Consider the following 57,671-nt stretch of genomic DNA (forward strand, 5'->3'; position numbering starts at 1 on the left):
TGGAAGTATGGCGACATATGGAGCGGACAAATACTAATCGATCGAGGACTTAACCTTTTAATCTGGTTTTCGTTACTTTGTAACTCAACACTTTTCTTCTCTAGTTTTGAGAGAACAACGTTCTTTCATTCATTGTCTGGTAGTTATGGCGAGAAGGTCACACCCGTTCCCATCCCGAACACGGTAGTTAAGCTTCTCTGCGCCGATGGTAGTTGGGGGCTTCCCCCTGTGAGAGTAGGTCGCTGCCGGGCAATTGGAAGGCTCAGAAATTTTCTGAGCCTTTTTTTAATACTTTTTTTTAGAAAGTGTTTAAGGTGGTATTTAAAATGGAATAGGGATAGTGTAGAATGGATAAGTAGGTAAGTCTGTTTGGTTTTAAAGGAAGTGGGGATTAGGATGGTTCATGGGGCAATTGGTATTGTGCTTACAATTTTTATTGTGAACATTTTATATGTCGCGATTTCAACAGTGCGTTTGTTGCTAACAATGAAGGGATATCGTTATTTGGCGGCTTTTGTGAGCGTTATTGAAATGGTTGTGTACGTGGTGGCGCTTAGTTTGGTGCTTGATAACTTAAATAATATCGCGAATGTGATTGCATATGCAGTCGGATTTGGCGTGGGATTGTTTATCGGTATGAAAATTGAGGAACGATTGGCGTTAGGTTATATTACGGTGAACGTGATTACGCAGGAGTACAATTTGGATTTGCCGAACCAGATTCGGGATTTGGGTTACGGGGTGACAAGTTGGCTTGCGAATGGTCGAGATGGTGAGCGGATGATGCTCGAGATTTTGACACCACGGAAAAATGAACGGAAGCTTTATAAGGAAATTGTGGCGATTGATGAAAAGGCATTTATTGTTTCTTCAGAGCCGAAACAAATTCATGGTGGATTTTGGGTTAAGAGTGTGCGAAAACGAATGAAGTGAAGTCCTGCTAGTTGGCGGGACTTTTTTATAATTAAGCAAAAACCGAACGTTCGGTTTTAGAAGTATAAAAACGTTCGATTTTTAATTGACAATTAAGGTTTGTATTGTTAGAATTAAGGTGTTGAAACGGAAATTCACTTTTATAGAAGGAGTTGAGCCGTAAATGTCTGCGGATGTTGGTGTCATCATGGGGAGTATCTCGGATTTTGAAACGATGCGAAAGGCTTGTGAGATACTGGATGAGCTGGAGATTTCTTATGAGAAGAAGGTTGTTTCGGCGCATCGTACGCCTGATTTAATGTTTCGTTATGCGGAGGCGGCGCGAGAAAATGGAATAAAAGTGATTATTGCAGGTGCTGGCGGAGCGGCGCATTTACCAGGAATGGTTGCGGCGAAGACGACGTTACCTGTTATTGGTGTGCCGGTTAAATCGAAGGCGCTGAATGGAATGGATTCACTTCTTTCAATTGTACAAATGCCAGCTGGTGTGCCAGTTGCTACGGTTGCAATTGGTGAGAGCGGTGCTGTGAATGCTGGTTTACTGGCTGCACAAATCTTATCAATTTCTAATGATTTAATTGCTAGCCGATTAGCGAAAAGACGTGCTACACTAGAGGAAACTGTACTAGAAAGTAGTGATAAACTTGAATAACACATTTTTATTACCGAATAGCACAATTGGCATAATTGGCGGTGGACAACTAGGCAGAATGATGACACTTAGTGCGAAAGCGATGGGGTATCGGGTGATTGTTTTAGACCCAACTTTTGATTCGCCTTGTGGCCAGGTTTGTGATGAACAGATTGTGGCGGAATATGATGATATTAAGGCGTTACGCGAGCTCGCGGCGAAGTCAGATGTCGTGACGTATGAGTTTGAAAATGTAGATTACGGGGCGCTTGCAAAAGTGGAAGATATGGTGAAAGTTCCGCAAGGCTCCGAGCTTTTGTCGATTACGCAAGATAGGATTTTAGAGAAAGCATATTTGGAGTCTGTGAATGTGAACATTGCTCCTTATGCGGTTGTTGTTGATAAAGAGGATATTTTGGAACAGATTAAAAGTATTGGCTATCCAGCTGTTGTGAAAACGGCGCGGGGCGGATATGATGGAAAAGGTCAAGTTATTCTCCGTAGTGAGGCAGATGTGGATAAAACCCTTCCAGTGTTAAAATATGGTTCGTGTGTGCTCGAAGCTTTTATTCCGTTTGAAAAAGAAGTTTCTGTTGTTGTAGCTCGAAATGCTGCGGGGCAAATTGAAACCTTTCCAGTAAGTGAAAATGTGCATCGCAATAATATTTTGCATACATCCGTTGTGCCGGCAAAACTAGAAGCCGATGTCCACGAGGAGGCGCAAGCCATTGCTGTGAAATTGGCCGAGTTTTTAAGCTTAGAAGGCGTTTTGGCGGTTGAAATGTTTGTGACAGCGTCTGGCGCGCTATATGTGAATGAGCTCGCGCCTAGACCGCATAATTCGGGGCACTATACGATTGAAGCATGTAATATTTCGCAGTTTACGCAGCATATTCGGGCAATTGTTGGCTTGCCGCTTTTAAAGCCGGAATTGATTAAGCCAGCAGTCATGATTAACATTTTAGGGCAGCATGTGGAAGGCGTAAATGAACAGATGGGTGATTACTCGCGTTGGTATGTGCACTATTACGGGAAAAAAGAAGCGAAGCGCGACCGCAAAATGGGGCATATTACGATTTTAGCGAATGATCCAAGCGCTGTATTAATTGATTTAGAAGAAACGAAAATTTGGAAATAGATGGAGGACTAAAGGCGCATGATTGAACGTTATACGAGAGAGGAAATGGGCAAAATTTGGACGGAGGAAAATCGCTTTAAGGCTTGGCTTGAAGTTGAAATTTTAGCTTGTGAGGCATGGGCAGAGCTTGGCGATATTCCAAAAGCGGATGTAGCTAAAATTCGCGAGCATGCGACATTCGATGTTGAACGGATTAAAGAGATTGAGCTTGAAACGCGTCATGATGTGGTGGCTTTTACACGTGCGGTTTCTGAAACGCTTGGTGCTGAACGTAAATGGGTGCACTACGGCTTAACGTCAACGGATGTGGTGGATACAGCAAACTCTTACTTATTAAAACAAGCGAATGAAATTTTACGTAAAGATTTGGAAAACTTCATTCAAATTTTGGCTGACAAAGCTCGGGAACATAAAAACACGGTCATGATGGGTAGAACACACGGCGTTCATGCGGAGCCGACGACATTCGGGTTGAAACTTGCACTTTGGCATGAGGAAATGAAGCGTAATTTAGAGCGATTTGATTATGCGGCGAAGGGCGTTGAATTTGGTAAGATTTCTGGTGCGGTTGGCACGTACGCGAATATTGACCCTTTTGTCGAAGAATATGTTTGTAAGCACTTAGGCACTACGCCGGCACCAATTTCCACGCAGACACTGCAGCGCGACAGACATGCGGAATATGTCGCAACACTTGCTTTAATCGCAACGTCTGTTGAAAAATTTGCGGTTGAGGTGCGTGGCCTTCAGAAAAGTGAAGTTCGTGAAGTGGAGGAAGCTTTTGCGAAAGGCCAAAAAGGGAGTTCGGCGATGCCGCATAAGCGTAATCCGATTGGCTCGGAAAACGTGACGGGGCTTGCACGCGTAATTCGCGGACATATGATGACGGCGTATGAAAATGTGCCGCTATGGCATGAACGCGATATTTCACATAGCTCGGCGGAGCGAATTATTTTACCGGATGCGACCATTTTACTTGATTATATTTTAAGTCGCTTTGGAAACATTGTGAAAAATTTGTCGGTATTTCCTGACAATATGAAGCGAAATATGGATGCGACGCTAGGTCTAATTTATTCACAGCGCGTCTTACTTTCTTTAATTGATAAAGGAATGGCGCGGGAAGAGGCATATGATACGGTTCAACCAAAAGCGATGGAAGCGTGGGAAACGAAAACGTCTTTCAGAACGCTTGTGGAAAATGAGCCGAAAATTACCGCATTACTTTCGGAAAAAGAGATTGATGACTGCTTTGATTATCACTATCATCTTAAAAATGTAGATTTAATTTTTAACCGTTTAGGGCTTTAAAATACGACTTGCTCGTCTTTTATTAGGCGAGTGAGGCTACTTTTTTCAAAAGGAGAGATTTTAAGTGACAGACGAACTCATTTACGAAGGCAAAGCGAAGGAACTTTTTACGACAGAAAAAGCGGATGTGCTCCGTGCGAAATATAAAGATGATGCAACGGCATTAAACGGCGGAAGGAAAGAAGTTTTTGCGGGAAAAGGAATACGCAATAACAACATTACTTCGCTTATTTTTCGTTATTTGAAAAACGAGGGAATTCCGAGTCACTTTATTGAACAAATTTCTGAAACGGAACAATTGATTCGAAAGGTGGACATCATTCCACTGGAAGTGGTGGTGCGAAATGTGCTTGCGGGTAGTCTTGCGAAAAGGCTTGGCAGGGACGAGGGGGAACTTATTGATACGCCGATTGTGGAATTTTATTTTAAAAATGATGCACTAGACGATCCTTTCATCAATGATGACCACGTTGTTTTTCTCGGTGCTTGCGATAGGAAGGAAATTGAAACGCTTAAGGCTCTCGCGTTTCAAGTGAACGGTAAATTACAGGAACTTTTTGAAAAAATGGGGATTACGCTTGTTGATTTTAAACTTGAATTTGGACGCGATGCGGCAGGTCAGATTTTGCTTGCGGATGAGATTTCGCCGGATACGTGCCGACTTTGGGATAAAGAGACGCGGGAGAGGCTCGATAAGGATGTCTTTCGTCGGAATATTGGGAATTTAATTACAGTTTATGATGAAGTTTTATCGCGACTTGAGGAGGTCATGAAGTAATGTATAATGTGAAAATTTATGTGACGTTAAAAAAAAGTGTGCTTGATCCGCAAGGGGACGCGGTGAACGAGGCGGCTATTAGTATGGGGTATGCGAGTGTTCAGGACGTTCGGATTGGAAAATATATGGAGCTTCAAGTTGAAAAAACGGACCGTGATGTACGCGTTATGTTGGATGAACTTTGTGATAAATTGTTAACGAATCCAGTGATGGAAGATTATCGTTACGAAATTGAGGAGGCATAAGAATGAAATTTGCTGTGATTCAGTTTCCGGGGTCAAATTGCGATTTAGATATGCTTCATGCTATCCGAGATGTGCTAGGTGAGGAAGCCGAATACGTGTGGCACGCTGAAAAGTCGCTTGCTGGATTTGATGCGGTGCTTCTTCCGGGTGGCTTTTCATACGGGGACTATTTACGCACGGGCGCCATCGCTAAATTTGCGAATATTATGAAAGAAGTGATGCGTTTTGCGGAAGAGGGGCGTCCCGTTCTAGGCGTTTGTAACGGATTTCAAATTTTAACGGAATGCGGCTTGTTGCCGGGCGCGCTCATTCGGAATCGCAATTTGCATTTTGTTTGTAAAACGTTGCCGCTTCAAGTTGAGAATGCGGATACGCTTTTTACGTCTAGCTATCAAGCTGGTGAAGAAATCCCAATTCCCGTGGCGCACGGGGAAGGCAATTATTATTGCGATGCAGAAACGCTTGCGGAACTTCAGGCGAACAAGCAAATTGTCTTTACGTATGCGGCTGAAAATCCAAATGGTAGCGCGGCGAATATCGCTGGTATTGTGAATAAACGCGGCAACGTGCTTGGCATGATGCCACATCCAGAGCGAGCTGTCGAAGAAATTGTCGGCGGTGTGGACGGCTTGAAATTATTTCAATCGATTGTCAGTTCTATGAAGGAGGCGAGCGAAAGTGCTAGCAAATGAACCAACGATGGACCAAATCGCACAGCAAAAAATATATCAGGAAATGGGTTTAACGGATAGCGAATTCGATTTAATCGTTTCCATTCTCGGGCGCAAGCCTAACTACACCGAAACAGGCCTCTTCTCGGTCATGTGGTCGGAGCACTGTAGTTATAAAACTTCCAAACCGGTTTTGAAAAAATTCCCAACAGAAGGGCAGCAAGTCTTACAAGGCCCGGGTGAGGGAGCTGGAATTGTTGACATTGGGGACGGACTAGGCGTGGCTTTTAAAGTGGAGAGTCATAACCACCCGTCATACGTGGAGCCATATCAAGGTGCGGCAACTGGAGTCGGCGGAATCATTCGCGATGTGTTTTCGATGGGCGCTCGTCCAATTGCGATGCTGAACTCACTTCGTTTCGGCGAACTAAATAATCCGCATACGAAATACTTGGTAAATGAAGTTGTGGCAGGCATTGCAGGCTACGGAAACTCAATTGGGATTCCGACGGTTGGGGGCGAGGTACAATTTGAAACGTGCTACTCGAAGAACCCGCTGGTCAACGCCATGTGTGTGGGTTTAATCAAAAAAGAAGATATTCAAAAAGGGCAAGCAGTTGGTGTTGGCAATCCGGTCATGTACGTTGGCGCCAAAACGGGGCGTGACGGAATTCACGGGGCGACGTTTGCTTCGGTGGAATTTAGTGAGGAAGGCGAACAGCAGCGTTCAGCGGTTCAAGTTGGCGATCCATTTATGGAAAAACTGCTTTTAGAGGCTTGTTTGGAAGTCATTCAGAAGCATGCGGATATTTTAGTTGGGATTCAAGATATGGGGGCAGCGGGACTTGTGAGTTCGAGTTCGGAGATGGCATCGAAGGCGGGAACTGGTCTGCGTCTTGTGATGGACGATGTGCCGCAACGGGAAACGCATATGTCCGCGTATGAAATGCTGCTTTCGGAGTCGCAGGAGCGGATGCTTTTATGTGTGAAGCGCGGTCATGAGGCGGAAATTGTAGCATTGTTTGAGCGTTACGGCTTGCATGCGGTGACAATTGGCGAGGTGACGGATGATAAAATGTACACGATTGTTCATCACGGGGAAGTTGTGGCGAGTGTACCGGTTGATGCTCTTGCGGAAGATGCGCCGGTTTATCACAAACCGTCAAGTGAACCAAAACGTTACCAAGAGTTTCAAAATGAAACGCCATTTCGGCCTAATCTTTTAAACCTAAAAGAAACTTGGGAAAAGCTTTTGGCTCAACCGACAATTGCGAGTAAGCGGTATATTTATGAGCAATATGATTACCAAGTGCGCACGAGTACGGCGGTTGTGCCGGGTAGTGATGCGGCGGTTGTACGTGTGCGTGGAACGGAGAAGGCGATTGCGATGACGACGGATTGCAATTCAAGGTATTTGTATCTTGACCCAGAGCTTGGTGGTGCGATTGCGGTGAGCGAGGCGGCGCGTAATATTGTGGCGAGTGGTGCAAAACCGCTTGCGATTACGGACGGCCTTAATTTTGGAAATCCGGACAAACCGGAAATTTTCTGGGAGATTGAGAAAGCGGCAGACGGCATTAGTAAGGCGTGTCTTGCGCTTGATACACCAGTTATTTCGGGGAATGTGTCGATGTATAATGAAACGGACGGCACGGGGATTTACCCGACACCAGTAATTGGTATGGTTGGTTTGGTTGAAAATATAAAAGATATTACGACGCAGGATTTTAAGGCGGCAGGTGATGCGATTTATTTGGTCGGTGACACTTTCGCTGAATATAATGGCTCGGAACTGCAAAAGCTCTTGCAAGGTAAGATTTCTGGGCGTGCTCCGCGGCTTGAGTTAGATGTGGAACAGGCGAACCAGGCGGGGGTACTTCAAGCGATTCAAGCTGGACTTGTTCAAAGTGCGCATGATATTTCAGAAGGCGGTTTTGCAGTGGCACTCGCGGAGGCGGCATTTAAAGGCAATTACGGGGCGAAAGTGGCTGTGCCATTTGAACTTGAAATGATTTTCAGTGAGTCACAATCTCGTTTTATTGTATCGGTGAAACAAGCGGACAAAGCGAAATTTGAGGAAATTTTCGCGAACAAAAATGTGCATGAAGTTGGAGTGGTGACGGAAGACGCTGTGCTAATGATTTCTTCCAAAAAAGAAGAAGTGGTTGTATCTACGGAAAGTTTGCGCGAAATTTGGGAAGGGGCTTTGCCATGCTTGCTGAAATAAAAGGTTTGAACGAGGAATGTGGAATTTTTGGCGTTTGGAATCACCCGGCTGCTGCGGAAATTACGTATTACGGCTTGCACAGTTTGCAACACCGCGGGCAAGAAGGCGCTGGGATTGTGTCAACGGACGGTCTGACGCTTAAGGGGCACCGGAATTTAGGGTTGCTTGCGGACGTTTTTAAACACGGAGAGCTTGATGGGTTAAAAGGAACGGGGGCAATTGGGCATGTGCGATATGCGACGGCTGGAGGCAAAAGTTTAGGCAATGTGCAGCCGTTTTTGTTCCACTTTCAAAACTCTTCATTGGCGCTTGCGCATAACGGCAATTTAATTAACGCTTCATCGCTACGTGCGGAACTGGAAAAAGAAGGGGCGATTTTCCAAACGAGTTCGGATACGGAAGTGCTGGCGCATCTGATTAAGCGCAGTCAGACGGGGGACTTCATTCAAGATTTGAAAGTGGCGCTAAACCGTGTGAAAGGCGGCTTTGCCTATATGCTTCTTACGGAACATGCGATGATTGCCGCACTAGATCCGAACGGCTTCCGTCCGCTTTCGATTGGCCGGATTGGCGACAGTTACGTCGTTGCATCGGAAACATGCGCGTTTGAAACGGTAGGTGCAGAATTTGTCCGTGACGTTGAACCAGGCGAACTCATTGTGATTGATGATGACGGACTTCACATTGACGTTTTCACCAAAGAAGTCAAGCACTCGATTTGTAGCATGGAGTACATTTATTTTGCACGCCCCGATTCAAATATTGCGGGGATTAATGTGCACTCGGCGAGAAAGCGTAGTGGCAAACGGCTCGCACAGGAAGCTTTCGTGGATGCTGATGTCGTGACAGGTGTACCTGATTCGAGCATTTCAGCGGCAATCGGTTATGCGGAGGAATCTGGGTTACCTTACGAGCTCGGTTTGATTAAAAATAGGTACGTGGCCAGAACGTTCATTGAGCCTTCACAGGAGCTAAGGGAACAAGGGGTGCGCATGAAATTGTCGGCGGTTCGCGGTGTCGTTGAAGGTAAACGTGTCGTCATGATTGACGATTCCATTGTGCGCGGAACAACGAGTAAGCGTATTGTTCAACTACTGCGCGAAGCTGGCGCCAGAGAAGTGCACGTCCGAATTGCTTCCCCGCCCCTTGCGTTCCCGTGTTTTTACGGCATTGATATTCAAACACGCAACGAACTCATTGCGGCAAACCATAGTGTCGATGAAATTTGCCGAATTATCGGCGCTGATTCGCTCACGTATTTAAGTGAAGAGGGGCTTGTGGAAGCAGTCGGCAAACCTTATCCGAATGAGCCGTACGGCGGTTTATGTATGGCGTATTTTAACGGCGACTATCCAACTGATTTATATGATTATGAAGCGGAGTATTTGAAAAGCCTAGAAGATCAAAAAAAATAAAACGAGGAAGTGTTAAAAAGTGGAAAATGCATACAGTAAGGCAGGCGTTGATGTCCATGCAGGCTACGAAGTCGTGGAACGCATTCAAAAACATGTTGCGCGGACAGAGCGATTAGGCGTTATGGGCGCACTTGGTTCCTTTGGTGGTATGTTTGATTTAAGTGAGCTCGCATTAAAAGAACCTGTTTTAGTATCAGGCACAGATGGTGTTGGAACAAAACTCGCTGTGGCGATCTCTGCTGGAAAACACGATACAATTGGGATTGACTGCGTTGCTATGTGTGTAAACGATATACTCGCACAAGGCGCCGAGCCACTTTTCTTTTTAGATTATATTGCGACAGGGAAAAACACGCCGTCCAAAATGGAACAAATTGTGAAAGGTGTGGCGACTGGCTGCGAGCTTTCAGGGTGCGCGCTTATCGGCGGGGAAACCGCTGAAATGCCCGATATGTATGCGGCGGACGATTACGATTTAGCTGGCTTTACTGTTGGCGCTGTTGAAAAAAGCAAATTGATTCAGGCTGATGCCGTTCAGGCGGGTGACGTTTTAATTGGGCTTCCTTCAAGCGGCATTCATAGCAATGGCTACTCGCTCGTTCGAAAAATCTACTTCAAAGATGGCGCTCTAAAATTGAATGCCAAGCTTCCAGAACTCCCAGACGGGGAACTTGTGGACTACTTGTTAGAACCGACAAAAATATACGTAAAGCCTGTTTTAGAAGTCTTAAAGCAAAGCAAGGTGAATGGCATTGCGCACATCACGGGCGGCGGCTTTATTGAAAACTTGCCGAGAATGCTAAACGAAAATTTGGCGGCGGAAATTAAATGTGGCTCTTGGCCTGAACTGCCGATTTTCAGTAGCCTTAAAATGCGCGGTCAGCTAGATGAAATGGAAATGTATAACATCTTCAACATGGGAATTGGCATGGTGCTAGCGGTTCCAGAAAATGAAGCGGCGAACGTTTTACATGTATTGCAGGAGCTAGGCGAGCCGGCTTATAAAATTGGGCGCGTCACGGAGAAACAAACGGCAGCCGTCACATTTATTGGGGGCGAAACGAAATGAATATCGCCGTCTTTGCAACAGGTTCGGGAACGAATTTCGAAGCGCTCATGAAAAGCGATGTCGGGGATAAAATCGTCCTGCTCGTCTGTGATAAAGCGGGCGCCGGGGTGCTCGAGAGGGCCAAGCAATTTGGCGTGCCGACATTTCTGTTTGAGCCGAAAGCTTACGCGAATAAAGCGGAATTTGAAACCGCCATTTTAGCCGAGCTAGAAGCGAAACAGGTAGACTTTATCGTCTTGGCTGGCTACATGCGCCTCATCGGCGAAACGTTACTCGACCAGTATCCGAATAAAATTGTCAATTTGCACCCGTCACTTTTGCCGAAATATCCGGGCAAAGATGCGATTTTACAGGCGCTTTCAGACGGGGCAGACGAGACGGGCGTCACCGCACATTTTGTAGATGCGGGCATGGATACGGGCGAAGTGATTGCACGCGAAAGCATTCCAATCCTTGCAACAGATACGGAGGCGTCACTCACGGCGAAAATTCACGAAATCGAACATATCTTTTACCCCAAAGTGGTGAAAAATTTAGTAGAGGGGAAGTTTAAATAAATGAAAAGAGCGCTCATTAGTGTGTCGGACAAAGAAGGCGTGGTAGCCTTCGCGAAGGCACTCGTACAACTTGACTTTGAGATTATTTCAACTGGCGGAACGAAGAAAATTTTGGAGGAAAACGGCGTTTTAACCACCGGAATTGAAGCGGTGACGGAGTTTCCAGAAATGCTAGACGGACGCGTGAAAACCCTCCACCCGATGATTCACGGTGGCCTTTTATTTCGGCGTGACCTAGAAACGCATGTGAATGAGGCTAAACGACACGGTATCCAGCCGATCGATTTAGTTTGCGTCAATTTATATCCCTTCCAAGAAACGATTGCGAAACCTGATGTGGCACTTAGCGAAGCCATTGAAAATATCGACATCGGTGGCCCTTCGATGCTCCGTTCGGCGGCCAAAAACTATCAGGCGGTGACGGTTTTAGTTGATGCGGCCGACTACGCGCCTGTTTTAGCTGAACTTGAAAACGGCAGCGTGACACCCGAAACTCGTGCGAAACTTGCCGCAAAAGTGTTCCGCCATACGGCTTCCTATGATGCGCTAATCGCGGGCTTCTTGACGGAAGAGGAATTCCCTGAAAAGCTCACGCTAACATATGACCTAAAAGAAAGTTTACGCTACGGTGAGAACCCGCACCAAAAGGCGGCTTTTTACGAAGAACCACTGGCGGACGTTCATAGTGTGGCACACGCTTCACAGCTCCACGGCAAAGAGCTATCCTACAACAACATTCGCGATACAGACGCTGCGCTTAAAATTGCAGCCGAATTCACAGAACCTGTAGCAGTGGCCGTGAAACATATGAACCCATGCGGCGTTGGTGTCGGTACGACGATTTTTGAGGCGTATGAAAAGGCGTACGAGGCGGATGAAACCTCGATTTTTGGTGGCATTGTCGCGCTAAATCGTGAGGTTGACGTGGAAACTGCGCAAAAACTAAGTGAAATCTTTCTGGAAATCATTGTTGCGCCAAGTTTTTCTGACGCCGCGTTAGCTATTTTAACCAAAAAGAAAAATATCCGTTTGCTTTCGGTCGACATGTCGAGTTTTGCGCCGAGCTTGGAAAAAACGTCTGTGAACGGCGGCTTGCTTGTCCAAGATAGTGATACTTTTGTGGCTGATCCCGAGACTTTTACGGTTGTGACGGAAAAAGCACCGACTGACGAGGAGATGCGCGCGCTTCTTGTGCAGTGGAAAATTGTGAAACATGTGAAGTCAAACGCGATTGTTGTCGGAAACGCTAGCCAGACGCTCGGTGTCGGCGCTGGACAAATGAATCGCATCGGCGCGGCAAAAATTGCGCTAAGTCAAGCTGGCGTGAACGCACAGGGGGCAGTACTAGCGAGCGATGCTTTTTTCCCAATGAATGACACGGTTCTTGCTGCAGCGGAAGCCGGCATTACCGCAATCATTCAACCAGGCGGCTCGATTAAAGATGCGGATTCCATTGAAATGGCAAATAAACACGGTATTGCAATGGTTACAACACATGTTCGTCACTTTAAACATTAAAAAGGAAGTGAAAAGATGAAAGTACTCGTAATTGGTAGTGGTGGCCGAGAACATGCCATCTGTCAAAAACTTCTTTCCTCGCGTGACGTTGACACCGTTTTTTGTGCCCCAGGAAATGACGGCATGAAAAACAGCGGCGTGCACTGCGTGGACATTCAAGAAAAAAACGCTAAAGCACTAATTCACTTCGCGCAAGAAGAAGCCGTCGCATTCACGGTAGTCGGCCCAGAAATCCCGCTTTTATCAGGCGTAGTGGATGCTTTCACAGAAGCTGGTTTGCTCGCGTTCGGTCCAACAAAAGCCGCCGCTCTCATCGAAGGAAGCAAAGATTTCGCCAAACAGTTCATGCAAAAATACGCGATTCCAACCGCAAACTCGAAGACCTTCACCAAGTACGAAGAAGCGAAAGCCTATTTGGAGGAAAAAGGAGTCCCCATTGTGATTAAGGCGGACGGACTTGCCGCCGGAAAAGGCGTTGCTGTCGCAATGACGATGCCAGAAGCCGTACTCGCATTAAAGGAAATGATGCTAGAAGAACGATTCGGTGAAGCCTCACAAAAAGTCGTCATCGAAGAATTTTTAGAAGGCGAAGAATTTTCCCTCATGGCCTTTGTAAACGGCGAAGAAGTCTATCCGATGCCCATCGCCCAGGATCACAAACGCGCCTATGACGGCGACAAAGGTCCAAACACAGGCGGAATGGGCGCCTATTCACCCGTTCCACATATACCAGAAAAATTGGTCGAAGAAGCCATTCAAACGATTCTTTTTCCCGCAGCAAAAGGAATGGTTGAAGAAGGGCGTGAGTTCCGAGGTATCCTTTACGCCGGCTTGATTGCCACAAATGAAGGTCCGAAAGTCATCGAATTTAATGCGCGCTTCGGAGACCCAGAAACGCAAGTCGTCCTCCCGCGCCTAGAAAGCGACTTCGCCGAGCTCATCTTGGCACTTCTAAAAAATGAGACTCCCGACGTACGCTTTAAAAAAGCAGGTATTCACCTCGGCATCGTCCTTGCAAGCAAGGGCTACCCCGAACAATACGAAACCGGCCAATTGCTAACCGGCCTTGACCAAGTCAGCCCAGAAATCGCAATCTATCATGCTGGAACAAAATTGGACACTGCCGGTAATCTCATTTCAAATGGTGGCCGAGTACTCCTTCTTCAAACTTCTGCAAATACAATGAAAGAAGCACGTCAAATTTTATATGCGGAAATGAAGAAACTAGACAATCCAAATTTCTTCTACCGAATTGACATAGGTGCGAAAGCTGAATAAGATAAAACAAGCGGATGAGCGATTTGGCAAATCCGCTTTTCCCTTTTACAGAAATAAAGTAGTTGCTTTTTCATGCGTTGGTACGTTAAAATATGAAAGTACAAGTAGAGGAACGGAGGTTATCTAAATATGCAAATAGAAAAGATTCGTGGGGAAGGTTTGGATGCTTTTTTTAATGGTATTTTAAAGCTCGAAACGCTTGAAGAATGTTATGCTTTCTTTGATGATGTCTGCACTGTGAATGAAATTCAGTCGATGTCACAACGCTTCCAAGTTGCTAAAATGCTTTCAGAAGGAAAAACATATAATGTTATTGAAGCAGAAACAGGTGCAAGCACCGCAACGATTTCACGTGTAAAACGTTCGCTAAACTACGGTAACGACATGTATGAAGTTGTGTTCAACCGAATGGAAACGAAGTAAGAAGGATATAAATGAAGAAGAAACCAAGTAAAGGGTTCCAAACTGCGATTATCGCCATTTTGGTTCTCGCCGTTATGTATATTTCAATCGATATGATTATACAAAATGTCGGACTGAATTTCAGCATGTTATGGCACTGGATATTCATTATTTGTTTTAGTTTCACAACACTTTTCAATGTGCGCGCAAAAAATTACATCGGAATTTCCATCGGACTTTCTGGTATGTGGATTTGTGTATTGAGTCTTATTTTGATGGCGATTTAGTCTAAAACAAAATAAAAAAATGAGAGCTTGCTAACGCAAGTTCTCATTTTTGTGCAAAAAAACCGCCTAAGAATAGGCGGTTAATGATTAGCAATTAACGTAACATTTTCAAAATCTTATTACTGAATTTACCAAGCAAAATACCTATGATAAAAGTAAAGGCAAGGTAAACAAGTAAGCCGACTATCATTGGATTGAAGTAGCCTACTAAATCGAAAGAATAACTCGGGAAGCCTTCGATTAGATAAAGGAAGAAGGACCAAGTACCCAAAAATAGTAAGAATTTACTTTTCACATGGAAAGACTGGACTACCATAATGACAAGGAGCGCTCCGATAAAGCACATAAAGGATGCCATTGGAATGTTAGAAGTGAAGTATAAAAATACGCACACAACCGTTAATGCAATTAGGCTGCCCCACTTTATTGAGGCTTTTGCTAATAATTTATCTTTCATAGGTGCTAACCAGTGTTCTTCTCTTTTCAGGAAGACCCCAACCGGAAAGGCGATGGAATAAAATAACCAGTATTCGTCAATAAACACGATGCTGACTGAACCGAGTAATAATATAATCAGTTGTAATACACGATTTTTTACAAGTAAGCGCGCGATTAAGAATAACGTGTACCAAAATAGTATAAATAGTACAAACCACATCGTCGGATCTAAGTCACGCCCGATGTCAAAGAAAAACATGATTGAAAATAATTGTTTCATCGAAAAAGTTTGCTGGAAAATAATGGCTACAAAAATCAGTTTGAAAATACTAAAAATCCAGTATGGGATAATGATTTTGACATAACGCTTATAGTATTTGGATAAACCGTTTTTATCAGCAGAGGCCGTTAGTCCATATCCTGAAAGAATTAAAAATATCCACACAGAAATCGGACCAATATAATGGTAATTATCAAAGTTTTTATAGCATATATGTGACACGATTACTATAAAAATAGCTATCCCTTTTAAAAGAGTCGTCTGTTGCTTTGTTATCATAAAACTAATCTCCTTATTTGACTAAAATAATCGTTCTTAGGTGTTCTTTTTCATCTTCATTTCGGCAAGTTTTCTCTGTTCATCTCCTCCATATAGGTCGAAACCTCACTAAAATCAGACTTCATTATAACATAAAGCATTTTTGGAAAAAAGGAGGTTTTTAAGTCAATATTTAAGTTTATTAGAGGTATTTAGATGGAAATTGTTACAATTTATACATAAAATACCAGTTTGTTCAATTTTGGAAGAAGAAAATCCTCCTAGCTTGGCGTATGCAATTGGTGTAGCTATACAAGAAAATAATAAACTGGTGTCGCCAAAACTTTCGCTTTTAAAGGTGCAATCTGGGCAAGTGAATCATCGTAATACGCTTCTCGTCACCCTTCAAAATCTGAAAAGCATAATTTGGCGCGATTTAAAGTTACAGGGGAAAAGTTATCGAAAAGGTCGAATGGAAGTGAATAAGTACAATGAGTGAGCGGTTGAGCTAGACCAGAGTGGAATCTCATCGTGCCAATTGTGTACTTCTTCTTGTAGCAATGATTATCGGTCCGTTTGGGCTTGAGAATCGAAGTGAAAATGAAGAAAATCTGTCACAAAATTTATATATATTTTTTTTGAAAATCCATTTTTCTGGCTTTTTTCGGTAAATTTTAAATGTTACTATGAAAAAAGCTTACAGTGATTAGAGGATTAAAAAAGGAGGATTGTGTTAAAAAATTAGACAGTATAATAGACAAGGGGACTAATAGGAAACGATTAGGATTAGAGGTGTCCTGATGCGGACCCCCTATTTTTTGCCATGTCTAAAACGCTCGAAAGGAGAATTGAATATTGAAAATTAAGAAATCTAGATTAAGGAAAACGGTGATTAGTACTTTAGTAGCGACCCTGGTTGCATCAACAATTGCTACTTCATTGCCATATAATGCAAAAGCAACTGAAGGCCATGCACAGGAGGCTGGGCTAAATAGTTCATTAACTTCAGTCACAAGTAACTTACTGCAAAATCCTGGATTTGTAGGGGACGGAAATTTGATTACAAATTGGGATGTACAAGGTAGGTATTCAGCGGGCCGAGCTTATTATATGGAAAATTATAGGATATACGGCGGTTCTGGAGAATACTTGGATAATTATATGGCTCCACAAAGTGATGGAAGTATTAACGTTACACATAAAAGGGCTATAAATAATGGACATATTGCTTTTTTAGGACAAAATGTAGAGGTTATAGAGGGACACAGATATCGTTTGTCTGTGGATTATAAGTATGTTTCTGGATCGGATTTAGAACATATCCAAGTACGGACATCAGACTTCAATAATAATGATGTTGAGATATCAAACAGTGATTGGTTACCTGTCACGAGTCCTACAGCAAGAAATTATACGACAACTGTCACTGCTCCTGCAGACATCACGATGCGGATTGAATTAAAAGTACTTGGTTTTAAAGATGCAATTGGTACGGAAGGTACAATAAATATTGGAAATGTATCATTGATGGATTTGGATGCAGCTCTTGATCAAACAACTATTAATGAGTTAGACACGGATTCTGTCAAAGCGGAGGGAACTGCAGAACCAAATGCAACGATTGAAATCAAAGCTGGTTCGACAACGCTTGGTACAGGGAGAGTAGCTGCAGATGGGCAATATAGTTTGACGATTCCAAAACAAGCAGTAGGAACCGTTGTGACGGCAACTGCAACGGCATACGGGAAAACGTCAAGTGTAAATACAACTGTTGCACAAGGAAATATCGCACAAACAACCATTAGTGCGTTAAATACAGATTCTGTCAAAGCGGAGGGAACTGCAGAACCGAATGCGACGATTGTAATTAAAGCAGGTTCGACAACGCTTGGAACGGGTACAGCAAGTTCAGATGGTCGTTACAGTATAACGATTCCAAGGCAAGAGGCAGAGACGTCTGTGACAGCAACGGCAACATTGAACGGGAAAACATCAAGTGCAGATACAATTGTTGCACAAGGAAACATCGCACAAACAACCATTAATGCATTAGATGCGGATTCTGTCAAAGCAGAGGGAACCGCAGAACCAAATGCGACGATTGTAATTAAAGCAGGTTCGACAACACTTGCAACGGGTCGAGTCGGTTCAGATGGTCGTTATAGTGTAACAATTCCGAAACAAGTTTCAGGAACAATTGTGACAGCAACGGCAACAGCAGATGGTAAGACATCGAGTGTGAATACAACCGTTGCACAAGGTAACCTTGCTCAAACAACCATTGAGCCATTAAACACAGATTCGGTAATCGCCGTAGGAACCGCAGAACCGAATGCGACGATTGTGTTAAAAGATCAAAATAATAATCAACTTGCAACAGGGCGAGTAGGCTCAGATGGTCGTTATAGCTTGACGATTCAAAAACAAATGGTTGGGACAGTTGTGACGGCGACAGTGACACAAGGTGGTAAAACGTCTAGTGCTTTTACGACTGTAACGAATGAGCATATTGCTCAAACTACTATTAATCCATTAAATGTAGACTCGAGAGTAGCGACAGGAACAGGTGAACCGAATGCAACAATTGTGCTGAAAGACCAGCATAATAATCAACTTGCGAGTGGTCGAATTGCTTCAGATGGCGCTTACAGTTTGACGATTCCAGCGCAAGTAGCCGGAACAGTCGTAACTGCCACTGTAACAGCAGGTGATAAAACGTCTAATGCCCATACAACAGTTACACAAGCAGCAAAAAGTGGTACGGTTACCGTGAAACAAGACTTTTATGTAGGCTATGATAGTCGCATTCAAGCAGAAGTAACAGGTGATGTGGAGAGAGTTTACCTAGAAGTGAACGGCGTTCAACAATCTAAGGTTCCTGTTACAGGAAGCTTCACTTACTATGCTAAAAATAATATTACAAGTATAAATCAAACAGTCTATTTAGTTGGACTTGATTCAGCAAATAGAGAACTAGACCGCGCACGAGTAAATTTAAAAGATGGGCAACTAAAAATTGGAGCGGTTTCCCCGAATAACTTTGTAGTGGGGACTGATGCTTATGTGGAAGGAACGTATACGGGTTCGGTAAGAAAAGTAGGACTTTCTGTGAATGGAACAACGCTTTCTAAAGTTCCAGTTGAAGCAGACGGTAAATTCCGCTATTATGCACGTTCAAACATTACAAATGCAGATACAGATGAAGTGTTTGTCATCGGTTACAATTCGGAAAATACCGAAGTTTCACGGAAGAAAGTAGACTTATATCGACCAGGGAGTTTAGGTGGGACAATTACGGTTAATCCGAATTACTATGCTATTTCAGACTCATATGTAGAAGGAACGTATGCAGGCAATGTGAAATATGTATCCTTGGTTGTGAATGGAACAGAGTATTCGAGAACATCCGTGATAAATACGACAACATGGAGATACTATGCTAAAGATAAAATTGCAACGGGCGACACAGTTTCTGTGAAAGGGTACAATGCTGCTGGAAATGTTGTCGATCAAAAACCAGTCAATGTGGTTCTAAGTCCACCACAAAATAATGCAATTGCAGCAAATGACTTTTTCTTACATCAAGATAAATATATATCAGGGACGTATGAAGGAAGCGTAAAATATATTGCGTTGAAAGTGAATGGAACATTATTGAGTAGGATTCCAGTTCCATCAGACGGCACGTATACCTACTATGCTCGTCCTAATATTACATCTCTTACAGATACAGTATCCATTGTGGCTTACGATCAGGAAAAAGTACAAGTTGCAGAAGCGCCAGTTCGTGTTCGATTAACAAGTGACATTACATCGAATAGCTATCGAATTGGGGACAAGTCAGTTATTGGAACCTATTCAGGAGATGTGAAATACATTTCTGCAACCGTGAATGGGACACAACTTTCTAAGATTCCTGTGGATAACACGGGTACGTATAGCTACTATATTAAACGCGATGTAACGAGCGTTACGGATGAGGTTATTATGAAGGGATATAATGCTAGTGGCGCTGTTGTGGCTACTAACACAGTAAGAATTACAGCATAATTTAATAATCGCTATTTAATCAGTCAGAAATAAAAACCTGAAGGCAACGTACTTGAAATACGTTACCTTCAGGTTTTTTTAGTTTTAAAATAATTTTAAAATCCCAGTCGCGCTTAGAAAGACAAAGATAATCGCGATAGGAGCAATGTATTTGATGATAAAAAGCCAGACAATGAAGGTTTTTTTGCCAAAATGGCTACTTGCCGTAAATTCATCTTGTAAAAGCTGTCTAGGCAGTCGGTAACCGACGAAAATGGAAATGAATAAGGCGCCGATTGGAAGGATGATATTGGAAACGAGATAGTCTGCGAATTCAAAGAAGGTAAGGCCGAAGAGGTGAATATCATTCCACACGCCGAAACTAAGCGCCGACGGAACGGCCATAATCATGATAAGCACTCCCATCCACGTACTTGCTTTTTTTCGAGAAACGCCGCTGGACATAATCGGTGCTACCGTTGCTTCGAGCATGGAAAAGCTTGACGTAAGGGCTGCAAAAAGGAACAGAATAAGGAAAATAACAAAGAAGAATGTTCCAAACGGCAGTTGGTTGAAAATCGATGGCAGGATGACGAATAATAAGCCGGGGCCTGCGTCAGGCGTGATTCCGAATGCGAAGGCTGCTGGAAAGATAGCGAGCCCTGCAAGAAGCGAAACACAGACATTCAAAAGAGCGATAGAAATGGCAGATTGCGGCAAGCTGACAGATTTATCTAAGTAAGAACTGTAGGTGACCATAACCGAGATACCAACGCTTAGTGAGAAGAAGGCTTGCCCGAGCGTGATTAAAATCGTGTTGGCTGTCATATGTGTGAAGTCAGGTTTCAAGAAAAATTGTACGCCGCTCATCGCACCGTCAAGCGTTAATGAGCGAATAATCAAGACAAGAAATAATAGAAAAAGTGCCGGCATCATAAATTTGCTCATTTTCTCGATTCCAGATACGACTCCGCGGTTAATAACGAAAACATTTAGTAGGATAAAAATGAAGGTAGCGATAAGTGAAAGATACGGGTTGGCTGTTGTGCGACTAAATTCCTGTAGTAATTCAGTTTGCGTGGCACCCGCTAAGCTCATTGATAAGGCTTTAAAGAGGTAAGTAATAATCCAGCCACCTACAACGCTGTAGAAAGAAAACAGAATACTTGCGCCAACAACGCCTAGTTTTCCAAGTAAGTTCCATTTTGATTTTGGAGCGAGTGTTTTATAAGCTAAAATGGCGTCATCGCCTGAACTGCGACCGATAATAAATTCGGCCATTAAGATGGGCATAACAACAAGGAGCGTGATGGCGAGGAAAAGTAGAAAAAATGCTCCTCCGCCTGCTGTTGCCGCTACATATGGCAATTTCCAAATGGCACCAATCCCGATAGCTGATCCAGCCGATGCCAATATAAAGCCTATTTTAGAACCCCATTTTTCTTTTTGATGCATAAAATTCCCCTTTCAAAGTGATGTAAGGTTAATCATATCAAAAAAGTCTTTTATTTGGAGCAAGTTTTTAGAAAAAGTTCAAAAAAAGTTAAATTCTCGTTTGAACAGATGAATGAAAAACAAACAAATGCTATAATAGATTAGTCTAGCGATTAAAATTGGAATTTTAGTAAGGGAGTCTATGCGTGTGCGTCATTTATTTAAGATTGATCCAGCCAAACCATTGTCTGATGAAGCGGTTCAAATGCTCTTACAAAGTGAGACAGATGGTTTTATTATTGGCGGGACAGATGGAATTACTTTAGAAAATGTCACAGAAACGTACGAACGTTTTATGGAAACCGACTTGCCACTTTATTTGGAAATAAGTACGCCAGATATGATTTTACCTCTGGCTGACCAATTTTTAATTCCGATGGTTTTAAATACGCTTGATACAACTTGGTCGCATGGTTTACACGTTGACTTATTGCGTGAATATGCACCGCACGTCCCATTTAGGCGTATTTCGCCAGTTGGTTACGTCATTTTAAATCCGGAGGCAAAAGCGGCGATTAAAACCGGAGCGCTGACCAATTTGGAAGCAGAAACTGTTGCGGCGTACGCTGAATTAGCAGAACATTTTTTCCACCTACCGATTTTTTATGTGGAATATAGTGGCATGTTTGGTGACGTGACAATTTTGCGGGCAGTCAAAGCTGTGCTTAAGGAAACGAAATTATGGTATGGTGGGGGCATTCGCTCGCTTACAGATGCAAAAGAAATGGCGGAAGTGGCTGATGTCATCATCGTGGGTAATTTAATTTATGAAGATTTAGAAGAAGCGCTTGTTACGGCGCAAGTTTCAGCTCGTGCTAGCAGGTGCGAGGAAGATATGATAAAATAAGAACAAATGTTTGTGTGGTGGTGGATAAAAATGCAATTAAACAGTGAAGAACTTGTAAAAGGACTTAATAAGGAGCAAAAAAGGGCGGTAGAAACAACGGAAGGACCGCTTTTAATTATGGCAGGAGCTGGTAGTGGGAAGACGCGTGTTTTAACGCACCGAATTGCGTATTTAATCAAAGAGCGCGAAGTGAATCCGTATAACATTTTGGCGATTACGTTTACAAACAAAGCGGCGCGCGAAATGAAAGCGCGAGTTGTCGGGCTTCTTGGTGGTGTAGCGGAATCAATTTGGATTTCTACATTTCACTCCATGTGTGTCCGCATTTTAAGGCGCGACATCGAGCGAATTGGCTACGAGCGCAATTTTACAATTTTAGATAGTAGCGATCAACTTTCCGTTATTAAAGGTATTTTAAAAGACAAAAATATTGATTCAAAAAAATATGAGCCACGCGGGATACTTGCTTCCATTAGCAACGCGAAAAATGAATTGATGGACGCGGCGGAGTATAAGCGCGAGGCGAGTGGCTACTATGATAATATGGTTGCAGAAGTTTACGAAGCGTATGAGAAGAAATTGAAAAAGAATCAGGCGCTCGATTTCGACGATTTAATCATGGTGACGATTCGCTTATTTGAGCGCGTACCAGATGTTTTAGAGTACTATCAGCGAAAATTTCAATACATTCACGTAGATGAATATCAAGATACGAACCACGCGCAGTATTTGCTCGTGAAACTTCTCGCGGCAAGACTTCAGAATTTATGCGTCGTCGGGGACTCGGATCAGTCGATTTATGGTTGGCGCGGTGCTGATATTTCCAACATTTTGTCGTTTGAAAAGGATTATCCAAAGGCGCAAATGATTTTGCTTGAAGAGAACTACCGGTCGACAAAACGGATTTTAGAAGCGGCAAACCGTGTGATTGAAAATAACCGTAACCGCAAAGCGAAAAATTTGTGGACGAGCAATGACGAAGGCGCCAAAATTTTCTATCATAAAGCGCTCACTGAAAAAGAAGAGGCTTCCTATGTAGTAAGTAAAATTCAAGAAGAAGTGGCAAACAAAAATCGACCATTATCTGATTTTGCAATTCTTTACCGAACAAACGCCCAGTCGCGTGTCATGGAGGAATTCTTCATGAAATCGAACATGGCCTACACGATGGTCGGCGGCACAAAATTCTATGACCGTAAAGAAATTAAAGACATTTTAGCTTATTTGCGCCTCATTTCAAACAATGAAGATGACATTAGTTTGTCGCGCATCATTAACGTGCCGAAGCGCGGGGTGGGGGCTGGATCGCTCGACAAAATAGCAAGTACAGCGAACGCGTATGACTTAACTTTATTTGAAGTGTTAAATCGCATCGAACTCGCCGGCATTCCCGCGAAAACGAGTAAACAGTTGGTCGAATTCCACGATTTAATTCGCGGCTTTAGTCAAATGCAAGAATTTCTCTCTGTAACCGAGCTTGTAGAGCAAGTTTTGGATAAAACGGGATATCGTGACATGCTGAAAAATGAAAGAACGATTGAAGCGCAGACGCGGCTCGAAAATATTGACGAGCTCCTTTCTGTTACGCAAAACTTCGAAAAAGAAAGTGAAGATAAGTCGCTTATCGCGTTTCTAACGGACTTGGCTCTTGTTGCCGATGTGGATCAATTAGAAGACGACTTAGAGCAAACTGGCGCGGTCACATTGATGACGCTTCACTCAGCAAAAGGGCTCGAGTTTCCAGTTGTCTTTTTAGTCGGCCTTGAAGAAGGCATTTTCCCACATTCGCGCGCTCTTTTTGAAGAAGATGAAATGGAAGAAGAACGTCGTTTAGCTTACGTAGGGATTACGCGGGCAGAAGAAGAATTGTTCTTAACGAGCGCCTATTCGCGCATGATTTTTGGGCGTTCAGCAGCCAACGTTGAATCCCGATTTATCGGCGAAATCCCACAAGATTTGCTTGAAACAGGCAACGAAAATAAATTAAAAGAAGTACCGTTCAAACGTTCCGCAATCAACACGAAACAAGTGGCGAATTACCAAACGAGTGGTGCCGAAAAAGTTGGTTGGTCTGTTGGCGACAAAGCGACCCATAAAAAATGGGGAACTGGAACTGTTGTGAGCGTAAAAGGGGAAGGTAGCAATATGGAACTCGATATCGCTTTCCCAAGTCCAACTGGAATTAAACGATTACTGGCCGAATTCGCGCCAATTGAAAAAGTGTAAAGGTAGGTAGAGAGCATGAGTGAAAGAACTAGATACGACGAAATTATCGCTGAACTTAATCAGTATAGTTACGAGTATTATGCCCTAGACAAGCCAACCGTAGAAGATGCTGTCTATGATAAATTGCTCCACGAACTAATCGCTTTAGAAGAAAAGCACCCTAATTGGATAACAAGTGACTCACCGTCACAACGAATCGGCGGTGAAGTTTTAGAAGGCTTCGATAAAGTGGCACATAAAACGCCAATGTTAAGCTTGGCCAATGCATTTAACGAACAGGATCTGCTCGATTTTGACCGCCGTGTACGCGAAAAAGTCGGCGACGACCGCGAATATATGTGCGAACTTAAAATTGATGGTCTTGCCGTTTCACTCGAATACGAAGCTGGTCGCTATAAGCGCGGCGCGACTCGTGGCGACGGCACAACCGGTGAAGACATTACCGCAAATCTGCGGACAATTCGGTCCATCCCCATGAAACTAAAACGCGACTTTTCAATTGAAGTCCGCGGCGAAGCTTTCATGCCTAAAAAATCATTTAAAAACTTAAATGAAACACGCGAACAAGAAGGCCTCATGCTGTTCGCAAATCCGCGTAATGCGGCGGCTGGTTCGCTTAGACAGCTCGATACAAAAATTGCGGCATCGCGGAATTTGGATATTTTCCTTTATGCGGTGGCTGATTTTGGTGAAATGGGCGTCAAAAAACATAGCGATGGCTTGGACATGCTCGGCGAACTCGGTCTTAGAACGAACAAAGAACGTGCTGTTTGCGGCACAATGGATGAAGTGTTTGCTTATATTAAAAAGTGGACAGAAAAACGAACATCGCTCGATTACGATATTGATGGGATTGTCATTAAAGTCAATGATTTGGCGCAACAAAATGAGCTTGGCGCTCGTGTTAAAACACCACGCTGGGCAATTGCTTACAAATTCCCGGCTGAAGAAGTCGAAACGACATTACTTGATATTGAACTTCGCGTTGGTCGAACAGGCGTTGTCACACCAACTGCTATTTTAGAACCCGTTCAAGTAGCGGGTACAACAGTTGGCCGTGCGTCCCTTCATAACGAAGATTTAATCCATGAAAAAGATATTCGTGTTGGCGATACCGTTGTCATCAAAAAAGCAGGCGATATTATTCCCGAAGTGATTCGTAGCATCCCAGAAAAACGAACTGGTGCAGAAGAGCCGTTTCACATGCCAAAAGTTTGCCCAGACTGCGGAAGCGAACTTGTTCGCCTCGAAGAAGAGGTCGCTCTGCGCTGTATCAATCCAAAATGCCCAGCGCAAATTAAGGAAGGGCTCATTCATTTTGTATCGCGCAATGCAATGAATATTGATGGACTTGGCGAAAAAGTGATTATTCAGCTCTTTTCACACAACCTCATTGCCGATGTTGCAGATTTGTTTTCCCTTTCAAAAGAAAAACTGTTAGAATTAGAAAGAATGGGAGAAAAATCTGTTTCCAATTTGCTTTCGAGCATTGAAGCAAGCAAGCAAAATTCGCTTGAACGATTGCTATTTGGTCTTGGCATTCGTCACGTAGGTGAAAAGGCGGCGCGCACGCTCGCACTCCGCTTTGACACGATGGACGCCCTCAGAAAAGCAGATAAGGAAACCCTTCAAAATACGGCCGACATTGGCGAAAAAATGGCGGATAGTATCGTCACTTATTTCGAAAATGAAGAAGTCCACGAACTGCTCGCTGAACTCGAAGCGGCTGGCGTGAACATGACCTACACAGGTCCACGCATCGAAGAGCAAGATGAGGAAGACTTAGTTTTTTCCGGGAAAAAGGTAGTTTTAACTGGGAAATTGGAACAGCTTACGCGAAACGAAGCGAAGGCCCTAATTGAGAAACTTGGCGGCGATGTTTCCGGTAGCGTCAGCAAAAAGACGGATGTTGTTGTTGCGGGCAGCGATGCAGGTTCTAAGCTTGAAAAGGCAAATGAACTTGGCATACCTGTCTGGTCGGAAGAAGAGCTTATGGAATACTTACCAGATGAGGGTGAATTATAAATAATGAAAAAATATTTAATACTCGTTTTGGCTTCGCTACTTGTACTCACAGGTTGTGCCCCAAAACTGTCATCAGATGAGAAAGTGGTCACAAAAGACGAAGAAAAGAAAAGCGAAACCGGAATTATGACGAAAAATCAAATTTCTGAGAATTACTATAAGACGGTTCTGCCCTATAAAGCGAGTAAATCAAGAGGACTCGTTGTATCAAATATTTATTCGCGTTATGACATTAACGAATTAGAGTCTGGTTTAATGCGTGTTTCGCAAAATGAATATTCGCCGGACGATTACCTTTTCCAAGAAGGACAATATTTGGATAAAGAATTGTTAACGTCTTGGCTTAGTCGTAAAAGCGATAAAAATAAAGACGGTTTGAATCCAGTAGATAACGGTTTCGGTGCTAACCGTAATCCTATTTATTTAGCGCATATTTTAGAACAAAACTATTTGAAGAAAACGGATAAAGACACGGTCGCACTCGGTGGTGTATCCATTGCGCTCGCGATGAATTCCGTTGATTATTACCAAAAGGAACAATACGGTGACACATTTGAGCAAGAGATTAGCGATGATAAATTGTTATCAGAAGGAAAAGCAATGGCTCAAACGATTTTAACGCGAATTCGCCAAACGAAAGGGCTAGAAAATGTCCCCGTCACGATTGCCATTTATAAACAAGGCCGACGTGATGCCGTTGCCCCGGGGAATTATATCGCTTATGCAACAACAAACGGCAATGACATTGGCAACTTTAAAACAATCAAAGAAAAAAATTATGTTTTGCCAAGTGCAGAGGCACAATCTGACCACAAGGCAGATAATGATTCATTCTTAAACTTCCAGGCCGATATTGAAAAATACTATCCGAACTTCACTGGGGTTGTAGGACGCGCACGTTATGAAGATGGCCAAATGGCAGACTTAAACGTCGATATCCCCCTTCAATTTTACGGGGAAGCGGAAATTATCGGTTTCACGCAATATGTTACCGATTTAATTGGCAAGCATTTACCAAAAGAAGCGAATATCCAAGTTAGCATTTCAACTTCTGATGGTCCTGCTGCATTAATTACGCGCAAACCAAGCGACAGCGCAGCGAACGCGCACATTTATAATTAATTAAAAAAGTTCCTAGCATTCGCTAGGAACTTTTCACGTTTTCCGGTATTTTTTATATCCGAATAGTCGCTTCTATGATATAATTTTACCATTAGTGGAAAAAACGAAAAGGAGGATGGCGTCTTGACGAACATATCAAAAGAGACCGTTTTAAAAGTGGCCAATTTAGCTAAGCTTGATGTTTCTGGCGCAGAGGCAGATGTTTTTGCAGGCCAACTAGGCAATATTATTGAAATGGTGGAAAAACTGGACCAGCTAAATACAGCCAATGTTGAGCCAACTTCTCATGCAATTGAGGTTTCAAATGTTTTACGGGAAGATGTTTCTCACCCGGGATTAAAACGTGAAAAAGTACTCCGTAACGCGCCTGACACACAGGACGGCATGTTTAAAGTACCAACGATTTTAGAGGATTAAGGAGGGAATTCATTTTGGGATTATTCGAACACTCAGTAAAAAACTTGCATGACATGCTCGTCAAAAAAGAAATTTCCCCTTTTGATTTGGTGAAAGAATCTTTTGACCGCATTGAGGCAGTAGAAGATAAAGTACAATCATTTATAACATTAAACAAAGAAACAGCGCTCGACGTCGCAGAAGAATTAGGCGATTCTGGCATTGATCCAGCAAACATGCTCGCTGGCTTGCCAATCGGACTTAAAGATAATATTGTTACGAAAAACTTACGAACAACAGCGGCAAGTAAGATTTTATACAACTTTGACCCAATTTATGATGCGACTGTCGTCTGGAAACTAAAACAAGCCCAAGTTATCAACATCGGAAAATTAAATATGGACGAGTTTGCGATGGGTTCATCGACCGAAACGTCTCATTTCCACAAAACATACAACCCGTGGGACTTATCGAAAGTACCTGGTGGGTCATCAGGCGGGAGTGCTGCTGCTGTAGCCGCGTCTGAAGTACTCTTCTCACTCGGTTCAGATACAGGTGGTTCCATCCGCCAGCCTGCCGCTTTTTGTGGCGTAGTCGGAATGAAACCTACATATGGCCGCATCTCTCGGTTTGGGCTCATTGCTTTTGCCTCGTCGCTTGATCAAATCGGTCCTATTACTCGGACGGTTGAGGATAATGCTTACTTGCTGCAAGCAATTTCTGGCGTAGATGAAAATGACTCAACGTCGATTGACGCGCCTGTTGAAAACTTCTCAGAATACTTAACGGGTGATGTAAAAGGTCTTAAAATTGGTGTTCCAAAAGAGTACCTAGGCGATGGTGTACAGCCTGGTGTGAAAACCGCTGTTATGGAAGCTTTAAAAACACTTGAAAAACTTGGCGCAACTTGGGAAGAAGTTTCCTTGCCGCATTCTGAATACGGGGTAGCGAGTTACTATATTTTAGCCTCGAGTGAAGCGTCTTCGAACTTAGCGCGTTTTGATGGTGTGCGTTACGGTTATCGTACGGAAAATGCGAATTCGCTTGAAGAGCTTTACAAAAAAACGCGTTCAGAAGGCTTTGGCGACGAAGTAAAACGCCGGATTATGCTCGGAACTTATTCACTAAGCTCGGGTTATTACGATGCGTATTACAAAAAAGCGCAGCAAGCGAGAACGCTTATTAAGCAAGATTTTGAAAAAGTTTTTGCGGACTACGATGTCATTATTGGACCAAGTACGCCGACGACTGCTTTTGATATTGATGGCATGATTCATGATCCAATTACGATGTATCAAAATGACTTATTAACGATTCCAATTAACTTGGCAGGACTTCCGGCGATTTCGGTTCCGTGTGGTCTAAGCGACGGTCTACCTGTAGGCTTACAAATTATTGGCAATCATTTTAAAGAAGGTCAAATTTATCAAGTTGCGCATGCGTTTGAGCAAGCAACAGATTTTCATAAAGTAAAACCATCATTATAAAAAGGCGGTGCAGTCATGAATTTTGAAACTATTATCGGGCTTGAAGTCCATGTTGAATTAAAAACAGAATCCAAAATTTTCTCTTCTGCTCCGGCGCATTTTGGTGCAGAACCGAATACAAATACTACGGTGGTCGATTTAGGGATGCCAGGCGTTTTACCTGTTTTAAATAAACGGGCAGTTGAGTTTGGTATGAAAGCTGCGATGGCAATCAATTGTGACATCGCGAAACATACGAAGTTTGACCGCAAAAACTACTTTTATCCAGATAATCCGAAAGCGTACCAAATTTCGCAATTCGATAAGCCAATCGGGGAACATGGGCACATCGAAATTGAAGTAGACGGACGCAAAAAGAAAATCGGCATTACGCGTCTTCACTTAGAAGAAGATGCTGGGAAAAATACGCATACGAATAAAGGTTACTCGCTTGTTGATATTAATCGTCAAGGGACGCCGCTTATTGAAATCGTATCAGAGCCAGATATTCGTTCTGCTGACGAGGCATACGCGTATCTTGAAAAATTAAAATCAATCATTCAATACACGGGTGTATCCGATGTGAAGATGGAAGAAGGCTCAATGCGGTGTGATGCGAATATTTCCATTCGTCCAGTTGGGCAAGAAGAATTTGGGGTTAAAACAGAGCTTAAAAATTTAAACTCCTTTAATAATGTGCGTAAAGGAATTGAATATGAAGAAAAACGCCAAGCAGAAGTGCTCATGGCAGGCGGCATCATCGAACAAGAAACGCGCCGTTTTGATGAGGCAACAGGTAAAACATCACTTATGCGCGTGAAAGAAGGCTCTGATGATTATCGTTACTTCCCAGAACCAGATTTAGTCGATCTTTATATCGATGACGCATGGATGGAACGAATTCGTGCTGAAATTCCAGAGCTTCCAGACAAACGTCAAGCGCGCTACGTGAGCGAGCTAGGCTTGCCAACCTATGACGCGATGGTGCTCACACTTACAAAGGAAATGTCTGATTTCTTTGAAGCTACTTTACAAGAAGGCGCAGACGCAAAACAGGTCTCCAACTGGCTTATGGGCGAAGTGTCCGCTTACCTGAACGCCGAGCAAAAAGAGTTGCATGAAACAGGGCTGACGCCAGCAAACTTAGCTGGGATGATTCAGTTGATTGAAAAAGGCACGATTTCTTCTAAAATCGCTAAAAAAGTTTTCCGTGAGTTAGCCGAAAATGGTGGGGACGCGGAAGAAGTTGTCAAAGCGAAAGGGCTCGTACAAATTTCCGATGAAGGCGAATTACGCGCCATCATTTCTGGCATTTTAGACGGAAACGCGCAATCGATTGAGGATTACAAAAATGGTAAGGATCGTGCTGTTGGCTTCCTAGTTGGGCAAGTGATGAAAGCAACGAAAGGGCAAGCTAATCCGCCAATGGTAAATAAATTACTTATCGACGAAATGAATAAGCGCTAAGTAAACTGGAAGGAGGGGCAACAAAAAGTCCCTTCTTTTTATTTTAAAAAAAGGCGCATTTTGCTATAATAAAAATGTTAGTGAAAATTTGTAGATAAAACGTAATGAGTTTTATGCGAGAGAGGATGAATTCCATGGCGAAGCGCGCCCGTGTCATCTATAATCCAACTTCAGGACGAGAAATCATAAAAAAGAATTTAGCAGATGTGCTCATGGTTTTAGAAAATGCCGGTTATGTAACGTCAGCCCATGCGACAACACCAGAACCAGGTGATGCCGAACGTGAAGCTAGACGTGCCGTGCAAGAAAAATACGATTTAGTCGTCGCAGCAGGTGGCGATGGAACGATAAATGAAGTCATCAATGGGATTGCTGAACAAGAATACCGTCCAAAGGTTGGCATCATTCCAACTGGGACAACGAATGATTTTGCGAGGGCGCTACACGTGCCGCGCGACGTTATGAAGGCAACGGAAATCATTGCTCGTGGTGATAGTGTGGCGATGGATATTGGGAAGGCGAATGAAACGTACTTCATTAATATTGGCGGTGGCGGCCGGATTACGGAGCTAACCTATGATGTGCCAAGCAAGCTAAAAACGATGCTTGGGCAACTCGCGTATTATTTGAAAGGGATTGAAATGCTCCCTTCTTTAAAAGCGACGGACGTGCGTGTCGAATATGATGATGGTGTCTTTGAAGGAAAAGCGATGTTCTTTTTACTTGGCTTGACGAACTCTATCGGAGGCTTCGAAAAAATTGCACCTGACGCAAAACTAGACGACGGCAAGTTTTCCCTCATCATCTTGAAAAAAGTGAACTTAGCAGAATTTATTCGATTAGTGACGCTCGCCCTTCGCGGCGACCACATTAAGGAACCGAATATCATCTACGTGAAATCGAAAAAAGTCATTGTGACATCCGAAGAAAAAATGCTTATTAATCTTGACGGAGAACTTGGCGGAGAAACACCGATGACATTTGAAAATTTAAACCAACATATCGAATTTTTTGCCGATGTGCATGCCATTCCAGCAACTGATTTAGACAGCAAAAAACAAGCGGATTCTCAAATTTAAAAAGGGTAAATGATAGGAGAAAGAGCGGAAATGAAAAAAATAACGATTCTAGTCCCAGCTTACAATGAGGAGCAGGTTCTAAACATGTTTTACGATCAAGTCTTACTCACTTTAGATACGATTCAAAACTATTCATTCGAAATTTTGTTTGTAAATGACGGAAGTAAAGACAATACACTTGAAATCTTAAAAAAGCTCCGTGAACAGGATAAAAGAGTAAGCTATATTAACTTAAGTCGAAATTTTGGTAAAGAAATTGCGATGATTGCAGGACTCGACTATGCGGACAGCGATGCAGTAATTATTATGGACGCAGATTTGCAAGACCCGCCTGAACTGATCCCAGAAATGATTCAATACTGGGAAGAAGGTTACGACGATGTTTACGCAAAACGAAGATCGCGCGACGGCGAAAGTGCCATGAAGAAGCTGACGTCAAGACAGTTTTATAAACTGCTTAAAAAGCTGACGAAAGTACCTATCCAAGAAGATACGGGAGATTTCAGATTGCTTGATCGCCGAGCAGTGAATGCGCTGCGCGAGTTTCGCGAGGCACAACGCTATACAAAAGGAATGTTTAGCTGGATAGGTTTCCACAAAAAAGAAATTTTATTTGACCGTGACAAACGCGGCGCCGGCCAAACAAAATGGAATTATTTCCAACTCATGAATTTAGCAATGGAAGGGATAACATCATTTACCACGGCTCCTTTAAGACTCTCAGCGCTTAGCGGCGTTTTGATTTCAATTATTGCGTTCATTTTCATGATTTGGACCTTTATTAAAACCCTTCTTTTTGGGGAAAGTGTAAGTGGCTACCCATCCCTTATGGTCGTAATATTATTCCTTGGCGGCATTCAATTGCTCTCACTCGGAATTATTGGCGAATATTTAGGGCGAATCTTCAACGAGACGAAACAACGTCCGCTCTATTTTGTTGACCGTCATAACGAAGAAAAAGTAGAGTCCGTAAAATATAAGAAATAGCCCTTTAAATTAGTCGAAAATATGTCTTTTTTGTCATGGTATTGTATTATTTTGGTTTTGCCAGTATAATGGTAAAGTCAAAAAATAGAAAGTGGGTGAAGCAAACTTGGAAAAAGTAGCCCGACCCAAAAAAGCATTATTTCTAAGTGCTCTATTCATCCTTTCAGTTGTTATCGCACTTTTTGTAGTTTGGAAGGTTCAAGCAGAGGAAATTACACCTAGAGTAAGCGAAGCGGAGCTTATTGCAAGCAATAAATCGTGGATTGCAACGAAAACAGCAATTCCATTAACGGATGACATTTCATTTTTACCAGCCGAAAAAGATACAGAGGTTCATATATTAGCTAACGGAAATTTAGTTGTCGATGTCACCAATCATGAAATTTTAAATCAACTTTCAGAAGAAGATTCTAAGTATGAAGGGATTAAAGAATATCGCTTAGTTATTGCTGCGTCAAATGTGGCGGAGTATATCAATAACTCGAAATTCAAATATCCTATGGATCATGCTTACGATGGCTTCTCTAATTATCAAATTGAAAGTGGCACGCGTGAAATCCAAACGAGCAATGAAACCATCAATTTAACACGCAAAAAAAATCAAGTGACTGCCAAATCTTTAGTGCCCGTCGAGTTTTCAAATGAACTGGCGACAAAAAGCATAAAAGCTTTGCAAATGAACATCACAACAGAAAGTTTAGCGCTAGATGATTCGTTTGAGGCGAAAGCTAAAACGGTCACAGCCTATCCTAAAACATTCTTTTATGATTTCAACGTTACTCGAAACTCATGGCTCATTTTTTCAGAAACGAAACAAGTAAATGTTTCTGTGCCAATTGGGATTGAATATATTATCAAATAACAGCAGGGCAGTCACTCGCTCTGCTTTTTGAATGGGGAGAACGCCAGATGCCAAACGAAATGTTAAAGAAAAACCAAATACTGTCTGTAACCATCGAGGATTTAACTCATGACGGAAGCGGAATCGCCAAAATCGACGGCTATCCGCTATTTATACCTGCGGCGCTTCCAGGCGAAGAAGTCCGTGTAAAAGTGGTCAAGGTGAACAAAAAGTATGGTTTCGGAAGAATCGAAAGCTTCGAAAAAGAAAGCCCAGAACGCGTCACACCACCTTGCCCCGTATACCAAAAATGCGGCGGCTGCCAGCTCCAACACCTCTCTTATGAAGGGCAACTTTTGTTTAAAAGAAGGCAAGTCGAACAGCTTATGAAGCGCGTCGGTAAACTCGAAACCGAAGTCCTGCCAACAATTGGAATGGCAAAACCGTTCCGCTACCGAAACAAATCGCAAGTGCCAGTCGGTTATGTGAACGGGAAACTCGGCGCAGGTTTTTATCAAAAGAGAAGTCATGACATCATTGATATGGATACGTGCCTCATTCAAGATGAGAAAAGCGATGCGGCCATTCAAGAAGCACGTGCGGTTTTCGCGGAATTTTACACGGAGCCATACAATGAAGTAACCCACCAAGGCGATTTGCGCCACATTATGACGCGCGTCGGCAAAACATCAGGTGAGCTCATGCTCGTTTTAATCACGCGCACGCTTGATTTCCCAAACAAACCAGCTATCCTTGAACAACTTAAAAAACGCGTTCAAGGTGTCACCTCCATCGTCCAAAACATCAATGCGAATAAAACGAACGTCATTTTGGGCGATAAAACGGTCACGCTTTATGGCCCAAATACGATTACAGACACCATTCACGGGATTCAATTTGCAATTTCAGCACGGAGCTTCTACCAAGTCAATCCGGAGCAAACGGAAGTCCTTTATCAAAAAGCGCTTGATGCAGCGAATTTAACCGGAAATGAAACCGTCATTGATGCCTATTGTGGCATTGGCTCCATCTCGCTTTGCCTCGCCAAAAAAGCAAGACATGTTTACGGCGTCGAAATCGTAAACCAAGCCATCCTTGACGCGCGAGCAAATGCCAAGCTAAACCAAATCGAGAATGTCACGTTTGAAACCGGAAAAGCAGAAGACGTTATCCCCAACTGGTATAAAAATGGGATTACCGCAGACGTCCTAGTCGTCGATCCCCCAAGAAAAGGCTGCGACGAAAAATTGCTTGCCACTATCTTAAAAATGAAACCGAAAAAAGTCGTCTACGTATCCTGTGACCCAGCAACCCTTGCCCGCGACTTACGCATCTTAAACGAAGGCGGGTATAAAGTTTCAGCCGTCCAACCTGTGGACATGTTTCCGATGACGACGCATATTGAAAATGTCGTATCTTTGGAATTATAACAGGAGTCTCAAGTTGGATAAAATTGCAAGCAAAGAGGACGTATTCAGGCACTGCGCAAGAGCTGACAACATTTGTTTCTCTTTACCAGTCGAGGAATAAATATATTTTTTAGTGAGTTTTATGCTATAAAAAAGCCCGATGATACAAAAGAATCATCGGGCTAAGTGTTTTCAATATAAAATTACTTGTTTTGTGTTATTTTCCGAAAAATGAACTTATGGAATATCTAAATATATTATGTAGATAAGTATTTTATAAAATTTCTTATAGTTCTAATAATATCTTTTTGTTTTCGCATCAAAATATTTTAATGTAATAACATAACGATTATAATTCCAGCCACTGCCAGCACGGTTTACATTACTACTATGCCAGTATACGTTATTTGGAACACTTTTCCATTGCTCTGATACAACTGTACGTTTTTTAGTATATTTATTGATATCATATTTTTGCCAGCTTAACACGGATTTTGACATAGCATCTGGGGTGATAGTAATTAAAATTCCAGTTATTAATATAAGCGCAAGCGCAATCTTGTACATAGCCTTTTTCATGTTGGTAAACAACTCCTTGTGTAAGTTTATAGTAGCACTAAGTGTTTATTTTTTTTGCTTAAAGTGAGAGCTATTTTCACCTCCTTTCCAATCTATATAATAATTAATCACCAGTAGAAGACATAAACTAATTAGTAATACGATTACACCAGTAACAAATGTAATAGTAGGATTGTTACATGCTTCCGCTAAAAAATAATTTGTCACTTGCCCGGAATTAAAATAAGTCATTGGTAGAAAAGCAGCTATTTTATCAAGAAAAACCACTTTGCCAATAAGAAACGTTGGTGCAATTAAGAGAATTAGGCTTAAGAATAAAGTGGGCATGGCTTTCTTAACTATTTTACTAATTAAATCAATGACTAAAATGACAATTAACAAACTGAGCATTTGAAGAATGATGGTTTCCAGCAACAATTTTCCAACAGGAAGGGTTACATATCCACCACTCATCTCTGAAAGAATTGGATAATTTAAGCTTCCTAGACCAGATAAAATTGTTGCTGGAAGGAACGCAAAAAGAATACTTAAAAAATAAATGATAAGTGCCACACACGTACTAAAAACTAAGCGTTCTGTTGTATTTCTAAAGCTACTAAGGGGCATCAATTTCATTCGATCTAAGCCATTATGAAATCGTTCTGTTAAAACGGAAGTTAGAGCGAAACAACTGACAATAATAATGAGTAGAGGGAAGAAATTTACTAGCATACGGTAAAGATAGGTGAATCCTTGTGTTTCCATATCTTCCACTTGCTCGTTAATATTTAATTCTTGTAATTTCTTATATTTGGTTAAGTCACGGATATTGAGGGATTCCATTCCATTATCCGTAAAGGTTTCTTTTTCAAAAGCAATAGATTTTTCGATTTCTTTAATTTTCAAAGCGTATGCTTGTTTGTATTGTCCCGAATTATAGTAATCGCGAATTTTCTGATAAGTAGTCAAAAGTTGTTGAGTGCTTACTTGATTTTCATCAAGTAATTGTTCATCCTCTTTTGATAACTCACCATTATTTCTTTTTTTTTGGTTGTTTTTAAAACCTTGCTCATTGATTGACATGTTCAAATCAGCGATAGCAGCCATATCGTGTTCTTTTTCTGTTATTGTATTCATAATTAGAACAAATAAGATGGTGGCTACTAATACAAAAAGTGGTATCCAGTTTCCCTTTGTTTTGAAAAACTTCTTAAAATAAAAAGTTTGCTGTTGCATAGGTTGCCCCCCTTAAATTTCTATCGTTGTTTGTAGTTTTCGGTCGTGAATTTGAACAATCTCATCTGAAATAGCGTACATTTTATCGTCCTGATGAGAGGTGAAAATAATCGTTTTACCACTGGCTTTTGCTTGCTCTATGAATGTTACAAAGCGTTCTTGATTCTTGTAATCTAATCCATTGGTGGGCTCATCTAAAAGCCAGTAAGTTGTTTGACTAACGGCATACATCGCAAGCAATGTTTTTTGTTTCATACCTAAAGAATATTTGCGGATAGGTATTTTTAGAAATTCTTCTAGTTCCCAAAATTGAATAATCTCTGCTAAATCAGCAGATGTACTAGTCCACATTTTTTGCACAAATTGCAAGTAGTCCCATGCAGATAAGTTTGGATTAAACCATTCGGAAGTTTCATAGTAAAAAAGCTTTTGACGGACGTCTTTTGATTTTAAAAAGAGCTGATTTTCTTTAAAAATAATTTGTCCACGATTGGCAGGCTTTAAACCTGCTAAGACACGTAAAAGTGTTGTTTTTCCAGAGCCATTTGGTGCTGATATTCCATAAATTAAAGCATCTTTAAAAGTAAAGTTGCTATCTTTTAGTAAAGTTTCCCGTGTAACGATATCTAAGTTTTGAACTTGTATCATTTTTTCACCTATTCTTTCTTGTTAGAACTATGTAAATAGAAATTAATGTTCATTATTCTGTGTATTTATGTTACACTGAATGAAATATAGACATTGTTTTGCCCCTACTTTTTAGAATAACATACTTTATTTATATGCGACGAAAATTCAACTGATAAGTAGAATAAGGGAGATGACATCGAGATGGAAATAGCGAAATTAATTGGGAATGCGCTTCGTGTGGTTCGTAAAAATAAAAATGAAACGATTACGGATTTTTATGGCAAGCACATGTCAGAGAAGTATGCGTACCGAATTGAGGGTGGGCATCAAAATATTGGACAGGAAAAACTTGAAAAAGTATTGCGAGATAACGGAGTTTCTTTTGAAGAGCTTATTTTTATTTGCCGGGGATACCAGAAAAGGGCATTAGATGAAATTATGGACCAATTTTTGAAGGTGGGTAGCGATTTCATTGGAACAAACATGAACCAGCTTTTATCCCAAATGAAAGAAATAAAAAAAGAGCGTAAACTTTGTGCTTATTTAGAAACGATAACAAGGGCATATATGCCTCAGCAAACTGATGAAGCTATCCAAAAGCACATTCTTCCTATATGGGTTACGTTAGCTGAACAAGAGCAGTGGACGTATTATGAGCTTATTGTAATGTGTCATGTTTTATATATGATTGATATTACGCAAATTGATGTGATAGCGAGCAGGGTGTTTAAATCGTTAGAGCGGTACAAAGGTTATCAAAATGTTGAGGGGCTACAAATAGCGACGTGGTTCTGTTTTTGTGAAAGGCTTCGTTTAAATGGTCGCTTTTGTGAAACAAAAGATTTATTAGAATGTACTTTGAAACGAGCGATTGCACGTGAAGATGGACTTATGATTTTTAAATGTGAATTTAGATTGTGTGAGCTCGCTAGGATTGAAAGTTCAGAGGATAGGACAGATATATCAGCGAAGGTAGACCGTATTTTGAGCGGTTTATTAGTCATGCAACAAGTGGACACAGCGTTCGCTTTTAAGAAAGACTGGTTGGGAGCGGGAATCGAAGTGGCAAGTCAATGAAACAAAAATACTCGTGCTTTTTCCAAAAAAATTTGATACAATCGTTATGAGAAGAACTTCACATGGAAGGAGTAGTTGACTTTGAGTATGACGATGTACTTTGATAATGAGAACGGGATTCAGAAGGAAACGAGCCATCCGCACTTTACAGAGCACTTTCACTTGGATATTTACTATGATTTGGAGCAAAAAGAGGCGCCGTTTAGTAGCGCTATAGGACAAGAAGTTTTAGATCGCCTAACGTCTTATTTTAAAGATAAATCAGATGAGGGGCTAAATTTATCTGCATTTCCGAAATATTTTGCGGAAGAAAAAGGGATTTCATTTGTGGAGCCGAAAGACTATGATGCTGCGACGCTTCAAAAAATGCGCGAAAGCCAGGATGAAAACACCCTTTTATCCATGAAAATAGCTGTTAGTGCCGCACTCGGTCAAATTAAAATTACCGGTTATATTTTACCTGCCTTGCGCGATAAGGCACTCGACGCTTTGCATGTTTTAAAAGAAATTGAAGTGGACGAGTCGGGATATTATGACCAAATGTTTTATGATTTATTGACATTCACGAAAGATTACACGGCAATTTTACCAGAACTTTGGTGTAAACGCTGCATACAGTAAACTAAAATCAAATATAAAACAGCTTCACACCATATTCAGTCTAAAATAACCCCTCGCAGCAGCGAGGGGTTATTTTAGTTTCGCCAAAATTTCATCGGCAATTTCGTAAGGATCTTTATTGTCGGTTATGATGACATAATTAGCAGTTTGCTCGTATAGTGGTGTGCGACTTTCGAAAATGGCGGTTATCTCCTCGCTCGTTTTAGCCTGAAGGAGAGGTCTTGTTGTGTCGTTTCTGAGGCGATGTAGAAAGATTTTCGGGCTCGTCCTTAAGTAAAAAACCGGCGCGGGGTGGCGGATTAGGAAGGCTTGATTGTTGTCGTCTAGCACAATACCTCCTCCGGTTGAAAGCACGGCAGAAGTGTCGCGTAATTCGGCAAGTTTTCCGCGCTCCATTTTGCGAAAGGCTTCTTCGCCATATGTATCAAAAATCTCACGAATTGACTTTTCTTGTTCGATTTCGATTTCCTTATCAATATCAATAAATGGAAGTTCCATTTTGTTTGCTAAGAGCTTTCCAATGGTCGTTTTGCCAGCTCCCATAAAGCCAGTTAAAATAAGTTGTCTTACCATATTTATCTCCCCCAATTTACAAGTATTTTAACACTTCTAAGAATTAAAGGTCAATGGTTCGAAGTGATGCTAACTAACGAAAATCATCGTTTGTCAGTATGTTGATTTTGGAGGTTGCCCCTTTTTATCCAGTAGGATTTAGTGTAGAATGAAGTTATGTGGATAAAGGAAGGATCGAAAAGATGGGAAATTTAGCTAAATTGAAGTCGGGTGAGACGATGAAGTTGATGGTGAATCGGCGGCTTGTTTTTTCAAGTGTGCTGATGACTTTGGCTGTTTGCGTCTTGATATATTTGAGTTTTAGTCATTTGAAAGGGGTTACGGGAACGGAGGAAGTCATTCTCCTCATTTTTCTAGCGGCGGCGACTTTGCGTCCGTTTTTTCGGCTTTTAAACGTGCAGCCGACTATTGAACTTTCCAAAGAAGGAATTTCGTATCGCGGCGATTTTCAAACTTGGTCTGCCGTTTGTGAGCTCGAGTTAAAAATGCCACGTGTAACAGTTTTTCAACACGGACGCCTTGAAATTTATACGTTTATTAAAGAAGAGAGAGAACTTGTGTGGGATATTACCGCGTATGATAGTGAAATCTCACTTTCTGAGCTAGAAATGCTTATTCAGGAATGCATGGCGGAATTTGGCGAGGAAAATCGTAAAACGTCGGAAGAACCAGCATTATCTTTCTAAAAAGCAGAATATCTGCTTTTTTTTTTGAAAAAAATAGCTTTCTACAACTATAGACCTTGTTCAAATCTTTCGGTATACTGTAAAATAACACGAGATGACTGAATATCAGGAGGAAAACGATGGAAGATTTAATTTTAAAAGCCCATAAAGTGCGTAAAGTTTACGGGTCAAAAGGAAGTCTTTTTCCTGCTTTAAATAGTATTTCTTTAGAGGTGAGAAAGGGGGAGTTTGTTAGTGTCATGGGACCGTCTGGTGCGGGAAAGTCGACACTTTTAAACGTGCTGTCATCAATTGATGGCCCCACTTCTGGTGAAATTGAAATTAACGGGAAGTCACTTTCCGATATGCGCCAAAAGGAATTGGCGATGTTTAGGCGGGACCAATTAGGCTTTATTTTTCAAGATTATAATTTATTAGAAACGATGTCGCTAAAAGATAATATCGTGTTGCCGCTTTCTTTAAATCGTGTGCCACCTATTGAAATTGAAGTGCGTTTTGAAGAGATTGCAAGGCAATTTGGCATTTATGATTTGCGTGATAAATTTCCAAGTGAAGTTTCAGGCGGCCAAAAACAACGCACAGCAGTTTGCCGCGCGATGATTACAAAGCCAGCGCTTATTTTTGCGGATGAACCAACCGGTGCACTTGATTCAAAGGCGGCAACGAACTTATTGGAAGGTTTAAAGCAAGCGAAAGAACAAGGAAGTGCTACGATTTTAATGGTCACGCACGATGCTTTTGCGTCAAGCTATTCAGACCGCGTCTTATTTATTAAAGATGGTGAAATCTATACTGAAATTCACCGCGGTAAAACGACGCGCAAACAATTTTTTCAAAAAATATTAGATGTGCTGGCGATGCTTGGCGGTGAAGCTGATGACGCTTTTTAAAATTGCTGTCACCAACATGCGAAAAAATTTCAACCAATATTTGATTTACTTCATTAGTATTGCGATTAGCGTATTAATTTATTTTACCTTTATGTCGCTTTCGCAAAATCCGCTTATAAATAAAATTTTCAAAAACTGGGAAGTTGTTGGGAACTCTTTATTTTCATCAGCGGGCGTCATTCTTATTTTATTTGTCGGCTTTTTCATTTTTTATTCGAATAGCTACTTTTTAAAAAAAAGAAAAAGGGAATTTGGCTTGTACGCTTTGCTCGGTTTAAGAAGAGGGCAAATTAGTATTATTATTATTTTTGAAAATTTGTTAACTTATTTGCTCGCGCTTGTGGCGGGGATTTTGACAGGTATTTTCTTTTCTAAACTGTTCATTATGCTCCTCTTTTGGATTGTCAACTTACGCGTAGATACACAGCTAATTGTGTCTACTAAGGCGATTACAGACACCATCTATACTTTCCTCCTCATCATGGGCGTCACGTCAGTCTATGCGGTGTACATCATTTTTCGCTACAGTTTGCTCGAACTCTTTAAATCCGAAACACGCGAGAAACGTGTAAAAGGCTCGCTCATGTTGACCATTGCCGGACTCCTTTTCATCGTCTTTGGCTATTGTTTAGCACTTCAAATCGTTGTAAATTCTTCTTTTTGGGAAAAAGTAGGATTTGGCAACTGCATTTTATTGATCCTTGGGTCAGTTATATTGGGAACATGGATTTTTATTCGCTACTCCATGCCACTCGGGTTACGTTATTTTTATAACTTTAAAAAGGCCTATTATCGCGGAACAAATTTAATCACCGTCACATCCCTTCGCTACCGCATGAAAAAAAATGCCAATACATTAGCCATGATTGCCGTTTTAAGTGCCACAACTTTAACTATCATCGGCGCTATTAGTAGCTTCTATTACATCACCATCGATCAAGTGCAAAAAGAAAATCCAAGTAGTTATCAACTTTTAAATTTAACACCAAATAAAGAAGCTGAAGTGGAGCGGATTATTAAGCGCGATAAGAATCATAATTTAAATTACATGACAAGAAGTGCTTATATTGATGCTTACGTTGAGCAAGAACTCGACCAAATGCCGTATGATTACTATCAAAATAAAGCTACGTTTTCTTTCATTACAGAATCAGAATTTAATCGTCTTAATTTAGTAGAAAACAGGAATAATAAACCCATTAAAAATTTAAAAACGGGTGAAGCTGTTTTTGTTGGAAAATCAATGAGCAATGTACGTGATAAGCGTGTACAACAATTGCTAGGCGAAGAATTTAAAATTGTTTCAACCGATAAAACAAAAAAACTAGGCGATGTCACGATTACCGATTTTCGCTATTATCCGATTTTTAATGCTGGTTTTGCAGATGCGATGCTTGTTGTTAGTGATGCGTTTTATAATCAACTTACAGGAGAGTTACGCACGCAAAAAGTTTCCATCTATGATGTGACAGAAGTCGATCATTCCGAAGCTTTAGGAAATAAAATTCAAATGGCCACAGAAGGAAAAATAAATCTATGGTCGGAAAACTTTTCAAGCTATTATTCCAACTATCACATGGTGTCGATTTTAATGGGAACGATTCTTTATATTGGCGTCTTTATTGGACTGGTTTTCTTCATGGCAACAGGCAGTATCATTTACTTTAAACAAGTGACGGACGCCTATTTAGAGCAAAATCAATTTACGACACTCTTTAAACTGGGCTTAACGCGAAAAGAATTAAGGCGTGTTGTTTCTAGACAAATTGCGCCAATGTTTATTATTCCGCTCTTACTTGGCCTTTCACACAGCATGATTGCCATGATTGGGCTATCAAGAAATATCGATTATAGCTTGCAGTGGCCTGTCATTATCGTCACAAGTGTGTACTGCATTTTTTATGGTTTTTATTACTGGATTTGTGTGAACAGCTACATGAATATTGTCACGCGTTTCCGCCATTAATTGGTAAAAATAACGATAATCAGCTAAAATAGAGAAGAGCGAAATTTTACTTTAAAGCAGGTGATTTCATTATCCGGTGATGGAGACAGATACGCGCTGCGAAATGAAATACAAATAGAACTGGTCGTGTGGTGTTAGTTTGAAATTGGAGGCAAAACGATGGTTAAAGTTTATATTGTAGAAGATGATTTAGTCATTCGCGATACGATTCAAAAACATTTGATGAAGTGGGGCTTTGATATTCACACCGTAGAGGATTTTAATAACATTTTAAATGAGTTTTTAGAATTCGAACCACAATTGGTTATTTTAGATGTGAATTTGCCATACTTTGATGGTTTTTACTGGTGCAATCAAATTCGCGAAGTTTCGAACGTACCTATTATTTTCTTGTCTTCTAGAAATTCGCGTATGGATCAAATTATGGGCATGAATATGGGGGCAGATTATTATATTGAAAAACCTGTCGATTTGGACGTTTTAATGGCGCGAATTAATGCGCTTCTGCGGCGTACTTATTCGTATGCTGAACTTGAAGAGCCCAATGTCATGGAACATAATAATGTCTTTTTGCATATCGACACAAACACGCTTACTTTTCTTGATGAAAAGATTGAGCTGACTAAAAATGAGTTTTTAATTTTATATGAATTAATGAAACAAAAAGGCAGTATTGTTAGCCGTGACGAAATCATGCGTGCACTTTGGGAAGATGAAAGTTTTGTGGACGACAATACGCTTACCGTTAATGTTGTGCGCATTCGTAAAAAACTTGCCGAAATTGGCTTAGATGATTTCATTAAGACGAAAAAAGGGCAGGGCTATATGATTGAATAAATTGGAGGAAGTAGGTTTCTTTTGCTACGAGAAACTTTTACTTCCTGTTTTTACATAAAAAAAGGAGGGGTTTGGATGAAGGTTTTAGTTTTAGGTGGTACGCGTTTTTTTGGTAAGCGTCTTGTGGATATTTTGCAAGCGGAGGGGCACCGTGTGACGATTGTGACGCGCGGCAAGGCGGATGTGACTATTCCAGCTGGTGTGAGGCATTTAAAATTAAATCGCGAGCGGCGCGAAGATTTATTTCAACTGGCAAATGAACAATTTGATGTAATTTATGACAATATTTGTTTTTCACCGCAAGATGCGCTTTATTTAATTCAAGCCTTTAAAGGCAAGAAAACGCGGCTGATTTATACGTCCTCTCTTTCGGTTTACGGGATAAAAGGACGGGCGCTTTTGGAAGAAGATTTTGATAGCAAGCACTACGAAATTATTCTTGGCGACCGCATGGACTTTGATTACGGCGAAGGGAAGCGTCTCGGCGAAGCGGTATATTGCCAGAAAGCGGATTTCGACGTGGTCGCTGTACGTTTTCCAATCGTGCTTGGCGCCGATGATTACACGAAGCGTCTGCAATTTCATACATCAAGAATCATGAATGGTACAGAAATCGGGCTCCAAAACGAGGAGGCGGAAATCGGGTTTATTACCTCAGACGAAGCTGCGCGGTTTCTTGCGTTTATCGGCACGAAGTCAGACTTTACTGGCCCGATAAACGCGGCGTCAAATGGTGTTTACAAGCTTAGCGAATTAATCGAAACATTAGAAACAATTACGCAGAAAAAAGCGCATGTTGCTGATGTTTCGGAAACTGATGATGAAAACGAATCGCCGTTTGATATTCCGAAATCGTATTATTTAGACAATACAAAAGCTAAAAATCTTGGCTTCATCTTTCAAGATGTCCATGACTGGCTACCAGTTGTTGCCAAAGAACAAATGCTAGCGAAAGATTTTAAATAAGAAAGAAGAGAAGACGATGCTAACTTTTGAAGAGAAAAAACAAATTATTTCCCGGTATACCCAATTAGAGGAAAAAGCGATTTCGCTTGGGCGTGTGAATTATCATTATCCAGAAAGTAAACGTGATAAGTCCATCTTAATTAAACATTTACATCCTAACGGAAATGGCTATGTGTATGCGCCGTATTTAGATGCGGATACGCTTGATAAACAAGGTTATTTCAACGTTTTTGAAGCAAACGAATCCGAATTAGTCGGGCTCATCGAAGCCGCAATCGCATATATGGATAGCGACGGGGATATATTCCAAGAAGGGCAAGAAATAACGTATGTTGATGAATTTAATGAAAAATTGTCCTTAATTTATGAAAATAAAATGTGGATTGTTTACGCTTTCGAAAATGTGGAAGCGATATTCCCAACGATTGAAGCCGCGGAAAGCTATTTAAACGACGAAGGTTTTTTTGAACAAAAATAAGAGGAGGATTTCGAGTTGGAAACAGTTCAAAGTTTACGTGAGCGCATTGCCGTCAGTGATCATCGGGCGAAGGCGGATTGTATTATTAAAAATGGTCGAATTATCAACGTCTTTACAGGAGAAATTATGGAGGGCGACATTGCCATTAAAAACGGTTATATCGCCGGCATTGGCTCGTTTGAAGAGGCTGCTAAAATTATTGATGCGAAAGGGCAATATATCGCGCCTGGCTTTATAGATGCCCACGTCCATGTGGAGAGCGCCATGATTACACCGAGCGAGTTTGCCCGTGTACTTTTGCCAAATGGTGTCACAACGATTGTGACGGACCCACATGAAATCGCCAATGTGGCAGGCGTTCCGGGAATCGAATTTATGCTAGCAGATGCAGAAGACGCGCCAATCGATATGTTTGTCATGTCACCATCTTCTGTCCCAGCAACGCCCCAAGAAAACAACGGGGCCACACTTCTTGCGGAAGATTTAAAGCCGCTTTATACACATGAGAAAGTCATTGGGCTTGCGGAAGTGATGGATTTTCCGTCGGTCGCATCAGGCTCGGCTGATATTTTACAGAAAATCATTGATGCGAAAGCGAATGGCGGGCGCATTGATGGGCACGGGGCCGGCTTAACGCGCGATAACTTGAATAATTATTTGGCGGCTGGGATTCGGACGGACCATGAAAGTACGACGCGCGATGAGGCGCTAGACCGCGTTCAGGCGGGCATGTTTGTCATGCTTCGTGAAGGAACAGTTGGACGCGATTTAGAAAAAGCGATTCAGGCTGTGCGAATTGAAAACAGTCACCGTTTTTGTTTTTGTACAGATGATAAATTAATTCCGGATTTAGTTCGGGAGGGGTCGATTAATTACAATATTCGGCTTGCGATTGCGCACGGTATTGCGCCGATTACAGCGATTCAAATGGCAACAATTAATGCTGCAAACTGTCATAATTTACCTTATTTGGGGGCGGTTGCAGCCGGCTACCAAGCGGATCTTGTTTTCCTCGAACGCTTGGAGGATGTTGCGATTACAAAAGTTTTCAAAAAAGGAGAGCTACTCGTTCAGGACGGCATTCGTTTGGAAGAAAAATTCGGAAAAGCGGATACCAATTTTGTATCGCCAAAAATCACACATCGCTTAACGAAAAAAGATTTGCGACTCACTTTGAAATCGGAAAACGTACGCGTGATGGGCATGTTGCCAAACAGTTTATTCACCGAGCGTTTAACCGCCACTGTGGACCTCAAAAACGGCGAATTTGTTCCCGACGCTTCCCGCGATTTAGCTAAAATGGTCGTTGTGGAGCGGCATAAAGGAACGGAAAATGTTGGCCTAGGCATTGTGAAAGGTTTCGGTATGCAAAACGGCGCCATTGCGACCACTGTAGCCCATGATTCTCATAATATTGTGGCGGTTGGTATGAATGATGCGGACATTGATTTTGCGATTCGTCGTTTAACGGAAATTGGCGGCGGCGTTGTCGTTGTTGCAAATGGCAAATTGCTTGGCGAGTTGCGCCTCGAAATTGCGGGCCTACTTACACATGCCCCGTTTGAAAAAGTGCAAGCCGATTTAGAAACGCTTTTAAGTGTGTTCCAGACGATTAGTCAGGCGCGCGGATTTGATCCGTTTCTTACGCTATCGTTTCTTACTTTGCCTGTCATTCCAGAATATAAACTTACCGATCAAGGGCTGTTTGATTTCCAAAAATTTGATTTTGTTCCACTTGAAATTGACGAGAAAGGGTGAGCTAAATGACTTGGTGGCGCTATGTACGCGATAAACGCTTTTTCTTATTTTTCTTTTTCATCGTCATGTTTTTTGTTGGTCTTTTAATTTACATTGATCCAAACAGTAAACTAACACTCGGCAATATTATTTATTTATACTTTTTCGTGTTCATGTTTTTAGTCGCCTATCTGATTCTCGGCTATATTTTTAAATATCGGTACTGGCAAGAAATGAAAGAGCTTGTTGATGGGGAAATCGATGAAAATATTATCGAACTCTTACCGAAACCGCGTACGAGCGAGCAAGCTTTCTTCAATGAACTGATGCGCAAAAAGCATCGAGAAGAACAAAAAACGGTGACGGCGCTTCAAGATAAGCAAGAAGAATATCATGATTTTATTTTATACTGGGTGCATGAAGTTAAGACACCACTTGTGGCTAGTAAAATGCTGATTAAAAATCCGGATTTGAATGATACTGCAACGATTTTTTCGAAAGTCGATGAGGAGCTTGACCGGGTGGATCAATTAGTGATGCAAGCCCTGTACTTCTCCCGGCTTGACACATTTGCAAAAGACTATTTTATCCAAGAACAAAATCTTGGAAGTGTTGTTAGGGAGTCGATTAAGCGCCATTCTCGGCTGTTTATTTCCGGGAAGAAAAAGCTTTCGATGGACGATGTGAACGTTGATGTGCGGACGGACAGCAAGTGGCTTGGGTTTATTTTGGACCAGATTATTTCAAATGCTTTGAAGTATACGCCTGAGGGTGGCGAAGTGAAGATTTGGTGTGAGGAGGAAAAAGAGCGCATCGATTTGCATATTTGGGATAACGGTCGTGGCATTAGTGAAGAAGATTTGCCGCGCGTGTTTGAGCAAGGCTTCACGGGCATGATTGGTCGGAAAGAAAAGAAAGCGACGGGCATTGGGCTTTATTTGGCGAAACAAATGGCGAAAAAGCTCGGACACAGCGTGGAAATTAAATCGAGTGAAGGAGAGTTCACGGAGCTCATTCTTCACTTTGCAAGAAAAGCAGACTATTTATTAGTGGCAAAAGATTTGGAGGAGGATTCATCATGGTTGAAGAATTGATTGTACGCGGAGCACCGCAAGAATATGTTTGTACAACGGGCGCATGGAAAACGCTACCGGAACATTTAAAAAGACGTCGTTTGGAAAAAGTCCTCGTTTTGCATGGCGACAAGTCATGGGAAGTGGCTGAGGAGAAATTTCCTGATTTGCCAGAGGTGACCGTTTCATTTGAACAATATAATGGCGACTGCACCTACGAAGAGCGCGACCGAATTGTTCGCCTCGTTCAAGAAAAACAATTTGAAGCGATTATTGCAGTTGGCGGTGGGAAAATAACGGACTTAGCGAAAGCGGCTGCGCATGTGTTACGCATGCCGGTGCTTATTTTACCGACTCTTGCTTCGACTTGTGCGGCAGCGACACCGCTTAGCGTCATGTATGATCAAAACGGCGCTATGATTTGCTACGATGTGTTCCCTGAAAGCAACGCGCTTGTTTTAATTGAGCCGGAAATCATTTTGCATTCTCCGATCTCGCTAATGATTGCTGGAATTGGTGATACGCTTGCGAAATGGTACGAGGCGGATGTCATCATTTCCCAGCTGGAAAATCTGCCGGTTGAAGTTGAAATTGCTTACTTTGCAGCGAATAAATGTCGGGAAAATCTGTTAGAGCTTAGCGTTTCGGCAATTGCTGCAATGGAAGCGGGCGAATTAAATGATGCGTTTATTAAAACGGTTGAAACGAATATTTTAGTTGCTGGAATGGTGGGTGGCTTTGGTGACCGCTATGGCCGAACGGCTGGCGCACATTCAATTCACGATGCACTCACAATGATTCCAGAAACACATTCTATCTTACATGGGAATAAAGTTGCGTACGGCGTGTTCGTTCAACTCGTTCTTGAAAATCGCTTTGATGAATTGGAACGGTTACTGCCATTTTATACGGCGCTTGGTTTGCCGACTTCACTTGCCGATATGTTGACGGAGTCACTTTCTGAAAGCGATATACGCGCTGTTTCAACTCGTGCGACAGAGGCGGGCGAAACAATTCATATGATGCCGGGTGAAATAACTGCGGATAAAGTCGAGCAAGCGATACTTGGGCTTGAAAAATATCGAATGGAAAAGCAGGTTAGATAAAATGAACATACGGATAGAAACGCAGGAGGAAAATCGGGAAATTTTTGAGATTCATAAACGCGCTTTTGGTCGCGAAGATGAAGCTAAGTTAGTGGATTTAATTCGTGAAACGGAGCAGTATGTCTGTGACCTTTCACTTGTCGCTGAAACGTTAGACGGACAACTTGTCGGTCACGCCTTGCTTAGTGAAATTTTTCTTGAAAGAGAAGGGGAAACACGCGTTTTACTTGGTCTTGCACCGGTTTCGGTGTTGCCAGAATTTCAAGGCGAAGGGGTCGGGAGTGCGCTCATTGAGGAGGGCATTCGGCTTTCGCGTGCCAAAGCATATCCGGGAATTATCGTGCTCGGCCATGCGTCTTACTATCCTAAATTTGGTTTTAAGAAAGCTGCTGATTTTGGGATTTCTGCACCGTTTGATGTCCCGGAAGAAAACTTTTTAGCGCTTGAATTGTATCCGGGCGGCTTAACTGATTTTAGCGGAGAAGTGCGCTATCCCGATGCGTTTAACCAAGTGTAAAGGAGTGCGAAAAAAAGAGGCATAAATTCAGTAACAACCATGTTTGAAATGGAATGGTTACTTGGATGTATGCTTCTTTATTTTGATGCGAAAAATCTATTTGCTTTGGAAAAATTCTAAAATAAAATCGTGAAATAGTCGTTCGGATGGAGATAAATTGCGTTTTTTGGTGGTGATGAGGCCGACTGAACGGCGTAAGTCCTTGTCGCGCAAAGGGATGCTGATGGTTTCTTTGAAGATGGCACCGTCTAAAATCATTTCTGGGAGAATGGAGATGCCGAGTCCAGCGCCGACTAGGCCTTGAATTGTGTAGAAATCGGTGCTTTGAAAGGCGATATCAAGCATAATACCTTTTTTTTCGGCGGACTTTTGGACGATTTGGAATAAATCGAAGTCGCTCGGATAAAGGATAAATTTTTCTTGGACGAGGTCTTGAAGCGTTAACGTCTGCTCGCTGCTTAGCGGATGCGTTTTTGGGACGATTACTTTTAATTTTTCATCAAAGAAGCGGGTTGTGTGAAAAAATTCAGATTCAGCTGGAACGGGTGACAAAAACGTGAAGTCGAGGTCGCCAGAGTGTAGCATGTTTGTGAGTTCTGCGTTTGAGCCTTCCAGAAATTGATAGGAAATGTCGGGATATTTTTCCCGAAACTTGGAAATGACGGCGGGTAAAACTTTTGTTGCGAGCGAGTTAGGGAGCCCGACGCGCACGGTTCCAAGTGTTGGGTTGGTATACTCGGTAACAATGGATTCTGCTTTTTGGAGTTCATTGAAGGCGCGCTTGGCTTGTTCAAGAAAATCTCTCCCAACATTTGTAAGGCGCATATTTCGGCCGACGCGTTCAAACAGCGCCACGCCGAGTTCATCTTCGAGTTTAATAATCTGCCTACTGACGGCAGATTGGGCGACGTGTAAATTTTCGGATGCTTGCGTCATATGTTCGACTCTTGCGACTTCCATAAAATATTTTAATTGGCGTAGTTCCACGTTAAACACTTCTTTCGTTCTCAAAATGAGATTGTTTTATTCTATTATATATATTGTTTCGATAAATGAAAAGGGATAAAATAGAACTTACACAAAACGTCACTTGATGGGAGAGAATTTTCTATCAATTTAGTTTATTCCGTCAATAAAGAGAGGCGGATGCTGGAGGAGGAATTTGAATGAGAAATGTAGGATTGCCAAAAAAACATGGTTTATATAATCCAGAAAATGAGCATGATGCTTGTGGAATCGGTTTTGTGGCGAATGTACAAAATAAAAGTTCGCATAAAATTGTGGAGCAAGGGATTCACATGTTATGCCAGCTTAAACACCGCGGTGGTGAGGTTGGCGGAGATACGGGTGATGGCGCTGGCATTTTACTTGAAATTTCAGATGCTTTTTTTAGAAAAGTTTGTTCTGAAGAGGGCATTTCACTTCCAGAAAAATTTAAATATGCGGTGGGCATGATTAATTTTCCGCAAGATGAATTTGAACGCACAAAGCTGATGGAACGGTTTGCGGCAATTGTTTCGGAAGAAGGGCAAACGTTTCTTGGCTACCGAAAAGTGCCAACCGATGCAACGAAAATTGGCGCGGGCGCGAAACAGACGGAGCCGGCAATTTACCAGATTTTTATTGAACAGGAAGAAGCACGTTCTGAAAAGGAATTTGAACGCGCGCTTTATTTGATACGGAAACAAATTGAAAATTTTGCAAAGACACTTGACTTAGAAGGGACTTTTTACGTGCCGAGTTTATCAACTCGGACAGTGATTTATAAAGGGATGTTACTGCCAGAGCAGATTAGCGCGTATTATTTGGACCTCGCAAGCCAAGAATACACGTCGGCTTTTGCGCTCGTTCATTCGCGCTTTTCGACGAACACATTTCCAAGCTGGGAGCGGGCGCATCCTTACCGCTACTTGATTCATAACGGTGAAATCAACACACAACGCGGCAATGTGAACTGGATGAAGGCTCGTGAGAAACGCGCAGAAAGTCCACTTTTTGGCAAAAAGCTCGGTCAGGTTTTGCCAATCATTGATGAAGCAGGTAGCGACTCGGCCACGCTTGATAATGCGCTTGAATTCCTCGTGCAAACAGGGCGGGCGCTCCCGCACGCGGCAATGATGCTCATTCCGGAGCCGTGGGATAAAAACAAAAATATGTCGGAGGAAAAACGTGCGTTTTATGAGTATCACGCGACACTCATGGAACCATGGGACGGACCGACTTCGATTTCCTTCACGGACGGCCGCGTCATTGGGACAATTTTAGATCGCAACGGCTTGCGTCCGGCTCGTTATTATTTGACGAAAGACGGGACAATCATTTATTCGTCGGAAACAGGTGTTGTGCCAGTTGATGAAGCAGACGTTGTGAAAAAAGAAACCGTTGGCGCTGGCCAAATGCTGCTCATTGATTTGGAGCAAGGGCGTATCATTCCGGACGCCGAGCTTAAAGGGGCATTAGAATCGGCGGAACCATATGCGGACTGGCTTGAAAATCTAACCGATATTTCCGAGCTCACGAAAGATGTAAAAGAGGATTTCGTGCCGCTCACAAAATCGGCTTGTTTTAAACTCGAGCAGGCTTTTGGCTACACGCAGGACGAGTTGAACAAAATTTTAATTCCGATGGTGACGGAGAAAAAAGATCCGATGGGCGCAATGGGGTACGACGCGCCGCTTGCCGTGCTTTCGAAACGACCACAACTTTTGTTTAATTACTTCAAGCAACTATTTGCGCAGGTGACGAATCCGCCTATCGACGGACTTCGCGAGGAAACGGTTGTGTCGACGATGACGCTTCTAGGCGACGAAGGAAATATTTTAGCTCCTGGCGCACAAAACGCTAATCGAATCCGCTTGAAAACGCCAATTTTGACGCGTAAGGAATATGCGGCCCTAAAAAACCAAACTAAATTTAGCGAAGCCACGACGATTTTACCGATGCTGTTCAAACAAGAAGAATGCGAGTCGCTAGATGCGCGCTTAAACATTCTTTTTACCCAAGTAGAAGAAGCCATTCAAGCAGGTAGCAAGCTCATTGTTTTAACGGACGAAGGGACGAACGCCGATTGGATTGGTATTCCGTCACTCCTTGCGGTAAGTGGTTTGCATCAACATTTGATTCAAAAAGGTTTGCGGACGAAAGCGAGCCTCATCGTGAAAACAGCCGAGGCGCGTGACGTTCATCAATGCGCAACACTTATTGGCTATGGTGCGGATGCGATTTTCCCGTATCTTGCGCTGCACGCTTTCCATGATTTAATTGAGCAAGGTCGCATGAAAGGTTTTACGCTTGATGAAGCGGAAACGAGATACATGGAGGCGCTCACAGACGGAATTTTAAAAGTGATGTCGAAAATGGGAATTTCCACTGTGCAAAGTTACCGCGGAGCACAAATTTTTGAAGCGATTGGCATTGGCGCTGACGTAACAGAGAAATATTTCCCTGGGACGGCAAGCGTATTATCTGGCATCCCGCTTGATATTATTGCGAAAGAAGCGTGGCTCCGCCATAGACAAGCGTTTCACGATATTGGCTATCAGGCGTTTACGCTAGATTCAGGCGGTGAATACCAGTGGCGTTCAAACGGCGAATATCACGTCTATAATCCGCTTGCGATTCACTCCTTGCAACGCGCGACACGCGAAAATGACCGCGAAGCTTACGAACTATACTCCGATTTAATGCAAAATCAAAATCAAGCTTTTCTACGTGGCTTGTTTGATATAAAAAGTGATCGTAAGCCCGTTCCTATCGAGGAAGTTGAACCAGCCGAAGCGATTTTTAAACGGTTTAAAACGGGTGCGATGTCTTACGGTTCGATTAGCCAAGAAGCCCACGAAGCGCTCGCTGTAGCAATGAATCGCCTTGGTGGCAAAAGCAATAGCGGTGAGGGCGGTGAAAATCCAGCGCGTTTTGTGCGCGATGCAAACGGCGATTTGCGCCGAAGCGCGATTAAACAAGTGGCGTCTGGTCGTTTTGGCGTAACAAGCCATTACTTGGTCAATGCGGAAGAGTTGCAAATTAAAATGGCACAGGGGGCGAAACCAGGCGAAGGAGGACACTTGCCTGGGAAGAAAGTGTATCCATGGATTTCCAAAACACGTGGTTCAACAACTGGAGTCGGCCTCATTTCCCCGCCACCACATCATGATATTTATTCAATTGAAGATTTATCCCAACTTATTTTTGACTTAAAAAACGCGAATCAAAAGGCGCGTATTAATGTGAAACTCGTTTCGAAAACCGGCGTGGGCACAATCGCGTCTGGTGTGGCAAAAGGAAACGCCGATGTCATTTTAGTTAGCGGCTATGAAGGCGGAACAGGTGCTGCTGCCAGAAGTAGCATTCGCCACACTGGTTTACCGTGGGAAATTGGTCTCGCGGAAACACAGCAAACGCTCCTTTTGAATGGCCTTAGAAATCAAGTCACCTTGGAAACAGACGGCAAAATGATGACCGGTAAAGACGTTCTCATCGCGGCATTACTAGGCGCAGAAGAATATGGTTTTGCGACAGCGCCGCTCGTGACACTCGGCTGCGTCATGATGCGCGTTTGTCACATGGATACTTGCCCGGTTGGCGTCGCAACACAAAATCCAGAGCTGCGCAAAAAATTTGCCGGTTCCGCCGACTATGTTGTGAATTTCTTCCAGTTTATCGTTCAAGAAATGCGCGAAATGATGGCGGAACTAGGTTTCCGCACGCTGGACGAACTAATTGGCCAAAAACAATATATCACACTCCACGAACGAAAAGACGCACACTGGAAAGCGAAATATTTGGACTTCAGCAAGTTGCTTTATACAGATGACTTTTACAAAACACAGACGCAAATTTGCACGAAGGCGCAAAATCATAAGTTAGAAGAAACACTTGATGCCCGCCAAATTGTACAGCAAATTCAGCCAGCACTTGAAGCGGGGCAAAAAGTGACGGGGACATTCCCTGTGCGCAACATTGACCGCGCAATTGGCACCATCTCGGGTTCAATGATTAGCGAAAAATTTGGCGCAGAAGGCTTACCGGAAGATACCGTTGATTTGACGTTTATCGGTGTTGCAGGTCAAAGTTTTGGTGCCTTTACGCCAAATGGCATGACACTTCGAATCATAGGCGATGCGAACGATTACTTCGGAAAAGGGCTGTCAGGCGGGAAACTCATCGTCGCACCAAATGACAAGACACCCGTAAATCCGCACGAATCGGCCATCGTCGGCAACGTCACACTTTACGGCGCAACAGGCGGAGAAGCTTATATGTTAGGAAAAGCGGGCGCCAGATTTGCCGTACGAAATAGCGGTGCGACCGCCGTTGTAGAAGGCATCGGTGATAATGGCTGTGAATATATGACAGGTGGTGCCGTAGCCATTCTAGGCGAAGTGGGAGACAATTTCGCAGCGGGAATGTCAGGCGGTGTGGCGTACGTTTATACGCGTGACAAGGAAGCCTTTCATTTGAAGACGAACCACGAACTTGTTTCGGTGCGGAGCGTGTCTTCTGCGCGGGAGGCGAATCGTTTGAAGGATATGCTGATTCGCCATGTCGCCTACACAGGGAGCAAGTTCGCGAAATCCATTTTAGACCAATTTGAAAATGAACTTGAGCATTTCGTGTACGTCATTCCGCATGAATATGAGGCGATTTTGACGCGAATGGAAGAGCTTGAAGCGAGCGGTGAAACGCATGCGGCGGCTGAACTGGCAGCATTTTATGAGCTGACGGGAAATAAAGAGGAAGTTACGGCGCAGTAAAGGAGGCGATGAATTTGGGAAAATCAACTGGTTTTATGGACTATAAACGGATTAAAGCGCCCGTTCGCGATCCGAAAACGCGGACGCGCGACTGGAATGAATATAATCTACCGATGCCGGAACAAGATTTAACGATTCAAGCGGCGCGTTGCATGGACTGCGGTGTCCCGTTTTGTAGCGTTGGCATGGAAATTAAAAACGGCGTATCGGGTTGCCCGCTGAACAATTTGATTCCTGAGTGGAACGATGCGGTTTACCGCGGCGACTGGAAAGAAGCGCTCATGTTGCTTATGAAGACGAACAATTTCCCAGAGTTTACTGGGCGTGTCTGTCCAGCCCCGTGCGAAGGGGCGTGTACGGTCGCGATTTCGGAACCGGCGGTCGGCATTAAATCGATTGAAAAGGAAATCATTGACCGCGGATTTGCCGAAGGGTGGATTCAGCCAGAGCCACCGCAAAATAGGACGGGTAAACGGATTGCCATCATCGGCTCTGGTCCCGCTGGTCTTGCTTGCGCTGATCAGTTAAACAAGGCGGGGCACTTCGTCACGGTTTATGAAAAAAGCGATCGTATCGGCGGCTTGCTCATGTACGGCATCCCAACGATGAAACTCGAGAAAGAATCCGTCATGCGCCGTGTCAATTTGATGGCCGCTGAAGGCGTCGAATTTGTGACAAACGTCAACGCCGGCGTTGACATCACAATGACGGACTTAAAAGCTGAATTCGATGCCGTCGTCCTAGCAACGGGTGCAAGCAAGCCGCGTGATGTTGAAATCCCTGGACGAGAAGCAGCAGGCATTCACATGGCCGTCCCGTACTTGACCGAAAGCATTCGCGACAATCTCGATAACAAGGGCGTTCAAACCCTCTCTGCACAGGGGAAAAAGGTGATTATCATTGGCGGTGGTGACACCGGTGCGGATTGTGTTGCGACAGCCCTTCGGCAAGGTGCAACCTCCATCCACCAATTCGGACACCGCGGTAAGCTTCCGGAACAGCGGACCGGGAAAAACCCGTGGCCTGAATACCCACATATTTTCCAGATGGATTACGCTCACGCTGAAGCGGAAGCCGTTTATGGTGCTGATCCACGCAAGTATTTAATTAGCACAGTCGCGTTTGAAAAAGACGACGCTGGAAACCTAATTGGTCTTCACACTGTTCAAGTGGACCATGATGTAGAGAATCATAAGTACACACAAATACCAGGTACTGAACGTTTCTTTGAAGCCGACATGGTTCTAATTGCCGCTGGATTCGCTGGCGCTACAGATGATATTTTCACGAATTTTAATGTGGGCCAAACAAAGCGCCACACAATTGATGCCGCAAAAGGGTTTTACAGAACGAGTGAGGAAGCAGTATTCGCTTGTGGGGACGCAAGATACGGCCAAAGCCTCGTTGTGACAGCCATTGCAGAAGGCAGAGAAGCTGCGCGTGAGGTTGACTTTTATTTAATGGACGAAACGTTCTTACCATAAGAAAAGCGAAGGATTTGCCTCCTTCGCTTTTTTACGTGGGAAAATAATATTTTAATAGCATACTAGTGAAAATGAACTCAATGAGAGTTTTTTGGAAGAGTTATAACTTTTGAAAAACATGATTACCTCACAAAAATCAATATTCTCCTAGATAAAAGGGGATAGAAAAGAGACTCAATTCGTGTTAAGATAAATGAGCAGAGAAGTAAAGATGGTGGCTGAAATTCCCGAGCAAGGGGGTGAGGCCGATGTTTATTCGAGGTTTCTTCCTGGAAAGGATTAACTGTGTCGGTGTATGAAACGCTAGTGCTGATGATTGCTTTTGCAATGTTAGTATTAGCTGTTCGTGACTCGAACGATAAGCAAAAAAAATAACCATCTAATTCTTTGGACGAAAGGATGGTTATTTATATCATCTAATCAGCCACCATCTTTAATGGCTCTGTGCGGGGATATGTTAGCGCATATCCCTTTTCTTATTTCGAGTATACCACACACTTTCAAAAAAACAAATTCTTTTTAAACGATAAATTACTCCTAAAGTCCAAAAATCCACCGAAAGCCAAGGTGTATTTCAAAATTTAATATAAGCAATAATTGAATAAAGATGAGCAAGAACATAGGAAAGTGGGGGAATGGAATAGTCGATTAATTATCTG

The 57,671-nt window shown here is 42.5% G+C and carries 51 protein-coding genes and 1 rRNA gene (1 of these 52 running past the window's edge); 44 read left to right on the forward strand and 8 right to left on the reverse strand.

All coding sequences use genetic code 11. The features are described from left to right. The first annotated feature begins 135 nt into the window (after positions 1–135). The 16 genes from rrf to CFS04_RS11610 all read left to right on the forward strand — a co-directional run bounded on the left by rrf (position 136) and on the right by CFS04_RS11610 (position 14,460). Positions 136–251, forward strand: a 5S ribosomal RNA gene (rrf, locus tag CFS04_RS11535). Positions 252–396: 145 nt separating this feature from the next. Further along, positions 397–933: a DUF2179 domain-containing protein gene (locus CFS04_RS11540; protein WP_088810841.1), complete on the forward strand. Its 537-nt coding sequence runs from the start codon at positions 397–399 to the stop codon at positions 931–933. Between the two features lie 163 nt (positions 934–1,096). Continuing rightward, positions 1,097–1,585 (forward strand): 5-(carboxyamino)imidazole ribonucleotide mutase, encoded by a 489-nt coding sequence (gene purE, locus CFS04_RS11545; protein WP_088810842.1) that lies wholly within the window; start codon positions 1,097–1,099, stop codon positions 1,583–1,585. Then, positions 1,578–2,702: a 5-(carboxyamino)imidazole ribonucleotide synthase gene (gene purK / locus CFS04_RS11550; RefSeq protein ID WP_088810843.1), complete on the forward strand. Its 1,125-nt coding sequence runs from the start codon at positions 1,578–1,580 to the stop codon at positions 2,700–2,702. Before purE ends, purK begins: the two co-directional genes overlap by 8 nt. An 18-nt stretch (positions 2,703–2,720) precedes the next feature. Then, the gene (gene purB / locus CFS04_RS11555; RefSeq protein ID WP_088810844.1) at positions 2,721–4,013 is read left to right on the forward strand and encodes an adenylosuccinate lyase; all 1,293 of its coding nucleotides are present in this window, start codon (positions 2,721–2,723) and stop codon (positions 4,011–4,013) included. A 64-nt stretch (positions 4,014–4,077) separates the two neighbouring features. Next, positions 4,078–4,791 (forward strand): phosphoribosylaminoimidazolesuccinocarboxamide synthase, encoded by a 714-nt coding sequence (purC, locus tag CFS04_RS11560; RefSeq protein ID WP_088810845.1) that lies wholly within the window; start codon positions 4,078–4,080, stop codon positions 4,789–4,791. Then, positions 4,791–5,036, forward strand: coding sequence for a phosphoribosylformylglycinamidine synthase subunit PurS (gene purS, locus CFS04_RS11565; protein WP_088810846.1), 246 nt, complete (start codon positions 4,791–4,793; stop codon positions 5,034–5,036). Before purC ends, purS begins: the two co-directional genes overlap by 1 nt. 2 nt (positions 5,037–5,038) lie before the next feature. After that, entirely contained in the window at positions 5,039–5,728 is a 690-nt protein-coding gene (gene purQ / locus CFS04_RS11570) for a phosphoribosylformylglycinamidine synthase subunit PurQ (RefSeq protein WP_088810847.1), read from the forward strand. Between the two features lie 7 nt (positions 5,729–5,735). Then, positions 5,736–7,934: a phosphoribosylformylglycinamidine synthase subunit PurL gene (gene purL / locus CFS04_RS11575; protein WP_088810929.1), complete on the forward strand. Its 2,199-nt coding sequence runs from the start codon at positions 5,736–5,738 to the stop codon at positions 7,932–7,934. After that, entirely contained in the window at positions 7,919–9,349 is a 1,431-nt protein-coding gene (gene purF, locus CFS04_RS11580; RefSeq protein WP_088810848.1) for an amidophosphoribosyltransferase, read from the forward strand. The genes purL and purF overlap by 16 nt, the downstream gene beginning before the upstream one ends. 19 nt (positions 9,350–9,368) lie before the next feature. Further along, positions 9,369–10,418: a phosphoribosylformylglycinamidine cyclo-ligase gene (gene purM / locus CFS04_RS11585; RefSeq protein WP_088810849.1), complete on the forward strand. Its 1,050-nt coding sequence runs from the start codon at positions 9,369–9,371 to the stop codon at positions 10,416–10,418. After that, positions 10,415–10,975, forward strand: a complete 561-nt coding sequence (gene purN / locus CFS04_RS11590; protein ID WP_088810850.1) for a phosphoribosylglycinamide formyltransferase — start codon at positions 10,415–10,417, stop codon at positions 10,973–10,975. Before purM ends, purN begins: the two co-directional genes overlap by 4 nt. After that, entirely contained in the window at positions 10,976–12,493 is a 1,518-nt protein-coding gene (gene purH, locus CFS04_RS11595; RefSeq protein WP_088810851.1) for a bifunctional phosphoribosylaminoimidazolecarboxamide formyltransferase/IMP cyclohydrolase, read from the forward strand. It begins immediately after the preceding gene. Between the two features lie 15 nt (positions 12,494–12,508). Then, entirely contained in the window at positions 12,509–13,771 is a 1,263-nt protein-coding gene (gene purD, locus CFS04_RS11600) for a phosphoribosylamine--glycine ligase (RefSeq protein WP_088810852.1), read from the forward strand. Between the two features lie 129 nt (positions 13,772–13,900). Beyond that, on the forward strand, positions 13,901–14,194 hold the full coding sequence (locus CFS04_RS11605; protein WP_088810853.1) for a YerC/YecD family TrpR-related protein: 294 nt from the start codon (positions 13,901–13,903) through the stop codon (positions 14,192–14,194). 11 nt (positions 14,195–14,205) lie between these two features. Beyond that, on the forward strand, positions 14,206–14,460 hold the full coding sequence (locus CFS04_RS11610; protein WP_088810854.1) for a hypothetical protein: 255 nt from the start codon (positions 14,206–14,208) through the stop codon (positions 14,458–14,460). A gap of 94 nt (positions 14,461–14,554) precedes the next feature. Here CFS04_RS11610 and CFS04_RS11615 read toward each other — a convergent pair whose 3' ends face one another. Then, positions 14,555–15,457: an acyltransferase family protein gene (locus CFS04_RS11615; RefSeq protein WP_088810855.1), complete on the reverse strand. Its 903-nt coding sequence runs from the start codon at positions 15,455–15,457 to the stop codon at positions 14,555–14,557. Positions 15,458–15,659: 202 nt separating this feature from the next. On the opposite strand from CFS04_RS11615, the gene CFS04_RS11620 reads away from it, so the two are divergent. Together CFS04_RS11620 and CFS04_RS11625 are read left to right on the forward strand one after the other, a co-directional pair. After that, on the forward strand, positions 15,660–15,935 hold the full coding sequence (locus tag CFS04_RS11620; RefSeq protein WP_159457903.1) for a WxL protein host-binding domain-containing protein: 276 nt from the start codon (positions 15,660–15,662) through the stop codon (positions 15,933–15,935). Between the two features lie 356 nt (positions 15,936–16,291). Further along, on the forward strand, positions 16,292–19,486 hold the full coding sequence (locus CFS04_RS11625; protein ID WP_088810857.1) for an immunoglobulin-like domain-containing protein: 3,195 nt from the start codon (positions 16,292–16,294) through the stop codon (positions 19,484–19,486). An 84-nt stretch (positions 19,487–19,570) separates the two neighbouring features. Here the strand turns inward: CFS04_RS11625 and CFS04_RS11630 are convergent, their stop codons facing one another. Beyond that, on the reverse strand, positions 19,571–20,920 hold the full coding sequence (locus CFS04_RS11630; protein ID WP_088810858.1) for a sodium-dependent transporter: 1,350 nt from the start codon (positions 20,918–20,920) through the stop codon (positions 19,571–19,573). A 187-nt stretch (positions 20,921–21,107) separates the two neighbouring features. On the opposite strand from CFS04_RS11630, the gene CFS04_RS11635 reads away from it, so the two are divergent. From CFS04_RS11635 to rlmD, 11 genes are all read left to right on the forward strand, one after another. Next, positions 21,108–21,806, forward strand: coding sequence for a heptaprenylglyceryl phosphate synthase (locus tag CFS04_RS11635; protein WP_088810930.1), 699 nt, complete (start codon positions 21,108–21,110; stop codon positions 21,804–21,806). A 30-nt stretch (positions 21,807–21,836) separates the two neighbouring features. Continuing rightward, a complete protein-coding gene (gene pcrA / locus CFS04_RS11640; RefSeq protein ID WP_088810859.1) occupies positions 21,837–24,032 on the forward strand; it encodes a DNA helicase PcrA in 2,196 nt (731 codons plus the stop codon). Positions 24,033–24,047: 15 nt separating this feature from the next. After that, the gene (gene ligA / locus CFS04_RS11645) at positions 24,048–26,057 is read left to right on the forward strand and encodes an NAD-dependent DNA ligase LigA (RefSeq protein ID WP_088810860.1); all 2,010 of its coding nucleotides are present in this window, start codon (positions 24,048–24,050) and stop codon (positions 26,055–26,057) included. A gap of 3 nt (positions 26,058–26,060) precedes the next feature. After that, a complete protein-coding gene (locus CFS04_RS11650) occupies positions 26,061–27,179 on the forward strand; it encodes a CamS family sex pheromone protein (RefSeq protein ID WP_088810861.1) in 1,119 nt (372 codons plus the stop codon). A 123-nt stretch (positions 27,180–27,302) separates the two neighbouring features. Then, complete coding sequence (gatC, locus tag CFS04_RS11655) at positions 27,303–27,596, forward strand: Asp-tRNA(Asn)/Glu-tRNA(Gln) amidotransferase subunit GatC (protein WP_088810862.1); 294 nt, start codon at positions 27,303–27,305, stop codon at positions 27,594–27,596. Between the two features lie 14 nt (positions 27,597–27,610). Then, entirely contained in the window at positions 27,611–29,062 is a 1,452-nt protein-coding gene (gatA, locus tag CFS04_RS11660; protein ID WP_088810863.1) for an Asp-tRNA(Asn)/Glu-tRNA(Gln) amidotransferase subunit GatA, read from the forward strand. Between the two features lie 15 nt (positions 29,063–29,077). Beyond that, on the forward strand, positions 29,078–30,508 hold the full coding sequence (gatB, locus tag CFS04_RS11665; protein WP_088810864.1) for an Asp-tRNA(Asn)/Glu-tRNA(Gln) amidotransferase subunit GatB: 1,431 nt from the start codon (positions 29,078–29,080) through the stop codon (positions 30,506–30,508). 134 nt (positions 30,509–30,642) lie between these two features. Beyond that, entirely contained in the window at positions 30,643–31,587 is a 945-nt protein-coding gene (locus CFS04_RS11670) for a diacylglycerol kinase (RefSeq protein ID WP_088810865.1), read from the forward strand. Between the two features lie 30 nt (positions 31,588–31,617). After that, positions 31,618–32,574 (forward strand): glycosyltransferase family 2 protein, encoded by a 957-nt coding sequence (locus tag CFS04_RS11675; RefSeq protein ID WP_088810866.1) that lies wholly within the window; start codon positions 31,618–31,620, stop codon positions 32,572–32,574. A gap of 106 nt (positions 32,575–32,680) precedes the next feature. Next, positions 32,681–33,436 (forward strand): hypothetical protein, encoded by a 756-nt coding sequence (locus tag CFS04_RS11680; RefSeq protein ID WP_088810867.1) that lies wholly within the window; start codon positions 32,681–32,683, stop codon positions 33,434–33,436. 47 nt (positions 33,437–33,483) lie between these two features. After that, complete coding sequence (gene rlmD / locus CFS04_RS11685; RefSeq protein WP_088810868.1) at positions 33,484–34,845, forward strand: 23S rRNA (uracil(1939)-C(5))-methyltransferase RlmD; 1,362 nt, start codon at positions 33,484–33,486, stop codon at positions 34,843–34,845. A gap of 273 nt (positions 34,846–35,118) precedes the next feature. Here rlmD and CFS04_RS11690 read toward each other — a convergent pair whose 3' ends face one another. The 3 genes from CFS04_RS11690 to CFS04_RS11700 are packed head-to-tail and all read right to left on the reverse strand — an operon-like array spanning position 35,119 to position 37,266. Then, complete coding sequence (locus CFS04_RS11690) at positions 35,119–35,403, reverse strand: hypothetical protein (protein WP_088810869.1); 285 nt, start codon at positions 35,401–35,403, stop codon at positions 35,119–35,121. 45 nt (positions 35,404–35,448) lie between these two features. After that, positions 35,449–36,618: an ABC transporter permease gene (locus CFS04_RS11695; RefSeq protein ID WP_088810870.1), complete on the reverse strand. Its 1,170-nt coding sequence runs from the start codon at positions 36,616–36,618 to the stop codon at positions 35,449–35,451. A 12-nt stretch (positions 36,619–36,630) separates the two neighbouring features. Next, positions 36,631–37,266 (reverse strand): ABC transporter ATP-binding protein, encoded by a 636-nt coding sequence (locus tag CFS04_RS11700; RefSeq protein ID WP_088810871.1) that lies wholly within the window; start codon positions 37,264–37,266, stop codon positions 36,631–36,633. Between the two features lie 183 nt (positions 37,267–37,449). On the opposite strand from CFS04_RS11700, the gene CFS04_RS11705 reads away from it, so the two are divergent. Together CFS04_RS11705 and CFS04_RS11710 are read left to right on the forward strand one after the other, a co-directional pair. Next, positions 37,450–38,325 carry a helix-turn-helix transcriptional regulator gene (locus tag CFS04_RS11705; RefSeq protein WP_088810872.1) on the forward strand — a complete coding sequence of 292 codons (876 nt, stop codon included), beginning with the start codon at positions 37,450–37,452 and terminating at the stop codon, positions 38,323–38,325. A gap of 81 nt (positions 38,326–38,406) precedes the next feature. Beyond that, positions 38,407–38,946, forward strand: a complete 540-nt coding sequence (locus CFS04_RS11710) for a molybdate metabolism regulator (protein ID WP_369821527.1) — start codon at positions 38,407–38,409, stop codon at positions 38,944–38,946. A gap of 69 nt (positions 38,947–39,015) precedes the next feature. Here CFS04_RS11710 and CFS04_RS11715 read toward each other — a convergent pair whose 3' ends face one another. Next, positions 39,016–39,519 (reverse strand): shikimate kinase, encoded by a 504-nt coding sequence (locus tag CFS04_RS11715; protein ID WP_088810873.1) that lies wholly within the window; start codon positions 39,517–39,519, stop codon positions 39,016–39,018. Positions 39,520–39,701: 182 nt separating this feature from the next. Between CFS04_RS11715 and CFS04_RS11720 the strand changes: the two genes are divergently transcribed. The 10 genes from CFS04_RS11720 (at position 39,702) to CFS04_RS11765 (ending at position 49,775) form a co-directional block, all read left to right on the forward strand. Further along, a complete protein-coding gene (locus tag CFS04_RS11720) occupies positions 39,702–40,205 on the forward strand; it encodes a hypothetical protein (protein WP_244169969.1) in 504 nt (167 codons plus the stop codon). A 119-nt stretch (positions 40,206–40,324) separates the two neighbouring features. After that, positions 40,325–41,095: an ABC transporter ATP-binding protein gene (locus CFS04_RS11725; RefSeq protein WP_088810874.1), complete on the forward strand. Its 771-nt coding sequence runs from the start codon at positions 40,325–40,327 to the stop codon at positions 41,093–41,095. Beyond that, positions 41,082–43,061 carry an ABC transporter permease gene (locus CFS04_RS11730; RefSeq protein ID WP_088810875.1) on the forward strand — a complete coding sequence of 660 codons (1,980 nt, stop codon included), beginning with the start codon at positions 41,082–41,084 and terminating at the stop codon, positions 43,059–43,061. Before CFS04_RS11725 ends, CFS04_RS11730 begins: the two co-directional genes overlap by 14 nt. A gap of 159 nt (positions 43,062–43,220) precedes the next feature. After that, positions 43,221–43,898 (forward strand): response regulator transcription factor, encoded by a 678-nt coding sequence (locus tag CFS04_RS11735; protein WP_088810876.1) that lies wholly within the window; start codon positions 43,221–43,223, stop codon positions 43,896–43,898. Positions 43,899–43,973: 75 nt separating this feature from the next. After that, positions 43,974–44,864, forward strand: coding sequence for an NAD-dependent epimerase/dehydratase family protein (locus CFS04_RS11740; RefSeq protein ID WP_088810877.1), 891 nt, complete (start codon positions 43,974–43,976; stop codon positions 44,862–44,864). Positions 44,865–44,880: 16 nt separating this feature from the next. Beyond that, entirely contained in the window at positions 44,881–45,342 is a 462-nt protein-coding gene (locus CFS04_RS11745; protein ID WP_088810878.1) for a hypothetical protein, read from the forward strand. A 15-nt stretch (positions 45,343–45,357) separates the two neighbouring features. Further along, positions 45,358–47,100, forward strand: a complete 1,743-nt coding sequence (ade, locus tag CFS04_RS11750) for an adenine deaminase (RefSeq protein ID WP_088810879.1) — start codon at positions 45,358–45,360, stop codon at positions 47,098–47,100. Between the two features lie 5 nt (positions 47,101–47,105). Further along, positions 47,106–48,173 carry a sensor histidine kinase gene (locus CFS04_RS11755; RefSeq protein WP_088810880.1) on the forward strand — a complete coding sequence of 356 codons (1,068 nt, stop codon included), beginning with the start codon at positions 47,106–47,108 and terminating at the stop codon, positions 48,171–48,173. Further along, a complete protein-coding gene (locus tag CFS04_RS11760) occupies positions 48,158–49,258 on the forward strand; it encodes an iron-containing alcohol dehydrogenase family protein (RefSeq protein WP_088810881.1) in 1,101 nt (366 codons plus the stop codon). Before CFS04_RS11755 ends, CFS04_RS11760 begins: the two co-directional genes overlap by 16 nt. A 1-nt stretch (position 49,259) precedes the next feature. After that, positions 49,260–49,775, forward strand: coding sequence for a GNAT family N-acetyltransferase (locus CFS04_RS11765; RefSeq protein WP_088810882.1), 516 nt, complete (start codon positions 49,260–49,262; stop codon positions 49,773–49,775). A gap of 96 nt (positions 49,776–49,871) precedes the next feature. On the opposite strand, the gene CFS04_RS11770 is transcribed toward CFS04_RS11765, so the two are convergent. Beyond that, positions 49,872–50,762, reverse strand: a complete 891-nt coding sequence (locus CFS04_RS11770; protein WP_088810883.1) for a LysR family transcriptional regulator — start codon at positions 50,760–50,762, stop codon at positions 49,872–49,874. Between the two features lie 179 nt (positions 50,763–50,941). Here CFS04_RS11770 and gltB point away from each other — a divergent pair, with 179 nt between their 5' ends. From gltB to CFS04_RS13185, 3 genes are all read left to right on the forward strand, one after another. Continuing rightward, positions 50,942–55,528 (forward strand): glutamate synthase large subunit, encoded by a 4,587-nt coding sequence (gltB, locus tag CFS04_RS11775; RefSeq protein ID WP_088810884.1) that lies wholly within the window; start codon positions 50,942–50,944, stop codon positions 55,526–55,528. Between the two features lie 14 nt (positions 55,529–55,542). Further along, on the forward strand, positions 55,543–57,012 hold the full coding sequence (locus CFS04_RS11780; RefSeq protein WP_088810885.1) for a glutamate synthase subunit beta: 1,470 nt from the start codon (positions 55,543–55,545) through the stop codon (positions 57,010–57,012). Between the two features lie 285 nt (positions 57,013–57,297). Then, the gene (locus CFS04_RS13185; RefSeq protein ID WP_220387118.1) at positions 57,298–57,387 is read left to right on the forward strand and encodes a putative holin-like toxin; all 90 of its coding nucleotides are present in this window, start codon (positions 57,298–57,300) and stop codon (positions 57,385–57,387) included. A gap of 273 nt (positions 57,388–57,660) precedes the next feature. On the opposite strand, the gene CFS04_RS11785 is transcribed toward CFS04_RS13185, so the two are convergent. Next, positions 57,661–57,671, reverse strand: the end of a protein-coding gene (locus CFS04_RS11785; RefSeq protein ID WP_088810886.1) for a MurR/RpiR family transcriptional regulator. Its footprint extends 742 nt past the window's final position; only the last 11 of its 753 coding nucleotides appear in the window; its start codon lies off the right edge, out of view; its stop codon occupies positions 57,661–57,663.

It is taken from the genome of Listeria sp. ILCC796 (genome assembly GCF_900186175.1).
Classification (GTDB): domain Bacteria; phylum Bacillota; class Bacilli; order Lactobacillales; family Listeriaceae; genus Listeria; species Listeria goaensis.

What these genes read in the sequence shown, in the direction of transcription:
- CFS04_RS11540 (WP_088810841.1), top strand. Translation starts at nt 397, where the DNA reads ATGGTTCATGGGGCAATTGGTATTGTGCTTACAATTTTTATTGTGAAC.
- purE (WP_088810842.1), top strand. Translation starts at nt 1,097, where the DNA reads ATGTCTGCGGATGTTGGTGTCATCATGGGGAGTATCTCGGATTTTGAA.
- purB (WP_088810844.1), top strand. Translation starts at nt 2,721, where the DNA reads ATGATTGAACGTTATACGAGAGAGGAAATGGGCAAAATTTGGACGGAG.
- purS (WP_088810846.1), top strand. Translation starts at nt 4,791, where the DNA reads ATGTATAATGTGAAAATTTATGTGACGTTAAAAAAAAGTGTGCTTGAT.
- purQ (WP_088810847.1), top strand. Translation starts at nt 5,039, where the DNA reads ATGAAATTTGCTGTGATTCAGTTTCCGGGGTCAAATTGCGATTTAGAT.
- purL (WP_088810929.1), top strand. Translation starts at nt 5,736, where the DNA reads ATGGACCAAATCGCACAGCAAAAAATATATCAGGAAATGGGTTTAACG.
- purF (WP_088810848.1), top strand. Translation starts at nt 7,919, where the DNA reads ATGCTTGCTGAAATAAAAGGTTTGAACGAGGAATGTGGAATTTTTGGC.
- purN (WP_088810850.1), top strand. Translation starts at nt 10,415, where the DNA reads ATGAATATCGCCGTCTTTGCAACAGGTTCGGGAACGAATTTCGAAGCG.
- purH (WP_088810851.1), top strand. Translation starts at nt 10,976, where the DNA reads ATGAAAAGAGCGCTCATTAGTGTGTCGGACAAAGAAGGCGTGGTAGCC.
- purD (WP_088810852.1), top strand. Translation starts at nt 12,509, where the DNA reads ATGAAAGTACTCGTAATTGGTAGTGGTGGCCGAGAACATGCCATCTGT.
- CFS04_RS11605 (WP_088810853.1), top strand. Translation starts at nt 13,901, where the DNA reads ATGCAAATAGAAAAGATTCGTGGGGAAGGTTTGGATGCTTTTTTTAAT.
- CFS04_RS11610 (WP_088810854.1), top strand. Translation starts at nt 14,206, where the DNA reads ATGAAGAAGAAACCAAGTAAAGGGTTCCAAACTGCGATTATCGCCATT.
- CFS04_RS11615 (WP_088810855.1), bottom strand. Translation starts at nt 15,457, where the DNA reads ATGATAACAAAGCAACAGACGACTCTTTTAAAAGGGATAGCTATTTTT.
- CFS04_RS11630 (WP_088810858.1), bottom strand. Translation starts at nt 20,920, where the DNA reads ATGCATCAAAAAGAAAAATGGGGTTCTAAAATAGGCTTTATATTGGCA.
- pcrA (WP_088810859.1), top strand. Translation starts at nt 21,837, where the DNA reads ATGCAATTAAACAGTGAAGAACTTGTAAAAGGACTTAATAAGGAGCAA.
- ligA (WP_088810860.1), top strand. Translation starts at nt 24,048, where the DNA reads ATGAGTGAAAGAACTAGATACGACGAAATTATCGCTGAACTTAATCAG.
- CFS04_RS11650 (WP_088810861.1), top strand. Translation starts at nt 26,061, where the DNA reads ATGAAAAAATATTTAATACTCGTTTTGGCTTCGCTACTTGTACTCACA.
- gatB (WP_088810864.1), top strand. Translation starts at nt 29,078, where the DNA reads ATGAATTTTGAAACTATTATCGGGCTTGAAGTCCATGTTGAATTAAAA.
- CFS04_RS11670 (WP_088810865.1), top strand. Translation starts at nt 30,643, where the DNA reads ATGGCGAAGCGCGCCCGTGTCATCTATAATCCAACTTCAGGACGAGAA.
- CFS04_RS11675 (WP_088810866.1), top strand. Translation starts at nt 31,618, where the DNA reads ATGAAAAAAATAACGATTCTAGTCCCAGCTTACAATGAGGAGCAGGTT.
- rlmD (WP_088810868.1), top strand. Translation starts at nt 33,484, where the DNA reads ATGCCAAACGAAATGTTAAAGAAAAACCAAATACTGTCTGTAACCATC.
- CFS04_RS11690 (WP_088810869.1), bottom strand. Translation starts at nt 35,403, where the DNA reads ATGAAAAAGGCTATGTACAAGATTGCGCTTGCGCTTATATTAATAACT.
- CFS04_RS11695 (WP_088810870.1), bottom strand. Translation starts at nt 36,618, where the DNA reads ATGCAACAGCAAACTTTTTATTTTAAGAAGTTTTTCAAAACAAAGGGA.
- CFS04_RS11700 (WP_088810871.1), bottom strand. Translation starts at nt 37,266, where the DNA reads ATGATACAAGTTCAAAACTTAGATATCGTTACACGGGAAACTTTACTA.
- CFS04_RS11705 (WP_088810872.1), top strand. Translation starts at nt 37,450, where the DNA reads ATGGAAATAGCGAAATTAATTGGGAATGCGCTTCGTGTGGTTCGTAAA.
- CFS04_RS11715 (WP_088810873.1), bottom strand. Translation starts at nt 39,519, where the DNA reads ATGGTAAGACAACTTATTTTAACTGGCTTTATGGGAGCTGGCAAAACG.
- CFS04_RS11720 (WP_244169969.1), top strand. Translation starts at nt 39,702, where the DNA reads ATGGGAAATTTAGCTAAATTGAAGTCGGGTGAGACGATGAAGTTGATG.
- CFS04_RS11725 (WP_088810874.1), top strand. Translation starts at nt 40,325, where the DNA reads ATGGAAGATTTAATTTTAAAAGCCCATAAAGTGCGTAAAGTTTACGGG.
- CFS04_RS11730 (WP_088810875.1), top strand. Translation starts at nt 41,082, where the DNA reads ATGACGCTTTTTAAAATTGCTGTCACCAACATGCGAAAAAATTTCAAC.
- CFS04_RS11735 (WP_088810876.1), top strand. Translation starts at nt 43,221, where the DNA reads ATGGTTAAAGTTTATATTGTAGAAGATGATTTAGTCATTCGCGATACG.
- CFS04_RS11740 (WP_088810877.1), top strand. Translation starts at nt 43,974, where the DNA reads ATGAAGGTTTTAGTTTTAGGTGGTACGCGTTTTTTTGGTAAGCGTCTT.
- CFS04_RS11745 (WP_088810878.1), top strand. Translation starts at nt 44,881, where the DNA reads ATGCTAACTTTTGAAGAGAAAAAACAAATTATTTCCCGGTATACCCAA.
- CFS04_RS11755 (WP_088810880.1), top strand. Translation starts at nt 47,106, where the DNA reads ATGACTTGGTGGCGCTATGTACGCGATAAACGCTTTTTCTTATTTTTC.
- CFS04_RS11760 (WP_088810881.1), top strand. Translation starts at nt 48,158, where the DNA reads ATGGTTGAAGAATTGATTGTACGCGGAGCACCGCAAGAATATGTTTGT.
- CFS04_RS11765 (WP_088810882.1), top strand. Translation starts at nt 49,260, where the DNA reads ATGAACATACGGATAGAAACGCAGGAGGAAAATCGGGAAATTTTTGAG.
- gltB (WP_088810884.1), top strand. Translation starts at nt 50,942, where the DNA reads ATGAGAAATGTAGGATTGCCAAAAAAACATGGTTTATATAATCCAGAA.